Here is a 57,661-nt window from a genome sequence, read left to right on the forward strand (position 1 = left end):
ACGGCTGCCGCGCGCCCGTACAGGTAGCCGTCGACGACCTGCGCGCCATACGGCGGATAGGTCCAGTTGTCGCCGGGCGGCACCACGTCGCCGTGGGCATTCAGGGCCACGGTGGGTCCGCCGGCTGCGTAGGGGCGGCGCACGATCAGGTTGGTAATGCTTTGCATGCCATAGGCCTCTACCTGCGCGGACGGCACGGCATGCTGCTCGGCGTCCCAGCCATACGCTTCCAGCAGTTGCGCCACTCTGGCCGCATGCGGCGCGTTATTGCCCGGCGGCGTATCGGTCGGTACTTGCACCACCTGTTGCAGAAAAGCGACTTCCTCATCGAAGTGCGCGTCGATCCATGCCGTAATTTGTTGTTCTGGAGTGCTCATTTTGTTCCTTGCAGTGTCTGTTGCAGCCAGGCGCCCAGTTCGGTGCGCTCGGCGTCCGTCATATTGGTCAGGTTACCGATCGGCATGGCCTTCAGTTCGATGGCCTGCTTGTAGATTTGCGCCGCGTGCTGGCGAATTTCCACCTCATTATCCAGCATCATACCGGCAGGCGCGGTGGCAAAGCCAGCTTGCGTGGGTTGGGCGGAATGGCAGGTGGCGCAGCGCTGGGCAATGATGGCCTGCACGGACTTCCATTGCGCGGCCTGGTCGACCACCGGCGCGGCGGCCACCGCCACCGGCGCCTTGGGCGCAATCGCCACTGCCACGGCCAGCAGCAGCGCCAGACCCAGCACCGGATAGCGCCATTCGACGCGGCCCTTGTGGCGCAGATTGAAGAAGTGGCGGATAAACACGCCGGCGGCCATGATCAAAGCCAGCACCAGCCAGGCGTGATCGTTACGGTAGGTCATCGCGTAATGATTGCTGATCATGATGAACAGCACCGGCAAGGTAAAGTAATTGTTATGCACGCTGCGCTGCTTGGCTGTCAAGCCATGCCTGGGGTCAGGCAGCTTGCCGGCCGCCATCGCTTCGACCATCTTGCGCTGGCCAGGAATAATCAGCATCAGCACATTGGCCACCATGATGGTGCCGATCATGGCGCCCACGTGAATGTACGCGGCGCGCCCGCTGAGCATGTGTGTGAGCGCATAGGCAGCGCCCACGATCAGCGCGAACACCACCACGCCGAACCACAGTTCATGTTTGGCCAGCGGTGAGCGGCACAACAGGTCGTACACGGTCCAGCCGATTACCAGGGTGGCGATGCCGATGCCGATCGCCTGGCCGCTGGCGAGGTCCATCACGGCTTTGTCGACCATCATGGCCTGGGCATTGAAGTAATAGGCGATGCTCAAGAGCGCAAAGCCGGACAGCCAGGTCGAATACGCCTCCCATTTGAACCAGTGCAGTTCCTTCGGCAGTTCGGCCGGCGCCACCAGGTATTTTTGCGGATTGTAGAAGCCGCCGCCATGCACGGCCCACAGTTCGCCTGACACGCCCTTCCTGGCCAGTTCGGAACCGGGCGCGGGCGGGCGGATGGAATTGTCGAGCCAGACGAAATAGAAGGAAGCGCCGATCCAGGCGATGCCGGTAATGACGTGCAACCAGCGCACGATCAGGTTCAGCCACTCAAGGCCGTAAGGGATCAGGTAGGCAAACACTTCCATAGTATTCCTTGAATTATTCTTTGAACGACAGCAGCACCAATATTCGTGCCAATTTACACAAGATAGCTGGATTCAGCGCCCGTCACATGAAATATATCGTATATTTGACATATCCAAATCGATATACAACAGAGGCGCCGCCCATGTCCAGCCTGCCGCAACACCTCGATCTGCACCTGATCCGCATCCTGTATCTGCTGCTGGTGGAAAAGAATGTCTCGCGCGTGGCCTTGAAGCTGAACCAGCCGCAGCCGTCGATTTCCGCCTCGCTGCGCAAGCTGCGCGAGCTGACCGGCGACCCTTTGCTGGTGCGCGGCGCGCGCGGCATGGTGCCGACACAGCACGGTGAAAGCCTGCTCAACCCGGCCAAGCGCATTCTCGACCAGACCGAAAGCCTGTTCGTGCGCAAAACGCCGTTCGTGGCGCAGGAAGAGGCGCGCACCTTCCATATCGCCGCGCCCGACTACCTGGACAGCCAGTTCCTGCCCAACGTGGTGGCGCTGCTGCGGCGCGGCTCGCCCAAAAGCCGCGTGGTGCTGCACAGCCTGGGGCCGGGCATCGACCATATCCGGCAGTTGTCCGACGGTGGCCTGGACCTGGTGATCGCCAACTGGGACGAGCCGCCGGCCCACCTGCACATTTCAAAACTGTTCGAAGACCCCATCATCTGCGCCATGCATGCCGAAAACGCCTATGCGCGCCGCACGGCCAGCGACGCGATGACGCTCGACGATTATCTGAGCCTGCCCCATGTGGCGCCCTCGCCCATGATGCCCGGCTACCACGGCGTGATCGACTCGTTTCTGGAGCGGCAAAACCTGCAGCGCAATGTGGTGGTGGAATCGGCCTACTTCGGCCTGATCCCCTACATGCTGACCCAGACCGACCTGGTGCTGACCACCGGGCGCCAGTTCATGCGCTTCTATGAAAAGACCCTGCCGCTGAAAACCTATACGGTGCCGCTGAAATTTCCGCCGATGCGCTTCTACCAGTTGTGGCACCAGCGCGTGCACCAGGCGCCCGAACACAAATGGCTACGCGACCAGGTCAGCGCGGCGGCCAAATTGCTGGTGCAGCGATGACACTGCGATAAACATTATCAACCACCGCATATGGCGCCCGCTGCGCCCGCGCGCTATCATTACCGCTTCCATGATTGGATCTCCATGACCTCACTTTCCGACCTGAACGCCAGCAGCACCGAACAGTTTGTAGAACAGCTGCACGGCATCTATGAACACTCGCCCTGGATCGCCCGGCGCGCCGCAGCAGCACGGCCGTTTGCCAGCCTGACGGCGCTCAAGCGCGAACTGCAGCGGGTGCTGGACGAGGCCTCGCCCGAAGAACAGCTGGGCCTGATCCGTGCCCACCCGGAGCTGGCCGGCAAGGCGGCGATTGCCGGCCAGCTGACGGCCGAGTCCACGCGCGAGCAGGCCACATCGGGCCTGCACCTGTGCAGCGCCGAACAATTCGCCTCCCTGCAGCGGCTGAACCACGACTACAAGGCCAAGTTCGGCTTCCCGTTTATCCTGGCCGTGAAAGGGCCAACCGGCGAAGGCCTGACGCGCCAGGACATCATCGCCACGTTTGCGCGGCGCCTGAAAAACCGCCGCGCCGACGAGCTGATCGAGTCGCTGCGCCAGATCAAACGCATCGCCGAGCTGCGCCTGAACGAACTGTTGGACGTGCGCCTGGCTTTTGGTCCGGCCATCATGCGCCACTGCGAAACCATGGCCGAGCACAGCGACAGCAGCGACAACCTGACCTGCGCCTACATGACGCCGGCCCACCGGCAGACGGCCGCGCAACTGGCCGACTGGATGCGCCAGGCGGGCATGCAGGTCACCATCGACGCGGTCGGCAATGTGGTGGGACGTTATGAGTCTAGCGTGCCGGGGGCGAAAACCCTGATGACCGGTTCGCACTATGACACCGTGCGCAATGGCGGCAAATACGATGGGCGCCTGGGCATCGTGCTGCCAATTGCCGTGGTGCGCCATCTGCATGAACAGGGCGAACGGCTGCCCTTCCACTTTGAAATCGTCGGCTTTGCCGAAGAAGAAGGGGTGCGCTTCAAGAGCACGTTTTTAGGCAGCACGGCTGTGACGGGCAATTTCGACCTGTCGCTGCTCGAGCAGCGTGACGCCGATGGCGTGAGCATGCGCGAGGCGCTGGCTGCGGCCGGCCATGACGCCAGCACGATAGTGTCCATCGCACGCGACCCGCACAATCTGCTCGGCTACGTGGAGGTGCATATCGAACAGGGCCCGGTGCTGTTGGAACGCGATTTGCCGCTGGGCGTGGTGACGGCGATCGCCGGCAGCTCGCGCTACCTGGTCAGATTGAGCGGCACGGCCAGCCATGCGGGCACCACGCCGATGACCATGCGCCGTGACGCGGCCAGCGCCGCCGCCGAAATCATTTTGCTGGTCGAGCAGCGCTGCGGCCAGGGCGAGGCGCTGGTCGGCACCGTCGGCCAGTTAAACGTGCCCAATGGCTCCGTCAACGTGATCGCCGGCGCCTGCCACTTGTCGCTCGATATCCGCGCCGCCAGCGACAGCGTGCGTCAAAGCGCCGTCGACGACATCCTCGCCGGCATCACCGCCATCTGCGCGCGGCGCCAGATCGACGTCGAACTCGAACTGCTGCTGTCGGCCCGCGCGGCGCCGTGTGCGCCATGGCTGATGGCGCAGCTTGAGTCAGCCGTGAGCGCCGTCGATGTTGTGCCTTGCAGCCTGCTGTCCGGCGCCGGCCACGACGCCATGGCCATGGCCGCCATCACCGACGTGGCCATGCTGTTTACGCGCTGCGGCAATGGCGGCATCAGCCACAATCCGCTGGAAACCATGACGGCCGACGACGCCGATATTGCGGCGCAGGCGCTGCTGCATTTCTTGCGCAATTTCCAGCCGAAAAGCTAACCGTGTAGCTGGCGCCAGTGCGCCAGTTCCGCCGCAACGTGCGTGATCAACGGCGCCCAGCCACCGATCGAAGGCTGGCGAAACAGGCGCATGGACGGATACCACGCAGTATCGCAGCGTCCCGCCAGCCAGCGCCAGTCGGCGCGATAGTCGGGCAGCAGCAGCCAGCACTGCTTGCCCAAGGCGCCAGCCAGGTGGGCCACGGCCGTATCGACGCTGATCACCAGGTCCAGGTTGGCGATCACAGCGGCGGTATCGGAAAAATCACGCAAGGCAGCTACCGGATGGAGCATGTCCAGAAAATCCGAGCGGTCCTCCTGGCCTGCTCCTTTTTGCAGGCTGATCAGGGCCAGTCCCTGCAGCGCACCGAGCGGCGCCAGCGTATCGAGTGACGGCAGCGAACGGTCGGCATCGTTTTCGAAGGCCGGGTTACCCTTCCAGGCCAGGCCGACTTTCATGCCATTGGAAGGCAAGCGTGTCTTCCATCGCGCTGCCAGCGCAGGGTCGGCGGCCAGGTAGGGAACAGGCGCGGGAATGGTGTGAAGGCGCGTGCCACACAGGCCAGGCAAACTAAGCAATGGAACCCAGAAATCCCAGCGCGCGCCAGGGATGGCTTCTGCGGAAGAAAACACCTGGTCGACGCCGGGCAAGCTCGTCAACAACGTTTTCAATGCGGGATGGCAGACCAGCGCCACATACGCGCCAGCCTGCTTCAACACGCTGCAATAGCGGCAGAACTGGATCATGTCACCCTGCCCTGCTTCCAGGCAGACGACAATCGCACGGCCGGACAAGGGCTCGCCGGACCAGCGCGGACAGTTAAAAAACGCGCCGAAGATATCGGGCAATGCACGTCCCTCCAGCATCTGCCAGCCTTCCTCCAGACGGCCCTGGCGCAGCAGCAGATACGCGAGGTTGAAGCGCGCCTTGCCATGCAGCGGATCGCGCTCCAGCGCCGCGCGATAGCATTGTTCGGCCTGTGTTTCGCGCTGCAGGCAAGCAAGCAGCACGCCCAGGTTCGACCATGCGCCGGCCTCGTCCGGCTGTGCTTGCAGCGCGCGCCGGCACAAGGCTTCCGCTTCGACAAATTGTTTGGATTTAAGCAGCAGCATGGCCAGGTTCTGCATGATCTGCACGCTGTCATGGCGCAGCGCCAGCGCCTGGCGGTAACTGTCTGCAGCTGCGGCCCACATGCCCGCCTGCTCCTGCGCATAGCCGAGATTGGCCAGTATTTCGACCTTATCGGGAGCCAATGCATGGGCGTGCAAAAAACAGCGCACGGCGGCGACAGCGTCGCCTTTGTTCAAGTGGTCATTGCCCTCGGCAAACAACATTGCATGCTGGCCTGGGGCGGAGCGGGGGAAGTGCTGCTGCATGGCATAGTCCGACAAAAATCAGCGCCAAGCATAGCATTGTCTGCCTGTCCAGCACGGTAACCACATCGATACGACATTCGGTTTCAATCTAGATCTGGCGCAAAGACCTGCAGAAGACCGCGCCCATACTTTACGTCCCTATCACCGACATTCCTGTTGTTGCACGTAGAACATATCACCAGGAATTCAACAGGAGACAAACATGAACCATGAAAAAATAGCCCCCGGTTTGATGGTGGCGATGGAAAATTTTCAGTCACAAGGAGAAACCGGACTGATGCCGCAAATGCAGACCATGGGTCTGGTGCCTTCGGTCGGCACCAGCAAACCCATGCGCACGGTCGTGTTTCTCGACTGCGACCCGAACGCCAGCCTCGATCACCTGGCGCAGCACGACATCCGCATCAACCAGTCCGAAGGTCGTTTTCGTACCGCGATCCTGCCATTCGCCAGCCTCGACGCGTTATCGCAGGACGCAGCCATCAAGCGCATACTGCCGAGCCGCTACCTGCAACCCAAATTGGATGTCGCAGGGGAAATGACACATGTAACGCAATGGCGCGGCGAGGCACAGACAGGAGGGAAGAATGTCATTGTCGGCATTATCGACACCGGCATCGACGCCAGCCATGAGGCATTCAAGGGACGCATCCTGCGTATCTGGGACCAGCAGTTGCGCGGCGATGGCGTCAAGGAAGGCGGGTACGGCGCCGAGCTGACGCCCGGCCTGTTCAGCATCTCGCGCGACGATCATGGCCATGGTACCCATGTCGCCGGCATCGCCGGCGGAGCCGATGCGATGTTTTGCGGCGTTGCGCCCGAGGCGGAATTCATTATCGTCAAAACGAGTTTCATGAACGCCCATATTGCCGATGCCGTGCGCTATATCTTCCGCATCGCCAGCGAGCTCAATCGTCCAGCCGTCATCAACCTGAGCCTGGGCGGACATTTCGACGCCCATGATGGCAGCGATCCGCTGTCACGCATCATCGATGAGCAATCCGGTCCGGGCCGACTCGTTTGCTGTGCCGCCGGCAATGAAGGCACCGACGATATCCATGCCACGGCCGTTGTCGCGGCACTGGCGACACAGGAAATACGCTTTCGCGTCCCCGCGACGATTCGCAATATCACGCTGAACGGCTGGTACGATGGCGACGCCGGCATCGAGATCGCACTGGTCTCCCCGCTGGGCGTCAGTACGCCATTCCAGGCAGTCATCCGCCAGGGCAATAACGCAAAATCGTACCAGTTGCCCGACGCGGCCGTCACCGTCGCCTCCCCGCCGCCAAATCTTGCCAATGGCGATCATCAGTTCGTGGTCGACCTGCAGGGCCAGCGGCAAGCCGATGTGAACAGCGGCGTATGGAAACTGCTGCTGCGTAACGTGGCGAAAAAGCCAGCCACGATCCACGCCTGGATAATGGACGACAGCCAGGCTGCGAGCGTCATTTTCACGGGCGCGGCAGTCAGCGACTCCATGAAGATCGGCTCACCCGGCGCCGCTGCCTCGGCCATCACTGTCGCTGCCTATACCTCACGCGCGCAATGGAATGACATCGACATGCAGCATCAGGACGTCGGTTTCGCGCCAGATACCATTTCCGAATTCAGCAGCGAGGGGCCATTGCGCAACATGCAGGCAAAACCCGATGTCACCGCCCCCGGCGCCATGATCGTGTCTTGCCTGTCGAAGGACAGTCCGGCCAGGCGACGCGATATCTTCCGCGAACATTTCCGTGTCATGGCGGGGACCAGCATGGCCACACCGTTCATCACAGGCCTGATGGCATTGCTGCTGCAACAGGATGCCGAACTCGATCCCGCGCATGCCAAGGATATCTTGCGCAAGATCAGCAGTATTCCAGGCCAGTCCGGCACCACGTTTGACAACAAATGGGGCGGCGGACTGATCGACGCGGCTAAACTACCCTTTGTACTGGGTAGTAAACAGGAGAACGCCGGCTGACGCTGATTTCATCCTGCTGCTTGGCAATCTGCCTTATGGTTCGGAATCCATTTTCGGGAGCTCGCGTGAATGATCATAAACTCGACAGCGCCCTCGCGGCAGCCCTGCTTGTGCCCGATGAAGCGGGCGGGCTGCCGCTGACGGTGTTTCTCGATGTTGCCATTCCCCTGGACGATCAGCAGAAGCAGATGCTGGAACGATGGGGCATCAATACCGCAGACGGCGCCGCAACGCTGACCGCCCGTGTACCGCGCGCCGCGATCACCGAACTGGCAGCGCAGGCCTGGGTCCTGGGCCTGTCGCTATCGGCGGTATCGCGGCCCTTGCGCATGCCGCGCATGCCCTGATAACGCCTTGGTCCTCAGGAAACCACGCGGGCCCGCTCCAGCATCGCCAGCAGCAGCACATTGCAACCCGCTTCCAGGTGTTCGGGCTTGGCGTCCTCGATTTCATTGTGGCTGATGCCGTCCTTGCAGGGCACGAAGATCATGCCGGCCGGCGCCAGGCGCGCCGCATAGATGGCGTCGTGGCCAGCGCCCGAGACCACGTCCATCACGGAATAACCGAGCTTTTCGGTGGCGTTGCGCACCGCGCCCACGCAGTCGGGGTGGAACGGCGTCGGCGCAAAATACGACACCTGCTCGATGGTGATGTCCAGGCCGGTGGTGGCCTGGGTGCGGCCGATAAAGGCGCGGATATCGGCGTCCATGGTACCCAGCAGCTCGTCATTCACATTGCGCAGGTCGATGCTGAATTTGACTTCACCGGGGATCACGTTGCGGCTGTTCGGGAATACCTGCACCATGCCGACCGTGCCACGCCCATACGGTGGGTAGCGGTGGGCAATCGCCACGACTTCCTGCATGATGCCGGTGGCGACCTGCAGCGCATCCTTGCGCAGGCCCATCGGCGTGGGGCCCGCGTGCGCCTCCATGCCGTTGACGGTGCAGTCGTACCAGCGCAGGCCCATCACGGCCGGCACCACGCCGATCACCTTGTCGGCGTCTTCCAGCACCGGACCCTGCTCGATATGGGTTTCAAAGTAGGCGCCGATGGGATGATCACCCGGCACTTGCGGGCCCTTGTAGCCGATACGTTCCAGCTCTTCGCCGACCGTCTTGCCTTCGGTGTCTTTCGCCGCATACGCGGTCGCTAGCGAAAACGCGCCGCAGAACACGCCCGAACCCATCATCACGGGCACGAAGCGCGAACCTTCTTCGTTGGTCCAGAAGGCCACCTCGATCGGCGCCTGGGTCTTGATCTTCAGGTCGTTCAGGGTGCGCACCACTTCCAGGCCCGCCAGCACGCCATAGTTGCCATCGAACTTGCCGCCGGTGGGCTGGGTGTCGATATGGCTGCCCGTCATCACCGGCGGCAATGAATTGTCCACCCCGTCGCGGCGCATGAAGACATTGCCGATCTGGTCGATGGTGATACTCATGCCGGCCTCGCGGCCCCAGCGCACCACCAGGTCGCGGCCCTCTTTGTCGAGGTCGGTCAGCGCCAGGCGCTTGACGCCGCCTTTTGCTGTCGCGCCGATCTGCGCCAGTTCCATCAGGGCCGCCCACAGTCGTTCGCCGTTGATACGTGGTTCAGTCATCAATAACTCCTTTGTTATACGGTGGCGGCGGAAAAAGCCGGGCGTTCGATATAGCGCCCCGCTCCTTCCACCGCCATCAGTTCGCCCTGGTGGAACACCACCTTGCCGGCGGCAATCGTGGTGACGGGAATGCCGCGCACGGTGCGCCCTTCGAAAACATTGAAGCCGCCTCGCGCAAACTGGGTGGCGGCGGAAATCGTGCGCGTGGCCTGCGGGTCCCACAGCACGATATCGGCGTCGCTGCCGACGGCGACTATGCCCTTGCGCGGATAGATATTGAAGATCTGCGCCGCATTGGTCGAACTGACCTTGACGAATTCGGATGGCGTCAAGGTGCCGGAATTGACACCGGCGTCCCACACCACCGCCATGCGTTCCTCGACGCCGCCGCAGCCGTTCGGGATGCGCGTGAAGTCAATCTTGCCGGCCGCTTTCTGCCCGGCGCAGAAGGTGCAATGGTCGGTGGCGGTGGTGTGCAGGTTGCCGCTTTGCAGGCCGTGCCACAGCGCCGCCTGGTGGTGCTTGCCGCGAAACGGCGGGCTCATGACGTGGCCGGCCACGTAGTCGAAATCGTCGCCCTGATACACGCTGTCGTCGATCACCAGGTGGCCGGCCAGCGCCTCGCCATACACGCGCTGGCCATTGGCGCGCGCGCGCGTGATCGCGTCGAGCGACTCGGCGCACGAGACATGCACGATATACACGGGGGTGTTCAAGACATTGGCGATGGCGATGGCGCGGTTGGCCGCTTCCGCTTCCACCGCCGGCGGGCGCGACAGCGGGTGCGCCTGTGGCCCCGTGATGCCTTTTTTCAGCAGGTCCTGCTGCAGCTGGTAGACCAGTTCGCCGTTTTCCGCATGCACGGTGGGTAGGGCGCCCAACTCCAGCGAGCGGGTAAAACTCTTGATCAGGGTTTCATCGTCGGCCATGATGGCGTTCTTGTAGGCCATGAAATGCTTGAAGCTGTTCACCCCATGCTCGCGCACCAGCACACCCATCTCTTCATGCACCTGCTCGCTCCACCAGGTGATCGCCACGTGAAAGGTATAGTCGCCGGCCGCCTTGGCCGACCACGCGCGCCACTGGTGATAGGCCTCGATCAGCGACTGCTTCGGCGCGGGAATGACGAAATCCATGATGGTGGTGGTGCCACCGGCCAGACCCGCCGCCGTACCGGTGAAAAAGTCGTCGGAGGTGACCGTGCCCATGAAGGGCAGATTCATGTGGGTGTGCGTGTCTATCCCGCCCGGCATCACATACAGGCCGGCCGCATCGATGACGGTGGCGCCCGCAGGGACGGCAAGATGGTCGCCAACGGCGGCGATCAGATCGCCTTCGATCAGCACATCGGCGCGAAAGGCCCGGTCGGCGTTGACGACGGTGCCGCCGCGTATCAGTGTAGTCATGCTTGTCTCCTCCATGGTGAAACTGATCAGGCCAGCGGCGCCTGCTGCACGCGCACCGGCGACTTGCCCTTCATCATGACGCCGTAGACCACGGCGGCAATCGCCACGCCGACAAACCAGGCGTAGGTGTAAATGGTTTTGAACGTCTCGCCCACGCCCGGAAACGCGGCGGGGAAAGCAGCGTTCAGGAAGCCCGGAATGTTGGGCAGCACGGCGATCACAAAAGCCACCAGCGCGGCCATGTTCCAGCCATTGCCGTACGAGTAGACACCATCGTCGCGGTACAGCTGCTTGACGTCGAGTTCGGTTTTACGGACAAAGTAATAGTCGACGATCAGGATGCCGGCGATGGGACCGAGCAGCGCCGAATAGCCGATCAGCCAGGTGAAGATATAGCCTTGCGTCGATTCGAGCACCTTCCACGGCATCATGACGATGGCGATAAAGGCCGTGATATAGCCGCCCATCTTGTACGAGATCTGCTTCGGCGCCAGCGACGAAAAGTCATACGCAGGGCCGACCAGGTTGGCGGCAAGGTTGACGCTGACGGTATCGATCAGCAGGATGATCAGCGCGATCAGCACGGCGGCGCCCGTCATGCGGCTGGCCAGGTCGACCGGGTCCCATATGGCCTTGCCGTACATGACGACAGAACCGGCAGTGACGATCACGGCCAGCATGGCGAGCAAGCCCATCGGCACCGGCAAGCCGACCGACTGGCCGATGATCTGGTCGCGCTGGGTCTTGGCAAAGCGCGTGAAGTCGGGAATGTTCAGCGCCAGCGTGGCCCAGAAGCCCACCATGGCCGTCAAGGACGGCCAGAACACGATCCAGAACTGGCCGGCCTTCTTGCCGCCTTCGACGAATTGCGAGGGCTGGTCGAGCAGGCTGCCCACGCCGCCGGCCTTGCTGTGCACCCAGTACAGCAGCACGAAGCAGATCAGGATTTTCAAGGGGGCGGTATAGGTTTCCAGTTTGCGGATCGCCTCCATGCCATGCAGGATGTAATAGAACTGGATGGCCCAGAACGCCAGGAAGCACAGCAGCTGGCTGCCGTTGATGCCCAGGCCGGCGATCTTCTCGCCGCCCAGCTCATGGCCGGCCAGCACGCCCATCAGCGTATAGATCATCTGGCCGCCGAACCAGGTCTGGATGCCGTACCAGCCACAGGCGACAATCGCGCGCATCAGGGCCGGCAGGCGCGCGCCGCTGGTGCCGAACGAGGAACGCGCCAGCACCGCATACGGAATGCCGTATTTGGTGCCTGCATGGCCGATCAGCAGCATCGGCAGCAGCACGATGGCGTTGGCCAGGAACACCGTCAGCACGGCCTGGTAGCCGGACATGCCGCTGTCGATCAGGCTGGCCGACAGGGTGTAGGCGGGAATGCACATCACCATGCCGACCCACAGGGCGGCGAAGTGATACCAGCGCCAGGTACGCTGGGCCGCCGTGGTGGGCGCCAGGTCTTCATTCCATAGCTGCGTGTTGCCTGAATAGTCGTGGTTCACGGGTAGACTCCATCGGTAGCGGATACGGGATACGGGAAAAGGATTTGCGACAAAGACGATTGCATCAAGCAATCGAGCTTACCGCAATCAACGGGGAATGTTTATAAATAAACACACGCAAAAATCGTGCCCTATACCGTTTCCAGCACCGCCCGCGGGTTTCTGGGGTCTTGCGTCCAGTTCATGTAGGGCTTGCCTGTTGCTTGCGGCACCATGGTGATGCAGCCCTGCACCGGACAGGTGATTTCGCACAGGTTGCAGCCCACGCATTCTTCCTTGATCACCTCGTAGGTGCGCGTGCCGGCGGCGTCGATCAGCTGCGCGATCGACTGGTGCGAGGTGTCTTCGCAGGCCACATAGCACTTGCCGCATTTGATGCAGTCGTCCTGGTTGATCTGCGCGATCACCTGGTAATTCATGTCCAGGTATTTCCAGTCCGTCGTGTTGGCCACGGCCTTGCCGGCAAAGTCGCTGATGCGCGCATAGCCTTTCTCGTCCATCCAGCGCGACAGGCCGTCCTTCATCTCGTCGACGATACGGAAACCATGCAGCATGGCGGCCGTGCAGACCTGCACGCAGCCGGCGCCCAGGGCCAGGAATTCGGCCGCGTCGCGCCAGTTGCCGATGCCGCCGATGCCGGAAATCGGCAGGCCGCGCGTTAGCGGATCGCGGGCGATTTCGGCCACCATATTGAGCGCGATCGGCTTGACGGCCGCGCCGCAATAGCCGCCGTGGGTGCTGGCGCCGCCGACTATCGGCAAGGCCACCATGCGGTCCAGGTCCAGCGAGGTAATCGAGTTGATGGTGTTGATCAACGATACCGCGTCGGCGCCGCCGGCCTTGGCCGCACGCGCCGGCATGCGCACGTCGGTGATATTGGGCGTGAGCTTGACGATCACCGGCAATTTGCTGTGCTTCTTGCACCAGGCGGTGACCATCTGCACGTACTCTGGCACCTGGCCCACGGCCGCGCCCATGCCCCGCTCCGGCATGCCGTGCGGGCAGCCGAAATTGAGCTCGATGCCGTCGGCGCCCGTCGCTTCCACCTTCGGCAAAATATCGGCCCAGTAGTGCTCTTCGCACGGCAGCATCAAGGAGACGATCATGGCGCGGTCGGGCCAGTCCTTTTTCACCTGCGTGATTTCGCGCAGGTTGATTTCCAGGGAGCGGTCGGTAATGAGCTCGATATTGTTGAAGCCGACCACTTCGCGGTTCTTGCCGTACAGGGCGGAATAACGCGACGAAACATTGACGGCGGCCGGGTCTTCGCCCAGGGTTTTCCACACCACGCCGCCCCACCCCGCTTCAAACGCGCGCACCACATTGTAGGCCTTGTCGGTCGGCGGCGCGGAGGCCAGCCAGAAAGGGTTCGGCGCCTTGATGCCGCAAAATTCGATGCTCAGATCAGCCATTATGCAGCCTCCACTTTGTTGAGAAGATCGGCATGGATGGCCAGTGCGGCCAGCTTGCCATGCTGGACGGCTTGCACCGTCAGGTCCTGCCCCGGCGCCACGCAGTCGCCGCCCGCATAGATGCCCGGCAGCACCGTGCGAAAACCGGCGTCAACAAAGATCTTGTCGCCTTCGCGCCGCAAGAGCGCTGCCATCGGGTCGTTCAGCACCTGCGTATCGAGGCTCTGGCCGATGGCCTTGAAGATGGCGTCGGCCACCACGTCCATCGTCTCGCCCGTGCCCATCAAACGCGCGCCGTCCATGCGGGTTCTTTCAAAGCGCATGCCGGCCACCTTGCCCTCGCTGTTCAACAGCACCTGCTGCGGCTGGGCCCAGGTCAGCATGCGTACCTGGTTGGCCTTGGCGATCTCCTGTTCATGGTGGGTGGCCGTCATGGCGTCGAAACCGCGGCGGTAGACCAGCGTGACTTCTTCGGCGCCCAGGCGCTGGATCTGCACCGCCATGTCGATGGCCGTATTGCCGGCGCCAATCACGATGGCGCGCTTGGGCACCGGCAGCGCGGCCAGGTCGTCGGCCTGGCGCAGCGCGCTGATATAGTCGACGGCGGCCAGCAAACCCGGCGCATCTTCGCCCGTCAGGCCCAGCTGGCGGCTGGCGCCCAGTCCCAGCCCCAGGAACACGGCGTCGTACTGCGCATGCAGCTCGCGCAGCTGCACATTTTCACCGAGCACCTGGCTACATCGGATGCTGATGCCGCCGATCCCGAGCAAAAACTCCACTTCCTTCTGCGCGAAGTTGTCGGTCAGCTTGTATTTGGCGATGCCGTATTCATTGAGGCCGCCGGCCTTGCCTTCCTTTTCAAAGATCACCACGTCATGGCCCAGCATGGCCAGGCGGTGCGCGCACGACAGGCCGGCCGGGCCGGCGCCGACAATGGCGATGGTCTTGCCGGTGGCGGCGGCGCGCTTGAACGGATGGCTGGCGAACCGCATGTGGTCGACCGCATAGCGCTGCAAGAGGCCGATTTTCACGGGCTGGCCTTCGGCGTCGTGGTTGCGCACGCAGACGTCTTCGCACAGGATTTCTGTCGGGCAGACGCGGGCACAGCTGCCGCCCAGGATATTGCTTTTCAGGATGCCGACCGCCGCGCCATTGATGTTCTTGTCATGGATATTGCGGATAAAGCTGGCCACGTCGATCTCGGACGGACAGATGCGGCTGCACGGCGCATCGTAGCAATACAGGCAGCGCGCGCTTTCGATGGCGGCCTGGCGCGCCGTCAAGGGCGGCGCCAGGTCGGTGAAGTGGCCGGCCAGTTCAGCGCCGGGCAGCTCGGGGGGCGGCAAATAACGCAGGGATTCGATCATCACGCTTTCCTCTTGTTCGCTACGGTCAATGGTGGGTGACGGGTGACGCCCTTACTTCATCTGTGGAAAAGCAAATTCCACACCAGCGCTGGCGGTATTGGGCCAGCGCTGCATCACGGCCTTGTGGCGCGTGTAGAAGCGCACGCCTTCGGGGCCGTACGCATGGTGGTCGCCGAACATGCTGCGCTTCCAGCCGCCGAAACTGTTGAAGGCCATCGGCACCGGCAGCGGCACATTGACGCCAACCATGCCGACCTGGATCTGGCGCACGAATTCGCGCGCCACGCCGCCGTCGCGCGTGTAGATGGCCACGCCATTGCCGTACTCGTTGGCGTTGATCAGCTCTACCGCATGCACCACGTCGGGCGCGCGCAGCATGCACAGCACGGGGCCAAAAATTTCTTCCTTGTAGATGCTCATGTCGGGCGTCACATGGTCAAACAGCGTGCCGCCGACAAAGAAGCCGTTTTCGCGCCCCACCACCACGTGGTTGCGGCCATCGACGACCAGGGTCGCGCCCTGCTCCACGCCCGAGGCGATCAGTTTTTCGATGCGCTGCTTGGCGGCAAGAGACACCACCGGACCCATTTCCGCACCGTCGGCCATGCCATCGCGTACTTTCAGTGCGGCCGTGCGCGTTGCCAGTGCGTTGATCAATTTGTCGCCCGCGTCGCCGACGGCCACCACCACCGAAATGGCCATGCAGCGCTCGCCGGCCGAACCGTAGGCCGCGCCGATCAGCGCGTCGACCGTCATGTCCATGTCGGCGTCGGGCATCACCACCATATGGTTTTTCGCGCCGCCCAAGGCTTGGACGCGCTTGCCGCTGGCGCTGCCGCGCGCATAGATATATTCGGCAATCGGGGTCGAACCGACAAAGCTGATGGCCTGCACCACCGGGTGATCGAGCAGGGCGTCAACCGTGACCTTGTCGCCCTGCACCACGTTGAACACGCCATCGGGCAGGCCCGCCTCTTTCAGCAATTTCGCATGCAGCAGCGAGGCCGACGGATCGCGCTCGGACGGCTTCAGGACAAAGGTATTGCCGCAGGCAATTGCCACCGGGAACATCCACATCGGCACCATCACCGGGAAATTGAAGGGCGTGATGCCGGCCACCACGCCGAGCGCCTGGCGCATCGACCAGGCGTCGATGCCGCGCGAAATCTGGTCCGTGAATTCGCCTTTCAGCAATTGCGGTATGCCGACGGCAAACTCGACCATCTCGATGCCGCGCGCCACCTCCCCCTGGGCGTCGGCAAAGGTCTTGCCATGTTCACGCGTGAGCATGGCGGCAAATTCATCGGTGTGCTGCTGGCACAGCTGCAGGTAGCGAAACAGCACCCGTGCACGGGTCAAGGGCGGCGTGGCCGACCACGACGGAAAGGCGGCGGCCGCCGCTTGCACGGCCGTGTCGACGTCCTCAAGCGTGCCCAGCGCGACCCTCGCCACCGGCTCGCCCAGGGCGGGGTTGTACACGTCGCCGTAGCGCCCGCTCCGGGTGTCGACTTTGGCGCCGTTGATAAAGTGGGTAATCGTATCGAGATCGTTCATGGGTGTTCCTAGTCGAGATTTTTGAGTACGGTGGCCAGCTTGCCGAACAGCTCGTCGATATGCTGCTTTTCCAGCACCAGCGGCGGCGACAGGGCGATAATGTCGCCGGTGGTGCGGATCAGGACGCCGTCGGCAAACGCCTGCTTGAAGGCGCTAAAGGCGCGCGCGCCGGGTTTGCCGGCGATGGCGTCAAGTTCGATGCCGGCGATCAGGCCGATGCTGCGCAGGTCGATCACGTGCGGCAGGCCTTTCAGGGAATGGACCGCATCCTGCCAGTAAGCCTGCATGCTTTTTGCGTGACCGAGGATGTCCTGTTCCTCGAACACCTGCAAGGTCGCCAGCGAGGCGGCGCAGGCCAGCGGGTGGCCGGAATAGGTGTAGCCGTGGAACAGTTCAATGCCGGGCGGCGCGTCCATGAAGGCGTCGTGGATATGCTGTTTGCTGAACACGGCGCCCATCGGCACCATGCCGTTGGTGAGACCTTTGGCGGTGGTCATCAGGTCCGGTTCGACGTCGAAATAGTCGGCGGCAAATGGCGTCGTCATGCGGCCAAAGCCGGTGATCACTTCGTCGAAAATCAACAGGATGCCGTGTTTGGTGCACAGTTCGCGCAAGCGTTTCAAGTAGCCCTTGGGCGGGATCAGCACGCCGGTGGAGCCGGCCACCGGTTCGACGATGACGGCGGCAATGGTGGAGGCGTCATGCAGGGCGACGATGCGTTCGAGTTCATCAGCCAGGTGGGTGCCGTATTCGGGTTCGCCTTTGGTGTAGGCGTTTTTTTCCAGGTTGTGCGTGTGCGGCAAATGATCGACGCCGGGCAGCATGGGGCCGAAGGTCTTGCGGTTGCCGGCGATGCCGCCCACCGATATGCCGCCAAAGCCCACGCCGTGATAACCGCGTTCGCGGCCGATCAACCGCGTGCGACCGCCCTCGCCGCGCGCCTTGTGGTAGGCCAGTGCGATTTTCAGGGCCGTGTCCACCGCTTCGGAACCGGAGTTGGTATAGAACACATGGCCGAATTTATGGCCCGTGTAATCCATCAGTTTTTCAGCCAGTTCAAAGGCGGCCGGATGGCCCATCTGGAAGGTGGGCGCGAAGTCGAGCTGGCCCACCATGTCGCGGATGGCGCCGACAATCTTCGGTTGCGCATGGCCGCAGGGCACGCACCACAGGCCGGCCGTGCCGTCGAGAATGCTGTTGCCGTCGACGTCCTTGTAATACATGCCTTCGGCCGACACCAGCAGGCGCGGATTGGCCTTGAAGTCGCGGTTATTGGTAAAGGGCATCCAGAATGCCGACATCGATGCCGGCCTTGCTGTATGACTGAATTCGCTCATGAATTTCTCCCAGGAATGCTGACATGCCGCCAAACATTGTTTTTGACGGCGCGTAAAATAATTTACCGGTTGGCAAAAAGCTGATGTAATAATAGGCAGGCCATCACCGATAAGCACAGATACACAAACGGCAAAAAACCCCAACCGTACAGGTCATGAAACCACTACAGTTTTTGTGCAGGCAGCATAAGGAGCCACCGTGAAGCACAAAGCAAGCGAAGACGCGGACGAGGTGCAGGAAACCGTGCCGGAAACCGCACCGGAAGCGGGCAGCGGCTGGCCCGTGCTGGAAATCGGCCGCCACAAGAAAGGCGGCCTGGTCGAGCAGATCGTGACCGCCATCAGCGTGATGGTGGGCAGCCGCGCGCTGCGCATCGGCACGCGCATGCCCTCGGTGCGCCAGTTTGCCAAATGCAATGGCGTGTCGACCTTCACGGTGGTCGAGTCGTATGACCGGCTGGTCAACCTGGGCTTGCTGTCGTCGCGGCGCGGCTCCGGCTATTTTGTCGCCCGCCACGACGTGGCCGGCTCGCCGCAGACGCCAGCCCATGCCAGCGCCACCCCCAGCGCCATCGACGCACTGACGCCCGACCTGTATTCGGGCGTGTCGGAGGCGCTGCCGGTGGGCGCCGGCTGGCTGCCGCCGGAAATGTATGGCGAAGCGACCATCCTCGACGCCGTGCGCCAGGCCATGCGCATCCCCGCCAGCCGCCTGCGCGGCTATGGCCATCCACTTGGTTTTGCCTCGCTGCGCCAGCACCTGGCTGGCAGCTTGTCCGACGAGCTGTTCCAGGTCGAGCCGGACCAGGTATTGCTCACCCACGGCGCCACCCATGCTTTTGACCTGATCCTGCGCAGCCTGACCAAGCCGGGTGATACGGTGCTGGTGGAAGAGCCCGGCTACAGCAATCTGCACTCGCTGATACGCCACCACGGCTGCATCCCGGTCGGCATTGCACGCGGCGAAGCGGGGCTGGACCTCGATGCGCTGGCCCTGGAAGCGGCGCGCACCCAGCCGAAGATCATGTTCGTCAATACGGTGCTGCAAAACCCGCTCGGCACCTCATTGAGCCAGGCGCAGACGCACCGGCTGCTGGCGCTGGCCGAACAGTTCGATTTCTGGCTGGTGGAAGACGATATCTACCGCGAACTGGCCGCGCGCGGCGAAGCGTCGCTGGCGGCCATGGACGGCTTGCGGCGCGTGATCCGCGTCGGCAGCTTTTCCAAGACCCTGTCGCCGGTGCTGCGCGTGGGCTCGATCTGCGCCTCGCCCTCGCTGGTGGCCGAACTGGTGCGCGTAAAAATGCTGGCCGGCCTGACAACCTCGGAAATCAATGAGCGCGCCGTGCTGCACGCGGTCTCGGCGCGGCCCTACAAACGCATGATCGAGCGCCTGGTGGCGCAGCTCGATGCGGGGCGCGAGCGCAGCATCGACTGCCTGGCGCAGGCCGGCCTGGCACCGGTGGCGCGTCCGCGCGGCGGCATGTTCGTCAGCGCCGGCTGGCCCGACGTGCAAACGCCGCAGTGGAACGGCAAGCTGGTGGCCGAGCAGGCCTTGAAGGCCGGCATTTTGCTGTCGCCGAATGAATTTTTCATGTTGCGCGCGCCCAGCACCGTGTGGTTCCGTTTTAACGTCGCCTACACCGATCACCCGGTGCTGCAGGCATTCCTGCAATCGATACGCCCACGCTAAAGGCACGCCCATGGCCAGCGACAAATCCCCTGCCCCGCAGCTGAAAAGCGCCAGCGGACGGCGTCTGCAAAACCGCGACCGCCTCGAGAGCGACATCCTGCTCCAAGCCGTGCGCGTATTCGCCGAAAGCGGCTACGAGGGCGCGTCGATCGCCACCATTGCCGAACGGGCCGGGCTGTCGAAGCAGAACCTGATGTACTACTTCCCCAGCAAGCAGCAGTTGTACCAGCGCGTGCTCGACGATGTGCTCGACGACTGGCTGGCGCGCATGGACCTGCTGGCCCATCCCGACGACGAACCGGGCGACGTGCTGCGCGCCTATATCAGCGCCAAGCTGCGCTTTTCGCGCGAGCAGCCGTGGGCCTCGCGCGTGTATGCGCTCGAGGTGATCAATGGCGCGCCGCTGTACGGCGGGCAGATACGCGACAGAGTGGTGCCGCTGCTGCGCAAGGATATCGCCGTGTTCGAGCAATGGATCGCCGCCGGCAGGATCGCGCCGGTCAACGCCACCCACCTGATGTTTACCATCTGGGCCATGACGCAGTCGTATGCCGATTTTTCGGCGCAGATGGCGCTGGTGCTCGATCGCAAGCAGCTGCTGCGCCGCGACTTCGACGAAGCCGAACAGCTGATCACGCGGATGGTGCTGGCGGTCGTGGCCGTGCCGGATTTGACGGGCGAAAAAAAACCGCCCTGAAGACGGTTTGCAAAGCAGGTGGCGCAAGCTTACGCTGCGGCCTTGTTCTTGCGGCGGCGCGCGACGAAACCGACCAGGCCCAGGCCGGCCAGCAGCATGGCCCAGGTGCCTGGTTCCGGCACCGGCGAGACGGCGGCCGCAAAACCGGCCACATCGGTGGCGGCAAACGCCTTGTTATTCAGGGTCAGGTCGGCGTTCCAGCCACCGGCCACCACGGTACCGAGGATTTTGCCACCGCCTCCGCCGATCACCGCATTCGGCGCCAGCACGCTGCCCAACACTTCGATGCCGCTGAAATTGACGCTGGTGGCATCGACAAAGTTGAACAGCACGTTGTAGCCATTCAAGGCATTCATGCTCATGTTGCCCCAATTGGCATTACCGGTCAGGTTGAAGATCAGGGTCTTGGTCACGCTGCTGTCGAGCGTGGACTGCAGGTTGTTGATCGATGCAAACGCGCTGGAAGTCATGTTGAACACTTCCACTGACTTGGCGCCGCCGGCACCGCTGGTCAGCGTCACCTGATTCGGCGAATACTTGTCGAGTACCTGAGCGCTGCCGGTGGCCGACAAGGTGGAAATGGCGCTCGATGTCTTGGTCACATTGCTCGATGTGGTGGCAAACGACATCGCTGGCGCCGCCGAGGCCGGCGTGTGGGACAGGTTGGTGTTGGCCGCGATATTGGTGGTGGCGGCGTAATAGCCGCCAGCCAAGCTCCCATTGGAATACGAGAAATTGCCGCTGGAGATCACCGAATAATTGCCATAGGCGCCAGTGCCGACATTATACGAGCTACCCGATACATTGCCGTTTGCGACGATACCGCCGGCGATGCTGTTGTTGCCGACCGAGATATTGCTGAGGGAATAAAGATTCGCCTTGCCGACCAGGCCGGACAGGTCAAGCACATCGGCCTGGGCGGCGCCCGCTGCCATTGCAGTGGACAGTATCAGCAACGCTGGCACTTTCGACAAGGTTTTCATTTTATTTCCAAAATTAACATTAACTTACCTAGAGGATATCATATTTACGTCTTTTGACTTGTCTCAAAAATAGATTATCTGTACTAAATAAATAACAATTATTTTCCAAAATGCAACTATCGAGCTATGCGGCACAAGCAGGCCAACAGCCCCTGCCCGCAACGAAATTCCCAAAGAACAATAGTCCAGTGATAGCATGGCGCGCTCACTACAGACAGAGGACAGGCATGAAACAGTTACCATCGCTGCGCCAGGCAGCCTGCGCAGCATTGCTGGCACTGGCGCCGGCGGCGCAAGCCCAGACCGCGGGCCTGATCGAGAACCGGCCACTGAGCGAAACCTGGCTCAACGCGGGCTTTTATTCCTACCATTTTCAGCGTGACAAGAACCTGAACGACAGCAATCCGGGCCTCGGTGCCGAATACCGTTTTTCCACGGTGGCGTCGGCCACGGCGGGACGCTTCTACAATAGCGACCGCGCCTATTCGAACTACCTCGGCGTGTATTACCAGCCCTTGCATGTCGGGCCGCTGCGCGTGGGCGCCGTGATCGGCGGCTTCAACGGCTATCCGAAGATGCGCGACGGCGGCTGGTTCCCGGCCCTGATTCCCACCGTCAGCTATGAATACCAGCGCGTCGGCATCAATCTCGCCATCGTGCCGTCCTACAAGGACCGCCTGTATGGCGCGCTGAGCTTCCAGCTGAAGCTGAAGGTGTTCGAGTAGACGTTTTATCCTGTCCTGCCGTCGTTCATGCCGGCGATTCTGCAATCCGTCGCAGGCTTGATGCCTGCCGGCAAGGCGCTGGCTATAGTGCTTCATCGCCAGGCCAGCAGATGGCCGCCGGCACTCGACAACGACAGGAGAAACAGCATGAAAGACATCAATTCGGCAGCGGGCAATGCAAGTTTCGACAGCTTCTGGCAAGGCTTGTCCGGCCTGGCGCGCCAGGGCATGGACGCGCTGGGCGCCATGTCCTGGCCCATGCTGCTGGCCTGCGCCATCGGCCTGGCCCTGTTCATCACCATCCTGCCGCTGGTACTGACCCTGTTCCTGATCTTCCTGCTGGTCAAATGGGCCAGCAACAGCGGCGGCTTCGGCTGGGATAAAAAAACAGCAGCGCAACAACCGCCGCAATAGTGCCTGCCGGTAACCATGCAAGGGAATCATTCTTGCCGGGGTAGCAAGGGTAGCCTATAGTGAGATGGACCGCGCGGCATGGAACGCAGCGCGCCATCGATGATCGAAGCTACTCCATCCCCGTTACAGGAGTGTTCCCATGAGCAGCACCGCAAAGGCCACCAGGGCCACTACCATTGCCTGCCTGCGCTACCACGACGCGCCGGCCGCGATTGCCTGGCTGTGCCAGGCGCTGGGGTTTGAAAAACAACTGGTCGTCCCCGACAACGACGGCGGCATCGCCCATGCGCAGCTCAGCTTCGGCAACGGCATGATCATGCTGGGCTCCGTCACCGACAGCGAATACGGTCGCCTGATGCGCCAGCCTCGCGAGCTCGACGGCGCCAATACGCAAAGCTGCTATCTGGTGGTCGAGAACGCCGACAGCGTCTACCGGCGCGCGGTCGAGGCCGGCGCCGAGATCGTGCTCGACATCAAGGATGAAGAATACGGCGGGCGCGGCTTTACCTGCCGCGATCCCGAAGGCCACATCTGGAGCCTGGGCACGTACGACCCATGGTAAAACGGAGCACCATGATCATCAGCATCGCCGCCACCGGCCTGGTCCTGCTCGGCGGCTTCCTGGCCACCCCCGCACTGGTCGACAAGAACATCAACCAGATCTACCCCGTCACCGCCCCGGCGCCATCAAAGCAGGCGCTCACCTTGCACCGCAGCCTGTGGATTGCCGACCTGCATGCGGACAGCCTGCTGTGGCAGCGCGACCTGAACCAGGCGGGCGGGCGCGGCCATCTGGACTTCCCGCGTCTGGCGCAAGCCAATGTGGCGCTGCAGGCATTTTCCGTCGTCACTAAAACGCCGCGCAAGATGAATATCGAGCATAACGACGGCGACAGCGACAATATCACCGCGCTGGTGATGGCGCAGGGCCTGCCGCCGGCCACCTGGCACAGCCTGTTGGCACGCGCACTGTACCAGGCCAAGGAGCTGCGCCAGCTGGCCGATGCCAGCCACGGCACCATGCGCGTGATCGGCAGCCGCGCCCAGCTGCGCGCTTTTATTGCCGCGCGCGAGCAGGACCCGCGCCTGATGGCCGGCTGGCTGACCCTGGAAGGCGCGCATGCGCTCGAAGGCCAACTCGGCAATCTTGATAGCTTGTACCGCGCCGGCTACCGCATGGCCGCGCCGACGCATTTTTTTGACACCGAATGGTCCGGCTCGCAGCACGGCATGGTCAAGGGCGGCCTGACGCCGCTGGGACGCGACTGGCTGCGCGCCATGGAACAGCGCAAGATGATCGTCGACCTGGCCCACGCGTCCGGCGCCACCATCGAGGACGTGCTGACGCTGGCGCAACGCCCGGTGATGGTGTCGCATACGGGCGTGCGCGGCACTTGCGCCAATGGCCGCAATCTCAGCGACGCGCAACTGACACGCATCGCCGCGCAAGGCGGGCTGGTGGGCATCGGTTTCTGGAACACGGCCGTCTGCGGCAAGGACGTCAAGGCCATCGCGCGCGCCATCGTGCATGCGGTGGCGGTAATGGGCGTGGCACATGTGGCCTACGGCTCGGACTTCGATGGCGCCGTCACCACCGCCATCGACGCGGCCGGCCTGCAGCGCTTGACCCAGGCGCTGCTGGACGCGGGCCTGTCGCCGGCGCAGATACGCCGCATCGCCGGTGAAAACGTGCGCGACTTTTTGCTGAAAAACCTGCCCGATGATGATGCCTGACTGAGCGACGCTCAGGAGAGCGCCGCGATCAGCGCCTGGTCCGCCACCTGGCGCGGCTCGATTTTGATCAGCTTGCTGTACAGCGGCGGCAGCGCCTGGCACAGCGCCAGCAAATCAGCCTCAGGCATTGCTGCGCGCACATACTGGAACTGCGCCGGATTGTTTTCGGGCAGCGCCCCTTCCATGGTCGAGCCATACGCGCCCAGGGTCATGAAGCTGGCCGCACCGTCATCAAGTCCGCCGGACAGCACGAAAGTGCCGTGCTTGGGGTGGCCCAGGTAGCGCTTGATGTCTTCCTGCTGCGCACTGTCTTTTCCTGCCATCAATTCATGGCGCAGCTGCGCATACTGGCGCGTGCATTCCATGAACGGCGTGCGTATCAGCGACTGCGACTGCCGACCCGGCAGGCACAGCAGCAAGTTGCCAAAGGAATCGAGCAGGGCCGCTGCCTCGCCCGCGCCGCCGTCGCGCCTGTCCTGCTCCATGGCCGCTTGCAAAAACGGTGCCAGTCCCGCGTCGGGCGCATGCGGCGTACAGCGGTAGCTCAAGGCTGCGCGATAACGCTGGCGCAGCGCGACCACCACGGCGTGATCGGGCGGCAAGCTGGCCGGATCGCACAGCGGACCGGCATCGCCGGCGTGCAGCAGCCGCATCACCTGTGCGACCATCGATTCGAACACCAGCGTGCACAGCGCCTGCGTCGCCTCGTGGATGCTCTTGCCGATAAAAAAAGGTTTTGGTGGAGCGCCCGAGGCGGCGCGCGCATACTCGGTATCGCCGCGCACGGCCGGATAGCAAAAGCGGCTGGCCGCCTGCGCGCGCAGCGGCGCCGGCAAGGCCGTGAAACTGGCGCGATTATCGTAATTGATGCCGGCATTGCCATCGGGCGCGGCCACCACCACATGGAAGCCGGCCGCCAGGATGGCGCCCGTGCACATGCAGCAGGGGTCGAGCGAGGTGACGAGGGTCAGTTCCTGCGGCGCTGGCAGGACGGCGCCTGCTGATACTTGCGCAAAATACCAGTCGACCAGCTGGCGCTCGCCATGCGCGGTAGGGTCCGCCACCAGGCCGCCCTGCACCACATTGTTGTGCATCGATTGCAGCACGTTGCCAAAGCCGTCGAGCAGCACGCCGCCGACAGCGAAGGTGCCCTGGGTCCTGGCCGCCAGCGCTTCGGCCGCGGCAATCGCCACGGCGGCCTGGATATCGATGGTCTTGTTCAACTTGACCTTATTTCATATCCAGGTCGGAGCTGCCAAAACCATGGGGCAGCAGCCAGCCGGCCGTCACTTCCATGATGTCGTTGTTCAGGTTGGTCAGCAGCACCGGCAGGTCGGCGCCGCCCAGCTCGAACATCACCTGGCGGCAGGCGCCGCAGGGCGAAATCGGCTGGGCCGTGTCGCCGGTGACGGCCAGCTTTTCAAAATCGCCCGGCTGGCAGCCAGCCGCGATGGCGCTGAAAAACGCGGTGCGCTCGGCGCAGTTGCACAGGCCGTAAGCGGCGTTTTCCACATTACAGCCACGAAATACGCGGCCATCCTTGCACAGCAGCGCCGCGCCCACCTTGAAGCGCGAGTAAGGCGCATAGGCCAGTTCACGGCCGGCGTTGGCTTCGGCGATCAGTTCTTCGTTGTTCATTATTTCCCCATGATTGTTACGGACGTATCGTACGATAAATCACCGGCCTGGCCGTCAGGGCCACCGCACTGATCTCATACGCCGCCTGGATTTCCTTCACGGCCTGCTGCGCCGCCGCTTGCGTGCGCGCATGCACTATCGCCAGAGGCTGACCGACGGCGACCTGTTCGCCCAGGCCCACCAGATCCGTCAGGCCGACGGCAAAGTCGATCGCGTCGCTCGGACGGCGGCGGCCACCGCCCAGCGACACCACGGCAAGACCGATGGCGCGGCAGTCGCGCACATGGGCAAAACCGGCGGCCAGCGCTGGCGCCGGCACCACGAACGGCGCACGCTCCAGGTGCTGGTCCGGGTTCTCGATCAAATCCGCCGGGCCGCCCAGGGCCGACACCATGCGCGAAAAACGCTCGGCTGCCGCGCCCGAGGCGAGCACCGCTTCGAGCTGGACGCGCGCTTCTGCTTCGCTGGCGGCCAGGCCGCCCAGCACCAGCATTTCGGCGCACAGCGCCAGCGTCACTTCATGCAAGCGCGCCGGGCGCGAACGCCCCGTCAGGTAATCGATGGCGCCGCGCACTTCAAGCGCATTGCCGGCGTACGGCGCCAGCGATTCGTTCATGTCGGTCAACAGGGCCGAGGTCTGCATGCCGGCGCCATTGCCGACGGCGACGATGCTCTCGGCCAGTTCCACCGACTTGTCGTAGGTCGGCATAAAGGCGCCGCTGCCCACTTTCACGTCCATTACCAGCGCGTCGAGCCCGGCCGACAGTTTTTTCGACAGGATCGAGCCGGTAATCATGGCCACCGATTCAACCGTGGCGGTAACGTCGCGGATGCTGTAGAAACGCTTGTCGGCCGGCGCCAGCTGCGCCGTCTGGCCGATAATGGCCACGCCAACTTCCTGCACCACCTTGCGGAACAGTTCATTGTCCGGCACGGTGCAGTAGCCGGGTATGGCGTCGAATTTGTCCAGCGTGCCGCCCGTATGGCCCAGGCCGCGGCCCGAGATCATCGGCACATAGCCGCCGCACGCGGCGATCATCGGCCCCAGCAGCAAGGAGACCACGTCGCCCACGCCGCCCGTCGAATGCTTGTCGAGCACGGGGCCGGGCAGGTTCAGCGAGCGCCAGTCCAGCACCTGGCCCGAGTCGCGCATGGCCAGGGTGAACGCCACGCGCTCGTCCATGTTCATGTCATTGAAAAACACCGCCATGCCCAGCGCGGCGATCTGGCCTTCGCTGACGCTGCCATCGGTAATGCCGCGCACGAAAAACGCGATCTCCTCGGCGCTCAGCACGCCCTTGTCGCGCTTCTTGCGGATGATTTCCTGGGTTAAGAACATTGAAACTCCAATCCGAGAATGAAGACGTGCTTACAGTACATTGACGCCATTGGCCAGCGGCGCGACGCCCAGATGATGGGCCAGCGTCTGGCCGATATCGGAGAAGCTTTCGGAAATACCGAGCGCGCGCGGCGCCACGCCAGGGCCGAAGAAGATCATCGGAATATGTTCGCGCGTGTGGTCCGAGCCGTGCCAGGTTGGGTCGCAGCCATGGTCGGCGGTGATCACCACCAGGTCGCCTTGTTTTAGTTTCGCCATGAATTCCGGCAGGCGCGCGTCCATTTCGCGCAGCGCGTCGGCGTAGCCTTCGGTATTGCGGCGGTGGCCGTAGGCCTGGTCAAAGTCGACGAAATTGACGAAGGTGAGCGACTTGTCCCCGACTTCGTCGGCGGTTTTCAACAGCGCTTCGAACAGCGCCATATTGTCGACGCCTTTCACCACGCGCGAGATGCCTTGGGTGGCGAAAATGTCGCTGATCTTGCCCAGGCCGACGACTTCGCCGCCGGCGTTTTTCACATGATCGAGCAGGGTCGGTGCGGGCGGCGCGACAGCGTAGTCGTGGCGGTTGCTGGTGCGCGTGTACTGGCCGTTGCTGCCCGTGAAGGGGCGCGCGATCACGCGGCCGATATTGTAGGGTTCGACCAGCTTGAAGGCCATTTCGCACACTTCGTACAGGCGCTCCAGGCCGAACGATGCTTCGTGCGCGGCGATCTGCATCACCGAGTCGCCCGAAGTGTAGATGATCAGCTTGCCGGTGGCGACATGTTCGTCGCCATGCTTGTTGATGATGTCGGTGCCCGAAGCGTGGCAGTCGCCAAGGAAACCGGGCACGCCCGACATGGCCTTCAATTTGTCGGTCAGGTCTTGCGGGAAGGACGGCGTGGTGCGGGGGAAATATCCCCAGTCGAATTCGACCGGCACGCCGGCGATTTCCCAGTGGCCGCTTTGCGTGTCCTTGCCGGTGGAACGTTCGCGCGCGGCGCCATAGGCGCCCGTAAAGCCGTCGCGCTGGTCGAAGCCGGTGGCCCATTCGCCGCTGGCGAGGTGGGCGGCGGCGCCCAGGCCCAGGCGCTCCATGTTCGGCAGGGTCAAGGTCTTGCCGCTGTTGGCGACAGTGCTGGCGATATGGCCAAAGGTGTTGGCGCCTGCGTCGCCGTACTTGGCGGCGTCTGGCGTCGCGCCAAGGCCGAAGGAATCGAGCAGGAGGATAAATGCGCGTGACATGATAAGGCTCGCTGTAGAGGTAATGCCGATAGTGTAGGCCGGATCGTCCGGCCTCGCCGCGCAAGGCTCAATACACGCCTGGCGCGCGGCGGGGACGATGCTCAAGCTTGGGGTGTCGCAGCGACGTTGGCCAAAAACGCCAGAATCAGCTTGACCAGGTCTTTCGCGCCGATGGCCGCGTATTTCAGCGTCTGCTCGTGCGACAGTGCGAACGGCGACATGCCTTCGGCCAGGTTGGTAATCACCGACACGCCCACCACTTTCAGGTCGCAATGGCGGGCCGACACCACTTCCGGCACCACCGACATGCCGACCGTGTCGGCGCCCAGGCGGGCCATCATGCGGATCTCGGCGGCCGTCTCGAAGTTCGGCCCAGGGTAGGCCACGAACACACCTTCGTGCAGCGTGATGCCGTTGGCGGCGGCGGACTCCTTGACTTGCTGGCGCAGTGTGGCGTCATAGGCATTGGCCATGCTGAAAAAGCGCGGGCCGAAACGGTCGTCGTTCGGGCCGACCATCGGCGTGCCCGGCAACAGATTGATATGATCGGTAATGGCCACCAGGCTGCCGGCGTCCACTTCGGGACGCAGGGAACCGGCGGCATTGGTGACGAACAGCATTTCGCAGCCCAGCAGTTTCAAGGTGCGGATGGCGCTGGTCATCACGCCCATGCCATAGCCCTCATAGAAATGGCCGCGGCCTTTCATGCACACCACCGCCACGCCCGACAGGGTGCCGACCACCAGTTCTCCCGCATGGCCATGCACGGTGCTGATCGGGAAACCCGGCAATTCGTCAAAGCTGATGCTGACGGCGTCGGTCATCTGTTCGGCCAACACGCCCAGGCCGGAACCGAGAATCATCGCCACGCGCGGCTTGAAATGTTCAGGGGCGCGGGCACGGATGATTTCGGCGGCGTGGAAAGGGGCGTTGTTCGACATGAGGGTCCTCGTGGTTGATGAGTTGGTATGCGGATCGGTGTTGGATCTTTTGTGTGCAGCCTGCAGCGCGCGTGATACGGGCGGTCTGTGCAGGACTATCGAATGCGCTTGGGTGCTATCAGGCGCCACTATGCATCAAGCGCAATATGTATGGCAAATACCATTTTTCTTGCACATTTATACAAAAGATATATAAATGGCCGGCATTATAAAGCAGCCGGCCTTGCCATGTCAGCGATGCCGATTGACAGCCACTCGACAAAAGTTTAACCTCACAAACAATTGTCCAAACCAGGCCTGCCGTGACCGACCTCTCCAAAAAAGACCAGCTGTACGCGCTGATACGCAGCAATCCTTTCATTTCGCAACAGGAACTGGCGAGCGAACTGGGCTTGTCGCGCTCGGCCGTGGCTGGCCATATCGCCGGACTGATCCGTGAACGGCGTCTGCTGGGCCGCGCCTATGTGCTGCCCGACAGCCGCCCCGTGCTGTGCATCGGCGCCGCCAACCTGGACCGCAAGATGCGCACCCTGGCGGCCTTGCAGATGGGCACCTCGAACCCCGTGCGTTCGACCGAAGTGTTTGGCGGCGTCGGCCGCAATATCGCGGAAAACCTGGCCCGCCTGGGCTTGCCGGTGGCGCTCTTGAGCGCTCTGGGCGACGACGCGGCCGGCCACGCCCTGCAAACCCATGCGGAAAACGCCGGTATCGACCTGCGCGGCAGCTTGCATCTTAGCAACACCGGCAGCGGCACCTACACGGCGGTGCTCGACGAACATGGCGAAATGCTGCTGGCGATGGCCGACATGCAGCTGTACGAACAGCTGACGCCGGCCTTTCTGCACAGCCGCCAGCCACAGCGCGCGCAGGCGGCGCTGACCGTCTGCGACCTGAACCTTGGTATCGAGAGCGTGGCCTTTCTGCTGGACGAAGCGAGGACGGCCGAGGCCAACTCTGCGCCGCTGGTGATCGTGGCCGTATCGCAACCGAAGATGGCGCATTTGCCGCACGACCTGACGGGCTTGCGGCTGCTGATACTGAACCGCGGCGAACTGGAAACGCGCGTGGCGCGCGCCCTGCCGACCGACGACGCCTTGCGTGAGGCCTGCCGCGAGGTGCTGCGCCAGGGCGTGCGCCAGTTACTCGTCACGCTGGGCGCAAACGGCGTGCTGTTCACCGAGGGCGCAGGGCCGCACGCGGCCATGGTCCACCTGCCAGCGCTGGCCGTCGAGACGGTCGACGTGACCGGCGCCGGCGACGCCTTTTCCGCCGCCGTCTGCTGGTCGCTGTACCACGACAACGATAATCTGGCGCTCGCCTGTCGGCGCGGCCTCAAGCTCGCCGCCATGACGCTGGCGTCGAGCGCCACCGTGTCACCATTGATTTCCGCCAGCGTCCTCAGCGATGTTGAAGATGCTCCATCCCCTCTTTCCTGACAGGATAAACTCATGACCCAACCGCACCCTTCCCTGTTGTTCTCGCAAGAAGTGCTGGACGCGCGCGCCGCCGGCAAGGCCATCGTGGCGCTGGAATCGACCATCATTTCGCACGGCATGCCCTACCCGCAAAACGTGGAAATGGCGCGCGAAGTGGAACAGATCATCCGTGACGGCGGCGCCGTGCCGGCCACCATCGCCATTATCGACGGCCGGATCTGCATCGGCCTGTCGCCCGAGCAGCTCGAACTGCTGGCCACCTCGCCCGACGCCATGAAGGTCAGCCGCCGCGACCTGCCGTTCGTGCTGTCGCAAAAGAAACTGGGCGCCACCACGGTGGCCGCCACCATGATCTGCGCCGAACTGGCCGGCATTGCCGTGTTCGTCACCGGCGGCATCGGCGGCGTGCACCGCGGCGCGGAAACCAGCTTCGATATTTCGGCCGACCTGCAGGAACTGGCGCAAACGTCGGTGGCCGTCGTCTGTGCCGGCGTGAAATCGATCCTCGATATCGGCCTGACCCTGGAATACCTGGAAACCCATGGCGTGCCGGTGATCAGCGTGGGCCAGGAAGGTTTCCCCGCCTTCTATACGCGCGAAAGCGGCTTCAAGGCCGATTTCCGCCTCGACAGCGCCACCGAGCAGGCGGCATTTATTGCCACCAAATGGCAGCTGGGCTTGAAAGGCGGCGTGGTGGTCAGCAATCCGGTACCGGCCGAACAAGCCATGCCGCAGGAAGAGATAGCCGCGATCACCACCCAAGCCCTGCAGGAAGCGGACGCGGGCGGCGTGAAGGGCAAGCAGGTCACGCCATTTTTGCTTTCCCGCATCAAGCAACTGACGGACGGGCGCAGCCTGGCGACCAATATCGCGCTGGTCAAGCACAACGCCCAGGTCGGCGCCCAGCTCGCCATTGCCATGCAGGGGCTTGCGGCACGATAATAGGACTGCTGTAAAGAAACGCGCGGGCGCGCTCTGGCCCGCGCGTTGTTCCCTCCAGGCACCACGCACGGCAAGGAAAGCATGTCCATCGATCTGAAACAGTTAAAGTATTTTCTCGCCGTCGCCGAGGAGAAAAGCTTCAGCCGCGCGGCCGAGCGCCTGCATATCTCGCAGCCGCCCTTGAGCCAGCAGATCATGAAACTGGAAAACGAACTGGGCGTGCGCCTGTTTGCGCGCACCACGCGCACCTTCGAGCTGACCGTGGCGGGCAAGGCGCTGATGCACGAGGCGGCCGACTTGCTGGGCAAGATGCGCATGACCATCGACACCATCCGCCAGATCGACCGGGGCGAAGTGGGCCGCTTGCGGGTCGGCATCGTCGGCTCGGCCATGTGGGGACCGATTCCCAGCCTGCTGGAACAATTCCAGTCCAAATTTCCCCGCGTCACCTGGACCATCCATGAACTGGGGCCGACGGTGCAATATGAAGCGCTGCGCAGCAAGCAGATCGATGTGGGCTTCTGGCGCGAACCCCGGCTCAACGACGACGACCTGCGCCACGACAATCTGCGCCAGGAACTGTGCTTCCGTGAAAATGTCTGCGTCGCTGTCAACGAACACCACCGGCTGGCCAGGCACGCATCGATCGAACTGACCGATATCGCCGACGAACCGATGCTGAGCCTGGCACTCGACAAGTCGGCCTTTCCCCGCTACCTGGTGCAATGCTGCGTCCATGCCGGCTTCGAGCCGATGATTTTCCAGGAAGCCAACGAACCGCAAACCCTGCTGGCCATGGTCGGCGTGGGGCTGGGCGTGACCCTGGTGCCGGAAACGACCAGCCGCATCGGCTGGCCCGGCGTGGTGTTCCTGCCGATCAAGACCAATCCGCCGTCGGCCAATCTGTATATCAGTTACACCACGCTCGACGATGCGCCGGTGGTACGCGCCTTTCTCAATATCATCAACCCGCCGGCAGCCTGATGGCGCGCTTGATTTATATTCGATACATATAAATCCCTAAACAAAAACGTATTTGCCATACATATCGACCATGATGCATAGTGGATCGAAGGTCCAAAGCGAACTGTTGCATGTGCATCACACGGCCGACGGCAACACCGGCGGCGACAGCAATATTCTTCTGCGATCCGGTGCAATGTTGATAAGGAACCATCGAATTATGCAGGCCTGACAGGCTAAATCGGCTCCAAATTTTCTGTTTGCCCTATAAAAAATATACAATATCGATCTTCCAGGAGCCAATTCATGAAACTTACACAATTTAGTTTGACGATCGCAGCCGCTTTTCTGGCTGCCCAAGCGTCCGCGGCAAACCCAAAATTGGGTGTCGTGTATGACGCGGGCGGCAAGTTCGACAAGTCGTTCAACCAGTCCGCCTTCGAAGGCGCCGAGCGTTTCAAGAAAGACACCGGCATCTCCTTTATCGAAGTGCAGGCGTCCAGCGATACGCAAGCCGAGCAAGTCATGCGTGGCCTGGCCCGCAAGAAACTCGACATGATCGCCGCCATCGGTTTTGCTCAGACGCAAGCCGTACAAAAGGTCGCCAAGGAATTTCCCAACGTGAAATTCGTGCTGATCGACGGCCAGGCCGCTGGCGCCAACGTCAACTCGGTGGTGTTCAAGGAAGAAGAAGGCTCCTATCTGGTGGGCGTGGCGGCAGCCATGGCCAGCACGAGCAAGAAAATCGGCTTTATTGGCGGCATCGATATTCCCCTGATCCGCAACTTTGCCTGCGGCTTTGCGCAAGGCATCAAGTCCGTCAATCCGAAAGCGGAACTGACGCAAAACATGGTCGGCACCACCTCGAGCGCCTGGAATGACCCGGCCAAGGGCGGCGAACTGGCCCGCTCGCAATTCGAGCGCGGCGTCGACGTGGTGTTCGCGGTGGCCGGCGGCAGCGGCATGGGGACTTTGCAGATGGCCAAGGAAAAAGGCAAGCTGGCCATCGGCGTCGATTCGAATCAGAATCATCTGTACCCGGGCACCATGCTGACCTCGATGGTCAAGCGCGTCGACAACACCGTGTATGACAGCTTCATGCAAGTGAAAAACGGCACCTGGAAAGGCGGCGTCAGCTATAAAGGCCTGAAAGAAGGCGGCGTCGATTGGGCGCTTGACGCCAACAACCGCAAGCTGATCACGCCGGACATCGAAAAGCGCGTGCTGGGTGTGCGCAAGGACATTATCGATGGCAAGATCAAAGTGATCGATTACCGCGTCGGCAGCAGCTGCCCGGTTTAATTTAGTACGCATCGCTGAACGCGCCGCCGGGGTTGATCTCCGCGCGGCGCGTTTCCATGAAACTATCGAGTTATGAGCCTATGCAGCCAGCAGTAGAATTTCGCAGCATCTCCAAGCATTTTGGACATGTGAAGGCGAACACCGACGTCAGTTTCTCCATCGCCAAGGGCAGCATCCACGGCCTGGTGGGCGAAAACGGCGCCGGAAAATCGACCTTGATGAGCATCCTGTACGGGTATTACCGTGCCGACGGCGGAGAAACCCTGCTCGACGGAAAAGTGCAAGCGATCCGCAACAGCCAGGAAGCGATAGCACTGGGCATCGGCATGGTGCACCAGCACTTCATGCTGGTCGAAAATTTCACGGTGCTCGACAATATCATGCTGGGCACGGAAGGCGGTTTCCGCCTGGCGGGCCACCGCGCCGAAGCCGAAGCGACGCTGCGCGAGATCTGCAAGCGCTACCGCCTCGACGTCGACCCGCTGGCGAAAATCGAAGACTTGTCGGTCGGCGCCCAGCAGCGCGTGGAAATTCTCAAGCAGATTTACCGCAGCGCCAATATCCTGATCCTCGACGAGCCGACGGCCGTGCTGACGGCCCAGGAAACGGCCTCGCTGTTCGAGATCCTGCGCCTGTTCAAGGAGCAGGGCAAGACCATCATCCTGATCACGCACAAGCTGCAAGAGATTTTGGAAATCACCGACAACGTCACCGTCATGCGCGGCGGCACGGTGGTCGGCGCGGTGGCGACAGCCGGTACCTCGAAGGAAGAACTGGCCAACATGATGGTGGGCCGCCCGATCCAGAGCCATTTGCCGCGCGCGCCCTACAAGCCGGGCGCGACCGTCCTGGAAGTGGACGGCTTGCAGCTGGCCGACGCGCAGCAGGTCAAACTGCTGGCCGATATCGGCTTTACCTTGCGCGCCGGCGAGATCGTCGCCATTGCCGGGGTATCGGGCAATGGCCAGAGCGAGCTGCTGGAAATTCTGTCGGGCATGCGCTTGCCGACTTCGGGCAAGCTGCGCTTTCAGGGTACGGACCTGCCGTTCGGCAAGCGCCATGACGCCGACGGCCTGCCGCGGGTATTTCGCGATCTGGGCATTGCCCATATCCCGGAAGACCGCTTGCGCGATGGCGTGGTGAAAAATTTCTCGGTGATGCAGAACACCATCCTCGGCTACCAGGATCACCTGAAAAACCGCTGGGGCCTGTTCAACTTCAAGGCCATCGGCGCGCGTTGCGCGGAACTGCTCAAGACGTTTGACGTGCGTCCGGCCAACCCGGACCTGCGCATTGGCCTCTTGTCCGGCGGCAACCAGCAGAAGGTGGTGATCGCGCGCGAAGTGCTGGCCAGGCCGAAACTGATGCTGGTCGGGCAGCCGACGCGCGGCGTCGATATCGGCACCATCGAAAGCATCCATACGCAATTGCTGGCCCTGCGCGATGCGGGCGTGGCGATCCTGCTGGTGTCGGTCGAACTGGAAGAAGTGCGGGCGCTGGCCGACCGCATTCTGGTCATGTGCGGCGGACGCATCACCGGCGAACTGAACATTGAAGAATTCGATACCACCCGCATCGGCCTGCTGATGGGGGGAATGCACAAATCATGAATAACGACTTGCCACGCTGGGCGACAGCCTTTGTCATGCCCCTGTTAAACCTGCTGTCGGCCTTGCTGGTCGCAGCCTTGGTCATCTATCTGCTTGGCGAAGACCCGGGCGAATCGCTGGCCATCCTCGTCAACAGCGCCATCCTCAATCCGGAAGGCCTGAGCTACACGCTGTTCTATGCCAGTACCTTCATCTTCACGGGGCTATCCGTGTCGGTGGCGATGCAGGCCGGGCTGTTCAATATCGGCAGCGAAGGCCAGATGTATATCGGCGGCCTGGGCCTGACGGTGGCCATGCTGGCTTTCGACCAGACCCTGCCCGCCTGGCTCTTGATCCCGGCCGCCATGCTCGGCGCCGCCCTGTTCGGCGCGCTGTGGGGCTTCTTGCCCGGCTATCTGCAAGCCAAGCGCGGCAGCCATATCGTGGTCACCACCATCATGTTCAACTTCATCGCCGCCAGCCTGATGAACTTCGTGATCGTGAAATACCTGATCCCGGCAGGCGAACAGAACACGGCCAGCCGCGTGTTTGCGCAAAGCGGCGAAATGCCGCGCCTGTCGACCTGGTTCCCGGCCCTCGGCGACACGCCGCTCAATATCAGCTTTATTCTGGCCATCATCGCGCTGGCCATCTATGGCGTGATGGTATGGCGCTCGTCGTGGGGCTTCAAGCTGCGCGCCACGGGCCTGAACAAACATGCGGCCCACTATGCGGGCGTGTCGATCAGCAAGATGATCATTATCGTCATGCTGATCTCCGGCGCGCTGGCGGGCCTGGGGTCCGTCAACTCCATCATGGGTTCGACCCATTACCTGTCGCTCAATTTTGTTGGCGGCGCCGGCTTTATCGGCATCGCGATCGCGCTGATGGGCCGCCAGCATCCGGTCGGCATCTTCCTGTCGTCGGTGCTGTTCGGCGCGCTGATACAGGGCGGCTTTGACCTGTCGCTGGAAAAACCGAATATTCCGACCGAGACCTTCATCTTTATCCAGGGCCTGATCATCCTGTTCTGCGGCGCGATGGAAAACTTCTACGCACCGGCCATTTCCGCCCTGCTCAAGCGCACCAAAGGCTAACCCCATGACACTCGACGACTTTCATTTCGCCAGCATCCTGGTCTCGACCGTGCGCAACGCGCCGGTGCTGATCTTTGCCGCCATGGCCGGCCTGTTCGCCGAACGCAGCGGCATGATCGATATCGGCCTGGAAGGCAAGATCCTGGCCAGCGCCTTTGCCTCCGCCGCCGTTGCCTACACCACGCAAAACCCGTATTACGGCATGGCCGCCGGCATGCTGGTGTGCGTCGCGCTGGCCCTGCTGCAGGCGTATGTGAGCATCACGCAAAAGGGCAACCAGTTGGTGGCCGGCATGGCCATCAATATCGCCATGAGCGGACTTACTTTTGTCTTGGCGCAGTTTTTCTTCCAGCAAGGCGGCCGCACGCCCGACCTGGGCGCCGCGCGCCTGTTCGACGTGGTATTGCCCGGCACCCAGTACGTGGAAAACATCCCCTTTATCGGCTGGGTCTATGCCCATTTGATCGGCGGCCATTCCATCCTCGTCTACGTTGCCTTCCTCTTGATCCCGCTGGTGCACTGGCTGCTGTATCACACGCGCTTCGGCCTGCGCCTGCGCGCCTGCGGCGAAAACCCGCATGCGGCCGACTCGGCAGGCGTGAGCGTGGAAGCGACGCGCTATATGGCCATGCTGGTGGCCGGCATTTTGTGCTCGTTTTCGGGTGCGTATCTGGCCATCGTGCAAAGCGGTTTTTTCCTGCGCGATATGTCGGCCGGCGCCGGCTACCTGGCGCTGACCGCCATGGTGTTCGGCAACTGGCGCCCCGTCTACACCTTCCTCGGCTGCCTGATGTTCGGCTTCTTCGGCGCGATCCAGATCCAGATCGAAGGCGTCGACCTGCCGGTGGTGGGCCGCATTCCGGGCTCGCTGATCCAGATGGTGCCGTACGTGGTGACGGTGATCGTGCTGGCCGGCCTGATGGCCAAGTCGGTGGCGCCAAAAGCGATCGGCATTCCGTTCGTCAAATCGCGCTGAGCTTCAGTTGGCGTCAAAAAAAAGCGAAGCCTGCGGGCTTCGCTTTTTTTTACACTGCGGGAATTTCTTCCAGCGAAAAATAGATCGGCAGTCCCAGGCTACGTGCCACCGCCACCATGCGGTCGGCGCCGGAGGAATCGCCTTTGAGGCGCAGCACCGCATCGCAATGCGCGAGCAATCGTTCGCAATGCGTATGGAACAGTTCCTCGTACACGGCGTCCCCCACTTGCCGCGAACCGGCCAGCGCCAGCATCGGCAGGGCCAGCCATTCTCCCAGCACCGGCATATGGCCGGCCGCGTACAGCGGCATGCACTGCGCTTCCATGGCCGCCACATTGGCCGCCATCTTGACCGGATCGTCGCCCGTGCCCGAACGGTAAGGGCCAGCGACCAGGATCTGCAGGCTTTTTTTCGCCGGCATCAGGTGCAACTGCGCGTATTGGAGCAGCATGATGGTCTTGCCGTCGCAGATGCGCCCGTCGGCCACCATCCGCATGGCCTCTGCCAAAGGCAGTTCCAGCACTTCAATATCTTCGCCTTCCTGGGCCAGGCCGCCGCCGTCGTTCAGGCGGCTCGATGGCTGATACTGGGCGGCAAAGAAATGCAATCGCTCGGTGACGGAACCGGGGCTCATGAAGGCGTCGAATACCTTGTGCACCTCGCCGACCCGGTAGCCGGTTTCTTCCTCGACTTCGGCGCGGATGCGCTGTTCCGGGCTGGCCTGTTCCAGCAAGCCAGCCGCCGCCTCGATCAAAAAGCCGTCATGGCCTTCGCGATAGGTGGGAAAACGGAACTGGCGCACCAGGATCACCGTGCGCTGCTGCAGGTTGTAGAGCAAAATGGTGGCGCCATCGCCACGGTCATAGGTTTCGCGCGTCTGCGTCTGCCACTGGCCGTCGCGGCGCAGATAATCGAAGGTGGTTTTCTGTAACAGATACCAGCTGTGCGACAGGGTCGTCACATTCTGGATACGAACGCGTTCATGCATAAGGTCTCCTTGTGGGTCTTGCGTAGGCCGACTTTATCATGCAAACTCGTGCAACGATAAGGAATTTCGAGAAAACTCAAGAAAAATGCTGACTCATCAACGCAAACAGTATCTGCTGGACCTGCTGCAACGCGACGGCCAGATCGTGGCCAAAACCGTCAGCGAGATGCTGGGATTGTCGGAAGACACGCTACGGCGCGACCTGCGCGAACTGGCCAAGGAGGGATTATTGCAGCGCGTGCATGGCGGCGCCATACCGACGCTGCCCGCCTCGCCAGCGCTGGCGCCTTACGCCAGCCGCGAGCAACTGTCACCGGACGCCAAGCCGGCCATCGGCCGCGCGGCCGGCGCCATGATACAGCCGGGGCAAGTGGTCTTTGTCGATGGCGGCACCACGTGTTTGCAACTGGTGCGCCAGCTGCCGCGCGAGCTGCGCGCCACGATGGTGACGCACAGCCCGTCGATTGCGGTGGAACTGGTCAGCCATCCTGGCATCGAGGTGGTGATGCTGGGAGGACGACTATTCAGGCATTCCATCGTCAACGTCGGCGCCGCCACCGTGGCAGCGATAGCCCGCATCCGCGCCGACCTGTATTTCATGGGGGTATCGAGCCTGCATCCGCAGGCCGGCATTACCACCGGCGACTACGAGGAAGCCGGCGTCAAGCGCGCCTTGAGCGAGGCGGCCGCGCGCACAGTGGTGCTGGCCTCGCCGGAAAAGCTCCACACTTCGTCGCCGTTCCAGATCGCGCCATTAAGCGAAATCAGCGATATCGTGGTGCTGCGCGACACGGACGAGGCGCTGGTGGCGCCCTATCGCGAGATGGGCATCGCCATCACGCTCGCTTGAACATCAAGGCCAGATCGCTTGCAGCACCGCCGCCAGGTGATAGCCGCCATTGATCAGCTGCGTTTTCGCCAGCGCCGAGCTGGGCACGGGGTAGTCATCAGGCACGCTCAGGGACCACACATAATATGGCTCACCCTTGCGGCTGGTCTGCTGCGTGGCCGGCCCGGCCACCACACCGGCATACGCGATTTTTGACGCGGCCAGCGAGACATCGGCCCACTGATACGGCCAGGTGGACGGCTCGCCGCTGTTGCCGGGCACCTCAGGCTGGCCGGCGATCACGGTCTGCGCAAACTGGCGCGGCGTGCGCGTCGACAGGCGCCGCATCGCATAGTCGACCACGGTGCTGTCCCAGTAAGAGTGCAGCGGCCGGGTTGGCGACTGCGGATAGGCGGCAGGTTTCGGCGCCGCCTCTTGCACAGGCAACGCCGCGGGGATCACAGCCTCTGACAGCGCCGTGATCCGCGCGTCATCCAGGAGCAAATTGTTGCCGCCGCGTGCATCGAAAATCGCCATGCCATCGATCTGTGCCTGGGTTTCCGGCACCACAAAATGGCCGTCTTTGGCCAGATACGCGGCGCCCACATGCAAAGGCTGGTGGATATCGCCAACCATATGCGTGAGCAGGATCAGCGCCTGGCGCGGCGTGAACTGGTGCGGATTGCTGGTCGCATCGCTTTTTCCCTGCAACACCAGGATCGCCTGTTTCAAGGTCTGCACGATATCGTTGTCGGCGCTGCCCACGGCGCCATCGCGATAGTGCGCGTTCTGGAAGGCAATATCGGTGTAGTGGTATTCGCTGTGCCTGGGGTTTTGCGCCACATAGGCCAGCATTTCGGGCGTTTGCGGGCCGCAATACGTCCCCTTCACGCAGTCGGGCCAGTTGGCAATCGATTCAAGCGTCTCGCCGGGCAGCAGCAAGGCGGCAACATGCGCCTGGGCCGCGCTACCCTTGAGCAACTGGTCGGCAATCGCTCCCACGGCGCGGTGGCCGTCAGTGCCCCAGGCCAGCGCATTGCCGGTCATAAAGGTGCCAGCCAGCGCCAGCGCACAGCTCAGTTTCTTCATCACTGTGGCGTCCCCTTGGCTGGTTTCGGATACTGCTTGTTGATATCGAGCGGCTGGGCGTAGCCGGAACTCCAGGTTTGCTCATGCAAGGCCGCCAGGCGCTGCGCCATCGCCTCGCTGCGCAGCACCACTTCCAGGTTGCGCGACAGGTCAAAATAGCCGCCGGCCCAGTTGCTGGTGCCGACCCAGGCCAGCTTGCCGTCGATGGTCATGGTCTTGCTGTGGATCACGCGTGCAAACGGAATAAAACCGGTCGAGGCAGCGGGAATCGTCACGATGCGGATCTCGACGTTGGGCACCAGCGCCAGGCTTTTCAGGTAGGCGATCGCCGGCGCTTCCGTGTTCCAGGCCGATACCATCAATTTGATTTTCACGCCACGCTGGGCGGCCGCGCGCACGGCGTTGTCGATCACGGCGTAATACGGCCGCGTGCGATTCGGACCATACGACAGCGGGGCGTAGTCGAGCAACTGGATGCGCACTTCGCTTTTGGCGTCGGCCAGCAAGGCCGGCAAGCCGCTTTCCGAGTCGCCGACGCCAAGCGGGTTATACGCGTTCGGGCTGGCCAGCAAGAAGGCGTTCTGCGCATAGTTGGCCGGCACCGTTTTGCTGTTGAGCACGGTGGCGCGCCCGCCTTTGGCCGTCAGGGCCTGCGCCTGCCAGTCCTGTTCGAAAATCGCCTGCACCTGGGAAACGATGGCCAATTCGGTGATTTTCAAGCCCGTTTCATGGATATGCTCGAACGAGCGCCAGTCGAAATTCTGGCTGCCGATATACGCGACCTTGCCGTCGACGGCCAGGTATTTGGCATGCACGATGCCGTTGCCGGTGATTTTATTAAAATCGATAATGCGCAGTTCCAGGTTGGGAATCGCCTTCAGTTGCTCGATGGTGGCCGGCTCCGACAGGCCCACGCCTTTCAAATCGAGCAGGAAGCGGATCTTCACGCCGCGCTGGCCGGCGGCCGTCAGGCTGGCCAGCACTTTTTCAAAGGCCGTGCCTGGTTTAGTGACGGCGTAGAACTGGGCCAGGACGATCTCGTTTTTTGCCGAGTCGAACAGTTCGCGCCATACCGCAACGGGTTCGCGCAGGTCCGGATTGGCCAGCGTGGTTTCCACCGGCGAGGTGTGCACCAGCTCAAAGCCGGGAATCGTGAAATCGGCGTGGGCGCTGCCCGCGAACAGGCTGCTCAGCAGAACGGAAACGAATAAACGACGCATGGGTTTTCCTTGTAGTGATTAGTTGACGCGCACGATGCGGCCCGCCGCAGTGGCGCTGCCGGCCGGCTTGCCGGCGCGCGCGCGGGCAATCAGGTAATTGCTGAAGGCGTCGATATCGCGCACGCCCGTCTCCAGGCGGCGCGTACCGTTGGCCAGCACGGTAAAACGGTCGCCGCCGCCGGCCAGGAAACTGTTGACGGCGACCCGGTATTGCTGCTCATCCTGGAGCGCCACGCCATCGAGCATAATGCTGCCCGGCAGCACGCGCTGGCCTTGCGGGCGGGTGCTGTCCCAGCGGTAGCTAAAACCTTCGGAGACCTGCAGCAGATTGCCCTCGTCGGCTGTGGCATCGGGCCATTGCTGTTCCAGCAAGCTGTGGATCTGCGCGCCCGACAGGCTGACGACGATCAGGGTATTGCCGAACGGCACCACCGCCTGGTTCTGGCCCACATTGGTCATCAGGTCGGGACCCGCTTCCAGGTCCTTGCGGATGCCGCCATTGTTCATCAGCCCGATCTGGGCACCAAAGGCGCGCGCGCCGGACAGGGTACTGTCGGCCACCAGGTCGCCCAGCGCCGAGGCGCCGCTGCCCTTGGTGCTGCGGCCGACCAGCGGCACGGCAATCTTTGCTACCGGGCGCGACAGTTCAGCCAGGCTGCGCTGTTTGACTGCGGCCAGGTAGGCGGCCACTTGCTGGTCCGGTTCGAACATGCCGGGCAACATCACGACGTTCTGCGCGCTGGCGTCGAGCACCGCATTTTTATCGGTATCGACCTTGAGCTTGATGCGCGTGAGCATATGGCCGCCCATCTGCGCCTGCGTGACCAGCCGGCCATCGACGCGGCACAGATAGCCCTGGTGCGAATGGCCACTGATCACCAGTTGAATGGCCGGATCGAGGCGCCTGACGACATCGATCACGGGGCCATGCAGCTTGCCGCAGTCGGGCTGGTCGATGAATTCTTCCGTCTCGCCGCCCTGGTGCAGCAGCACCACGAACACGTTGACCCCTTGCGCCCGCAGCGCCGGCAAGGTGGCGTTGATGGCGTCGGCTTCGTCACCAAACTGCAGGCCGGCAATGCCGGCCGCCGTCACCACGGACGGCGTGTCTTTCAGCACGGCGCCGATCAGGCCCACTTTCACGCCATGCGCGTGTTCAATCTTGTACGCGGGCAACAACGACTTGCCTGTTTGCGTGTCGATCACATTGGCGGCCAGGTAGCTATAGCTGGCGCCGGGAAACTGCGGGCTGTATTGGCAGGCCTTGTCGGCGCGTGCGGAGTCGCAGCCGCCGCGCTGCTGGCGCAGCAATTCCGCCTTGCCCTGGTCAAATTCGTGGTTGCCGACCGAGCTGGCCGTCATGCCCAGCATATTCATGGCAACGATGCTGGGCTCATCGGCCCACAGGGACGACATGGCGGGGCTGGCGCCCACCAGGTCGCCATTGCCGACAAAAATCAGTTGTGCATCTTCACGGCGCCAGGCCTTGAGGGCGCCGGACAGCACATCGATGCCGCCGGCCTGCACGGTGACCTTGCGGGCGGGATCGTTGACGCTGGTGTAAGTGAATTTGCTGCTGTCGAGATTGCCATGGAAATCATTCAGGGCGACCAGGTTGAGTTCGACCGGGCCGCGCGGCGGCGTGGCGCAGCCAGCCAGCGTGGCAAGTGCCAGGATCAGGGCCGCGCGGGCCAATGGAGTGCGTGGAAAAATCACCATGGAATCGACAGTCTTGAAAAAATAAAAAGGAAAAAAGGGAAAAACATCTGGTCGATAAAAAACGGCTGGTGTCGCCACCAGCCGTTTCGAGCTTGCTAACTTACAAGGCAGTCACGATCAGAATTCGTACTTGACCGTTGCTTGCAGCGCCCATTGGGACTCGCCTTTTTGTTGACGCACGGTGTAGTCCTCTACCTTGTCACGCACCTGGTAGATATAGCGACCGTTTGCATCGAGGCCGGCAAAGTCAACGAAGTTGCGCGTCTGGCCACCGGCGGAGCGGAAAGCCATTTCATTGATACGCCCCCACTTGCGGTTGATCATGTTGCCCACGTTAAAGAAGTCCATGGTGAACACGCCTTTGTTGCCCTTGAAGAAGCCTGGCACTTCTTGACTGATGCGCATGTCAAAGCTGTTGGTCCATGGCGAGAAGCTGCCATTACGCTTGGTCACGCCGCCAGCGGTATTGCGCAGGTCACCATTGCCGTTCACAAATGCCCAGAAACGGTCTTCATTGGCATGGCTGGTGGCGGTATCGCCACGGAAGACCACTTCACCGGAACCTGGACGCGATGGAATGTACATCAGGTCATTGCCGTTGACGCCGTCGCCGTTCAAGTCATTGTTGTAAGTCCAGCTGTATGGCTTGCCCTTGCGGCCTTCATAGAACAGACCAAAGGTGGTCTTGTAGTTGTCGAAAAAGCGCTGCTGCCAGTTGAAGACAGCATTGAAACGGTCTTTAACCAGATAGCTTGAATTGGCTGCAATGTTTTCATTCGGGTTGAGAATGGCGCGGGCATTGAAGTTCGAATTCGACACGGACGACGTCAGTGGCGCAACTTCGGTTGCATCGGTATAGGTATAAGCAACCGACCAGCCAAAACCCTTGCTCATCGGCTGGGTCAACGACAGCGTGACCAGATTACCTGCACCTTTGTCAGTTTTCTTTGCAAGCAACACATTATTGTAGTTGATGTTCTTCAACGCGCGGTTGCTGGCGTTAGCGCAGCTTGCAGCGGCAGTTGTGCTCAGACCGCCATTGGAAGTCCAGCAAGCGGTGTTATAGGCATTGGCGGTGTAATACAGCGCACGGCCATCGGTACCGGTACGGGTTGCTGTGCCCAGATTCAAATTCTCGTAGTAAATCGCGTCTTTGTTCTGTGTACGCAGGTATTCAGCGCCGAATACCAGACCCATCCATGGCAACTCATGCTCGAACGCCAGGTTGCCTTTCCAGATCGACGGTTGACGCAGCTCAGGCGACAGGAAGTCGACGTTGTTGGCAGGCGTTGCGCCAATATTGGTCGGCTGGTTGTTTGGATCAGGATTGAAGGTACCGCCAACGCTTGGGCACGCTACGGCGAAGCCAGTACCGCAACCGATCACTGCCGTGGCAACGCCAGGATTGGAGAATGGGTTGGACAGCCAGACCGAAGCGGCCGCGCCCTGGAACAGGCCGAAACCACCACGCAATTGCGTTGGGCGGGCGCTCTCGAACTTGTAATTGAAGCCGACACGTGGCTGTACCAAAGTCTGTCCATCGATGGTCTGCGTATTGTCCAGACCAAAACCACCGGTCTGCGCGGTACCGCCACGACGAGTGTCAGCAAGGTTGACGACACCTGCGACGGTCGGGGCGGCTGCTGGCACATTGCGCAACGGACGATCGCTGATGCCCGCCTTATCGACGCGCACGCCGTATTGAATGGTCAGCTGCTTGTTGATGGTCCAGACATCTTGCGCGAAGAAACCATAGTTCTTCATGCTGAAGTCGGAGATGGCGTTTTGCAGGGAACCGCCAGGCACCGGTACCTGTACCTGATAGCCATTGGGGCGACCTATGCGGAAGTTTTCCAGCACAGCTTGCTGATGAATCGCAGAACTTGCAGTACTGCAATTGAACGTGGTCGTGCCATCGGGATTTTTCGGCACAAACGAATACGCTACGTTGTTAATACAGGCAAAGTTATAGTTGCCATTGATGTTCTGCAGATACGCATTGTAAATGTCGTTCTTGCTGAAATCGCTACCGAATTTCACTTCATGGTCACCCAGAGCCCAGTTAGCGCCCAGATAGACATCCTTGGTCTTGGTGCGCAGTTCGTTATGCTGGTAGGACTGGTCAGTACCAAAGTTCAGGTAACGGTTGCTGGTCGACACGCCCGCAGGCGAGCCGGCTGGCAATGCGCCGGAAAACTGCAGCGCCATGGTCGGCAGCGTGGAATTGTTTTTCGGCAAACTTTCATAGTCGCGCGACGATACTTTGAACTCGGTCGAGAACGTTGGCGTCCAGTCGGCAAACCATTGACCGACCGTCGTTTCGATTGTCTTGTTTTGTTGACGCCAGGCGCTGTTCAAGGCGATGCCACTTGACGTTACGCCGGTAAACATCGGCTCGGACTGATCGGTTTTCGAATAACGGACCATCGCGCGATGGTTGTCATTGATATTCCAGTCCAGTTTCAGCAAAGTATCGTCCACCGTCATCTTGGTACCGGCCGGCACCTCGGTCGTGCCGATGTTCAAGCCATACTGACTCTGGGCAATGGCGCGCGCCTGGTCGATCGCCGACTGGGTGACACCGACGTTGGTCATGGAACTGCCCAGCGGGCCAAAGCTCGGTGCGGTACGCGTGCTTTCCAGCTTTTCTTTGTTGGCAAAGAAGAACAGTTTATCCTGGATCAGCGGGCCGCCAACGGAAGCGCCCTTGGTGGTTTCGCGGAATTTTTCTGGCGAGTAATAGGTGTCTTTCGCGTTGTTATAACGATCGCCTGCCATCTTGTCATTACGGAAAACGTAATAGACGCTGCCCTTGAATTCATTGGTGCCGGACTTGGTCACGGCATTGATATTGGCGCCGGTATAGCCTTTTTGCGTAACGTCGTAATTGGCGACGTTCACCTGGACCGACTGGATCGCGTCGATCGAGATAGGCTGCTTGGCAGTCGGGCTGCCATTCGATTCCAGGCCGAAGGTGTCATTCACCGCCACGCCATCGATGGTCATCGAGTTGTAGCGCGAGTTCTGACCAGCTACGGACAATTCGCCGCGCTCTTTGTCGGTCTGCGAAACACGCGGGTCGGCGCGGGCGTAATCTTGCAGATTGCGCTGGATCGATGCCTGCATCGCCAGTTCATTCGCGCCGATATTGGTGCCGGCACCCATATTGCTGCGATTAAAAATTTGCGCGCGCGCGCCTGTGCCGGTCACGTTCACGGTCTGCATCTGCGCGCCCAGGGTGGCGTCCACACTGGCCGTTTCCGCCAGTTGCACGTACACGCCTTCGCGCTTTTCAATCTGGCCGTCCTTGGTGACGGTGATGGTGTAAGGACCGCCGGCGCGCAGGCCGCGAGCGACGTAGCGCCCTTCCGCATCGGTCGTCACATTGCTGACGGAACCCGATTCGGTGTGCACGATGGTGACGGTAGCGCCGGCCGCAGGCTGGCCGTTGCTGGAGGAAATGCGTCCGCCGATGGAGGAAGTCGTATTCTGTGCGAACGATGGTGCGGCCGCCAGAGCGATAGACAGGCTTAGCGCGATTTGCGTCAGCCGAAGTCGTTTGTGATTGATCATCTTGTAACCCCAAAAAAGACTATTATTTTGAAATACCGGATAGGCCTGCCGCTCGGCAACACCACCACGCTATTTCCTCTTTACTATATTGCAACTGTTACGCCGGCCAGGCTGGACAGGTTTTGACGGGACCTGTCTACCTTGTGTTTCCACCATCACAGCCATTTCGATTCAGTCAAAACACTCCCGCAGCAATGCCATTTGGTCCATGACACAAGGCGCTAGCTCCTGTGACACGGTGTTGCTGCATGACCGGCGATACAGTTTAGCCGGCAAGTGTAATTGTTAAATATTTCAGGACTGTGACACGGCCAAGACACGTCGTGAATTTGGAAGCAGAACAACAAATCTGTTGTTTTCACTGCGCATGTCATCTGATCTACTGCGAAAAACCGTTCTATTTGCCGCAACCTCAAAGCAAATTGTGACTTTTTACGTTCAGCCTCATCTCACTATGCATCATCGAAAAATGGATGACAAATACGTTTTTTCTTATACATTTATATATTTAAAGTATAAATTACAGGAAAGTTGCAGGGAAAAAATTGTGTGACATGGCGGCATAAGCTGATGGCGCGAGATTATAAGTGAGCAAATTGTGCTTGAAATTGATTCATATAAGAAAACAGAAAAAGAGCGATATCTGTCCAAGATTGTGTCGCTTGACAGCCACAAAATTAGCAGAAAAACAGCGGGAAAAGCGGGGAAGGGAAGCGTCGGGCGACCGGAGAACCCGGCCGCCCTGAGAGCGTCAGTTTTAATGTAAAGGCAAGTTACGGCTTGATGGTCTTGCCCGCTGCGTCCGAGGCGGCAATTTGCGCTTCGAATGTGGCAAAACGCGCAGCCAGCGATTTCAACAACCGTTGTTTATCCGCCTCAGCCAGGAAGGAATAGCGCAGGCTGTTGTACGACAGCTGCTTGATTTGCGCGTAATCGGTCTTGTACTGGCTGGCAAACAGCACGTACTCGTTCGACAGGGTATTTCGAGACACACCGGCATCGTCGGTCGAGATCACGAACGGCACGCCGTACTTGCGGTACAGGGTGACGGGGTGGGCCTGGCCTTTGACGCCAAGAATATAGTCATTGCTGGTCAGGTTCACTTCCACCGCGATGCCGCGCGCGCGCATCTTTTGCATGGTGGCCAGCGCATGGGTTTCATACGCGATATCCATGCCGTGGCCGATGCGGTTGGCGCCAGCCACGTCGACCGCTTCGGCGATATGGAAAGCCATACCTTCGGGCGGCACCATGCCCAGCGCCAGCTCGCCCGCATGCAGGGCAATTTTGACGTTCGGATACTTGGCCTTGAGAAACCTGAACATTTCCATATGCAGGCTGTAGTCGCGCATGGACACATTCACGCTTTCCTGGCCGACGATATTGACGCCGACCACCAGCGGGTTCAGGCTGGCCGCCTTGAAGCCGGCCAACATCGACGAGTACACTTGCGACGGCGACAAAAAGCGCAGCACATAGGCCTGGTAGCGCATGGTGAAGTTGGCGTCGTCGATGCCGGCGCTGCTGGTGTTCACGTTGTCGTTATAGGCAGCGATGCTTTTCTGGAAGGCGCTATCTTGCTCCAGCTGCTGCGTCCAGTTCGCCAGCACGGTCTGCAGGGCCTCGGGCTGCATGCCGGGGGTCAGCACTTGCTGGTCGAATTGCGGGTTCGACACAAAAGGCGACAACTCGAAAATGGTTTCGATATAGCTCAGGTTTTCGGCTATCGCGCGCAGCTTGAGCGTTTTCAGGCCTTCACCAGTATTGCTCGATGCGACCGGGCCAAAATAGCCGAAAGTGTCGAAGAAGGTGCGGTCGGGTGGCGTTTGCTGGCCGCTATGGTTGTAGAAATCCTTGGTCGACCAGCGCTGCAGCAGTTCCGCATACAGGCCCGCATCGGCAAACACTTCGGTCGAGGACAGGCAGGTGCGCTGGCCGGCCGGCTTGGCGCGTTCAAACGCGACCACCTCTTTGCGGCTTTCGATGCGGTACGTTGTTTTGTTGACGCAGTATTTTTCCTTGTCGACCCACTCCAGGAATTGCTCGGCGTAGATGGCGCCCGAGTAATGGTGATGCAGGTCGCCGCCCTTGGGCATCATGGAAAAGAACAGGCTCAGCTCGGCTGTTTTGGGCTGGCTACCGGACACCAGCGCGGCAAAATGGCGGGCGGTGGCCGCTTCGTTGGCAGCCGGACTGGCGGCGTGGGTGGCCGCCGACGCGGACAGTGCCAATGCCACGCTCAAGGCCAGGCGAGTAAATTGCTTTTGCATCAGGAGTCCCGATCAGGGTGGTAGGGTTGAAAATGTAAAGCAAGTCCGGCTCAGCCCTGCCCCCGCACATGCACGCAGGCCCCGCCCGAATAGGTCGCGGCCACGGCGCGGTCGTCGCCGAGCAGCGCCAGGGCAAACAGCAGCTCCTCCAGGCTCTGGCAGGCGGCCGTGCGGCGCTCGAGCAGCGGCGTGGCTTTCTTGTCGAGCACGATAAAGTCCGCTTCCGTGCCGGGCGCGAAATTGCCGATGACACCCTCGAGCTGCATGGCGCGCGCGGCACCCAGGGTGGCCAGGTAAAACATGCGCAAGGCGGGCAGGTAACTGCCTTTCAAGCGTGCTACTTTATAGGCTTCGTTCATGGTTTGCAACATTGAGAACGAGGTGCCGCCGCCCACGTCAGTGGCCAGCGACAGCGGCACGCGCGCCGCATCGGCCTTTTCAAAATCGAACAGCCCACTACCGAGGAACAGGTTCGAGGTCGGGCAGATGGCCGCCGCCGAGTCGGTTTCGGCCATGCGCGCGCGGTCGCGCTCGTCGAGCCAGATGCAGTGGCCAAACATGGCGCGTGGGCGCAACATGCCGTAGTGGTCGTACACGTCCAGGTAGCTGCGCGCCTGCGGATGCAGTTCGCGCACCCAGCGGCACTCGTCTTCGTTTTCCGACACATGGGTCTGCAAAAAGGTGTCAGGATAGGCGCGCGCCAATTCGCCCGCCAGGTGCACCTGCTCATTGCTGGAGGTGGGCACAAAACGCGGCGTGATCGCATACAGCGAACGGCCGCGCTTGTGCCAGCGCAGGATCAGCGCCTCGCTGTCGCGCGCGCCGGACTCGGCCGTATCGCGCAGGAACTCGGGGCAGTTGCGGTCCATCATCACCTTGCCGGCCACCATGCGCAGGCCGCGCGCTTCGCTGGCGCCAAAGAAGGCGTCGACCGATTGCGGATGCACGCTGCCATACACCATGGCGGTGGTGGTGCCGCAGCGCAGCAACTCATCAAGGAAAAATTCGGCCACATTGCGCGCATGGACCGGGTCTTCAAACGCGCGCTCGGTGGGAAAGGTATAGGTTTCCAGCCACGGCAGCAGGCCTGGCGCCGGCGAGGCGATCATCTCCGTCTGCGGGAAGTGCAAGTGGGTATCGATAAAGCCCGGCACGATCAGCTTGCCGCGGTAGTCGATCACCTCGGTACCGGCCGGCAAGGTAGGCAACAAGCGGTCGTGTTCGCCGGCCGCCACCACCTTGCCGTCGGCGACGATCAGCAAGCCATCAAGATGGAAAGTGTGGGCCTCCTCGCTGAACGCGGGATCGGCGTGGAAGTGCAGCAAGCTGGCACGGTAGGCTTGCAAGGAAACTGGAACGATGGACATGACGACTTTCTATGACGGGTAAAACGCGGCGCGCGGTACGCGGCGCGATGGCGTACTGGCATTGACCAGCCGCAGCGGCGTGGCCCAGGCCGCTGCAGCAGCCTGCTCCCACACCATTAATAATTGACAGGCCACCGAGGCGGCAATCACGGCCGGCGCCTTGTTGGCGATGCCGGGCATGCCGATCGGGCAGACCATGGCGGCGATGCGTTCATCGGATACGCCCTTGGCCTGCAGGCGGTGTTCGAACTGCTTGCGTTTCGTATGCGAGCCGATCAGCCCGAACCAGCCGGCGGCGTCCCGCGCCATGATCGCTTCCGTCAAACGCTGGTCCAGCGCGTGACTGTGCGTCATGACGAGGAAACTGCCGCCGGCCGGCGCCAGGGCCACAAATTGCTCCGGCGTATCGGTGGCGGCGATGCGCACATTATCCGGTAATTGCGCCGGGAACATGTCCTCGCGTTCATCGACCCAGGTGACATTGCAGGGCAAGTGCGCCAATGCGCGCACAATGGCCGCGCCTACATGGCCGGCGCCGAACAAGGTCAGGTGGGCGCGCGGCGCCAGGCAAGGGTCGACCAGCCAGCGCCGGCCATGTTCATCTTGCGCCACATGGGTGCCGCGCTCACGCGAAAAGGTGGCGGGCGCCTGGCCCGGCTTGCCAGCCAGCCATTTCCCATCAGTATCGAACAACATCGAAGCCGGTTCGCCATCGAGCGCACTGACACGCCAGCTGTCGTGCTGGCGTCTTGCGCGCAAGGTGTGCAGCTGGGCATGGATGCCGTCGCCGACCGGCTCGAACGCCAGGTACACCACGCCGCCGCAGCACTGGCCCAGGCTGGGACCAAGCGCAAAGCGTTCCAGTTTCGCCCGCGTGGCACCGGTCGCCAGCATGGTCCTGGCAATTTCCACCGCGCGTAATTCCAGGTGGCCGCCGCCGATGGTGTCCAGCTGACTTTCATTGGTGACGCGCATCCTGGCGCCCGCTTCGCGCGGCCCCGAGCCTTCGACCAGGGCCACCGTCACCAGTACCGAAGGGACCGTGTCGTTGGCCAGTGCTGTCAGCCAGTCATGCATGCCTTACTCCTGCGTAGCCACGGTGGACGCCGCTTGCACCGCCATCACGGCCTTGAGGATTTCCTCGCTGGTGGCCGGTGCGTTCAAGGGCGGTTGCACGGCATGGCCGCCGACGCTGGAAATGGCGTCGCGGATCGCAAAGAAGACGGAAAACGGCAGCAGCAGCGGCGGCTCGCCCACGGCTTTCGAGCGGTGGATGCTGTCTTCCACATTGCGGTTCTGGAACAGCCGGACACGAAAATCTTCGGGGCAATCGGAAATGCCGGGAATCTTGTAGGTCGACGGCGCATGCGTCATCAGTTTGCCCGCTTCATTCCACCACAGCTCTTCCGTCGTCAGCCAGCCCATGCCCTGGATAAACGCGCCTTCCACCTGGCCGATATCGATGGCGGGATTGAGCGACTGGCCCGCATCGTACAGGGCGTCGGCGCGCAGCAGCTTCCATTCGCCGCTCAATGTGTCGACCACCACTTCGGCCACCGCCGCGCCATAGGCGTAGTAGGAAAACGGGTGGCCGGTCATGGTCTTCGCGTCCCAGTGCAGGCCGGGCGTGGCATAAAAGCCGTCCGACCACAGCTGCACGCGGGCCAGGTAGGCTTTTTGCACCAGCTCAGGAAACGGCAGCACATGGCCGTTGACGTGGATATGGTTGTCGAAGAAACGCACATCGGCCGCCGCGCCGCCATACAGTTTGACGGCGTAATCGCGCATGCGTTCGCGGATCTGGCGCGCCGCATCCTGCGCCGCCTTGCCGTTCAGGTCGGCGCCGGTGGAGGCCGCCGTGGCGGACGTGTTGGCGACCTTGCTGGTATCGGTGGCGGTAGCGCGCACCCGTTCCAGGTCCAGGCCCAGTTCATGCGCGACCACCTGCATCACCTTGGTATTGATGCCCTGCCCCATTTCCGTGCCGCCATGATTGACCAGCACGGAACCGTCGACATACACGTGCACCAGCGCACCGGCCTGGTTCAGGTGGCTGACATTGAAGGCGATGCCAAACTTCAATGGCGTCAAGGCCAGCCCCTTTTTCAGCACCGGACTCGACTCGTTGTACGCATCGATGGCGATGCGGCGCGCGCGATAGTCGCTGCTCTGCTCGAGTTCGGCCACCAGTTCATGGATCACATTATCGACAATCACCTGGCCATAGGGCGTGACGTTGCGTCCTTCGCTGCCGTCGCGCCCATAGAAGTTGAGCAGGCGGATATCGAGCGCGTCGCGCCGCAGATGGCGCGCGATTTCGTCGATCACATACTCGATGGCAATCGCGCCTTGCGGCCCGCCAAAACCACGAAACGCCGTGTTCGACTGCGTATTGGTCTTGCCACAGGCGGCGCGGATATCGACGTCGGACAAATAATAAGTGTTATCGAAATGGCAGACGGCGCGCGTGGCAACCGGTCCCGACAGGTCCGCCGAATAGCCGGCGCGCGAGGTCATGTCGACTTTGGCGGCGAGTATCTTGCCGGTCTCGTCATAGCCGACTTCATATTCATAATAGAAGCAATGGCGCTTGCCCGTGACCAGCATGTCGTCGTCGCGGTCGGCACGCAGCTTGACCGGGCGTTTCAATTTCGCCGCTGCAATCGATGCCGCCGCCGCCCACAGCGCCGACTGCGACTCCTTGCCGCCGAAGCCGCCGCCCATGCGCCGGCATTCGACCGCGATGTTATGCGAAGGCACGCCCAACGCATGCGCCACCACATGCTGCATCTCGCTCGGGTGCTGGGTCGAGCACAGCACCAGCATGCCCTGCGCTTCTTTCGGTATGGCGTAGGAAATCTGGCCTTCCAGGTAAAACTGTTCCTGCCCACCAACATAGAGCTGCCCCTTGACCATATGCGGCGCCCGCTCGAACGCCGCCTGGCAGTCGCCGCGCGTCAGCCGCATCGGCGGCAGCACATACGATTGCGCCGCCTTCGCCGCCTGCGGCGTCATAATCGCCGGCAACTCTTCATACGTCACTTGCGCCAGCCGCGCGGCGCGGCGCGCATGGTCGTGGGTGTCGGCCACGACGATAAAGAGGGGCTGGCCCACATACTGCACCAGAGCCTCGGCCAGGATGGGGTCGTCATGGATAATGGGGCCGCAATCGTTGGTGCCGGGAATGTCCTTGGCAGTGAACACGGCGGTGACGCCCACGCTGGCGCGCACTTTGGACAAATCCATGGCGGTAATGCGCGCATGCGGCTTTTGCGACAGGCCCAGCGCCGCGTGCAAGGTACCCTGCAGTTCGGCAATATCGTCGGTATAGGTCGCTTGCCCCAGCACATGCAATTGCGCCGATTCATGCGGGCTCGGTTTGCCGACGGCGGCCCAGGCGGCCGCTTGCAGTTCAGGCGTGACAGGATGGTTCATGCTGGTCCTTTCAAGCGCGGCAAGCGTAGGCGTTCAATGCACTGCGCGGCAGCGGTGCGCTGCTGCGCGTTTCCAGCCAGAAGCGGCGCAACAGGTTTTGCGCCGTCGTCATGCGATAGGTGTTCGAGGCGCGCATGTCGGACAACGGCGCGTAGTCGTCTGCCAGCAGGCCCATGGCGATCACCAGGTTTTCTTCCGTCCACGTTTGATTGCGCAAGAACGTTTCCGTTTGCGTGGCGCGCCGCGGCGTGGCCGCCATGCCGCCAAAGGCAATGCGCGCGTTGACGATGCGCTCGCCGTCGAGCTCGAAAGCAAATGCGGCGCACACGGCCGAGATATCCTGGTCAAAACGCTTGGCCAGTTTATAGGTGCGAAATTTTACCTGCTCGCGCGGCAGCGCTACCCTCAGCGCCTCGACAAATTCATCGGGCCGCAAATCCTTCTTTTGGTACCCGAGGTAAAAATCTTCCAGCGCCATGGTGCGCTGGCCGGCTGCGCCGCGCAGCACGATCTGCGCACCGAGCGCGATCAGCCACGGCATCGAGTCGCCGATCGGCGAGCCATTGGCGACATTGCCGCCCAGGGTGCCGGTATTGCGGATCGGCAAGGAGGCAAAGCGCTGCCACAGTTCGGACAATTCCTCCGGGTAATGCTCGCACAGGGCCGCATAGGCGTCGTTGAGACTGGCGCCGGCGCCGATTTCCAGCATATCGTCCTGCACAGCAATGGTTTTCAATGCCGCCACATTGCCCAGGTAAATGATCTCGCCCAGGTCGCGCATCTGCTTGGTTACCCACAAACCTACATCGGTGGAACCGGCCAGCAGGGTGGCCTGAGGTTTTTCCGCACGCAATTGCGCCAATTCATCCAGGGTGCGTGGCGCATGGAATTGCTGGCCGCGCACGGCATAAGTATGCAGGCTGTCGCGCCGCAACCCTTGCAGCTGCAGTGCCAGGGCATTGCGGTCAAAGTCCACTTTCGGCAATTCGCTCATGCGTCTGGCCGCATCGATAATCGGGCGGTAGCCGGTGCAGCGGCACAGATTGCCCGACAGGCCATCGTCGATCTCGCAGCGCGTGGGCGTTTCGCCATTTTTATCGAGATACATGCCCCACAGCGACATCACGAAGCCCGGCGTGCAAAAGCCGCATTGCGAGCCGTGGCATTCCACCATCGCCTGCTGTACCGGATGCAGGGTGCCGTCCGGCTGTTGCAGGTCTTCCACGGAAAACAGGGCCTTGCCGTCGAGCGTGGGCATCAGCTGTATGCAGGCGTTGACCGTCTTCATCTCCACCTGGCCATCAACCAGGCTGGCGAGCACGACCGTGCAGGCGCCACAATCGCCTTCGGCGCAACCTTCCTTGGTGCCGGTGCAATGCAAATCCTCGCGCAGATGCTGCAACACCGTCTGCGTGGGCGCGGCATCATGCACTTCCTGTATGGCGCCACGGTAATAAAAACGAATCGGTTCTGACATGCTGGCCTCGGTCTGGTCCTAGTGGTACAGATTAACACCGGCACACCGGACAACTATATGCAAATACTGATTTCACTTATCTATCTTAATGAATAAAGTCAGGCGATGAATGGATGTGTTGCATGCCAGTGCTCGGCAATATCGATGCGGCGCGTGATCCATACCTTGTCATGTCCTTGCACATAGTCAAGAAAGCGCGCCAGCGCCGCCGCGCGGCCAGGCCGCCCCACCAGGCGGCAATGCAGACCGACCGACAACATCTTCGGCTGGTTCAACCCATTCGGGTCGCCCTCCGCATACAGCACGTCGAACGCATCTTTCAGGTAATCAAAAAACTGCGTGCCGGAGTTAAACCCCTGCATGGCGGCAAAGCGCATGTCGTTGGTGTCCAGCGTGTACGGCACGATCAACTGCGGCTGCACGGCGGGCGCACCATAGCCATCCGTATAAGCGACTTTTTCCCAGAATGGCAGGTCGTCGCCATAATAGTCGGCGTCATAGCGAAAGCCGCCGTGTTCTACCACCAGTTTGCGCGTATTGGGCGAATCGCGCCCGGTGTACCAGCCTTGCGGCGCGCAGCCCGTCAGTTCATGGATGATCTGCACGGCTTCGCGCATATGTTCACGCTCGGTCGCCTCGTCCATGTTCTGGTAAGAAATCCAGCGCAAGCCATGACAGGCGATCTCATGGCCCAGTTGCTGGAAGGCAGCCACGGCTTCGGGATTGCGCTTCAAGGCCATCGAGACGCCAAACACCGTCAGCGGCAAGCGACGCTCCTCGAACAGGCGCAGCAAGCGCCACAGTCCCGCGCGCGAGCCGTATTCATAGATCGATTCCATGCTCAGGTGGCGCGTGGGAAAGGCGGCCGCACCGATCATTTCCGATAAAAACGTTTCCGATGCTGCATCGCCATGCAGCACGCTGTTTTCTGCGCCCTCTTCATAGTTGAGCACGAACTGCACAGCGATGCGAGCCTGGCCCGGCCACTGCGGATGGGGCGGCGTGCGGCCATAGCCGATCAGGTCTCGCGGATAGTTATCATAAGTGCTCATGCGGCTCGCCTTGGGAACAATGTGAAATATATGCCCAATCATATAGCCAGGCGCGGCGACAGGTATATCATTTGTGCGATAAGCACATTCACTGTTAACGTATAGGATAAGAAATGGGAAAACTCAGCACGCACGTACTCGACATCGCCCACGGCCGCCCCGGCGCCGGCGTCAAGGTCGCCCTGTTTTCGGTGGCGCCCGAAGGCAAGGTCCTGCTGAAGATGGATGTCACCAACCACGACGGCCGCTGCAGCACGCCTTTGCTCGAAGGCGATACCATGAAAGCGGGCCAGTATGAACTGGTCTTCAACGCCGGCGACTACTTTGCCGCCCAGGGCGTGCAATTGCCATCGCCGCGCTTTATCGACCTGGTCACGCTGTCATTCGGCATTGCGCATACCGATGAAAATTACCATGTACCGCTGGTAGTATCGCCGTGGTCGTATTCGACTTATCGCGGTAGCTGATATTTAACCCACCCCAGCCTTCCGAAGTTGGGGTGAACAGCTGCACCAAACCTGCAGACGAAAAAAAACCCCGACCATTGCTGGCGGGGTGTTTTTCTACTGCGAATAACAAGCCTGACGATAACCTACTTTCACACTGGTTGCAGCACTATCATCGGCGCAAAGTTGTTTCACGGTCCTGTTCGGGATGGGAAGGGGTGGGACCAACTTGCTATGGTCATCAGGCATAACTTGTACTGGCGTTTGTCCTCTGTGGAGCGACAAAGCCTGAATCTGGAAGCAGCAAAGATTGGGGTAATGAATGGTATCAACACACATGCAACGTTGTACTGTCTTATCCTCTGCACCTGCTAAGGTTATAGGGACAAGCCGTACGGGCAATTAGTACTGGTTAGCTTAATGCATTACTGCACTTCCACACCC

General features: G+C 61.7%; 45 protein-coding genes, 1 rRNA gene and 1 pseudogene (1 of these 47 running past the window's edge). 19 read left to right on the forward strand and 28 right to left on the reverse strand.

Features of this window, described 5'->3' with window-relative positions:
* Positions 1-377, reverse strand: partial view of a M20/M25/M40 family metallo-hydrolase gene (locus tag CD932_RS26095; protein WP_094445771.1) — the start only. The gene continues 859 nt to the left of window position 1, outside the view; 377 of the gene's 1,236 nt are visible here — the first part of the coding sequence; its start codon is at positions 375-377; its stop codon lies beyond the left edge, outside the window.
* Positions 374-1,606, reverse strand: coding sequence for a urate hydroxylase PuuD (locus tag CD932_RS26100; RefSeq protein ID WP_094445772.1), 1,233 nt, complete (start codon positions 1,604-1,606; stop codon positions 374-376). Before CD932_RS26100 ends, CD932_RS26095 begins: the two co-directional genes overlap by 4 nt.
* Before the next feature lie 143 nt (positions 1,607-1,749).
* Between CD932_RS26100 and CD932_RS26105 the strand changes: the two genes are divergently transcribed.
* Both CD932_RS26105 and CD932_RS26110 read left to right on the forward strand, forming a co-directional pair.
* Positions 1,750-2,688: a LysR family transcriptional regulator gene (locus tag CD932_RS26105; protein ID WP_094445773.1), complete on the forward strand. Its 939-nt coding sequence runs from the start codon at positions 1,750-1,752 to the stop codon at positions 2,686-2,688.
* An 84-nt stretch (positions 2,689-2,772) separates the two neighbouring features.
* Positions 2,773-4,527, forward strand: coding sequence for an allantoate amidohydrolase (locus tag CD932_RS26110; RefSeq protein ID WP_094445886.1), 1,755 nt, complete (start codon positions 2,773-2,775; stop codon positions 4,525-4,527).
* On the opposite strand, the gene CD932_RS26115 is transcribed toward CD932_RS26110, so the two are convergent.
* Positions 4,524-5,861, reverse strand: coding sequence for a tetratricopeptide repeat protein (locus CD932_RS26115; protein WP_094445774.1), 1,338 nt, complete (start codon positions 5,859-5,861; stop codon positions 4,524-4,526). The two genes, CD932_RS26110 and CD932_RS26115, sit on opposite strands and share 4 nt — an antisense overlap.
* Positions 5,862-6,105: 244 nt before the next feature.
* Between CD932_RS26115 and CD932_RS26120 the strand changes: the two genes are divergently transcribed.
* Positions 6,106-7,872 carry a S8 family serine peptidase gene (locus tag CD932_RS26120; RefSeq protein ID WP_094445775.1) on the forward strand — a complete coding sequence of 589 codons (1,767 nt, stop codon included), beginning with the start codon at positions 6,106-6,108 and terminating at the stop codon, positions 7,870-7,872.
* Between the two features lie 65 nt (positions 7,873-7,937).
* Positions 7,938-8,219, forward strand: coding sequence for a hypothetical protein (locus tag CD932_RS26125; RefSeq protein ID WP_094445776.1), 282 nt, complete (start codon positions 7,938-7,940; stop codon positions 8,217-8,219).
* A 14-nt stretch (positions 8,220-8,233) separates the two neighbouring features.
* Here CD932_RS26125 and CD932_RS26130 read toward each other — a convergent pair whose 3' ends face one another.
* The 7 genes from CD932_RS26130 to CD932_RS26160 all read right to left on the reverse strand — a co-directional run bounded on the left by CD932_RS26130 (position 8,234) and on the right by CD932_RS26160 (position 18,059).
* Positions 8,234-9,472 carry a Zn-dependent hydrolase gene (locus CD932_RS26130; protein WP_094445777.1) on the reverse strand — a complete coding sequence of 413 codons (1,239 nt, stop codon included), beginning with the start codon at positions 9,470-9,472 and terminating at the stop codon, positions 8,234-8,236.
* Between the two features lie 14 nt (positions 9,473-9,486).
* A complete protein-coding gene (gene hydA / locus CD932_RS26135; RefSeq protein ID WP_094445778.1) occupies positions 9,487-10,878 on the reverse strand; it encodes a dihydropyrimidinase in 1,392 nt (463 codons plus the stop codon).
* A gap of 26 nt (positions 10,879-10,904) precedes the next feature.
* A complete protein-coding gene (locus CD932_RS26140) occupies positions 10,905-12,389 on the reverse strand; it encodes an NCS1 family nucleobase:cation symporter-1 (RefSeq protein WP_094445779.1) in 1,485 nt (494 codons plus the stop codon).
* Between the two features lie 131 nt (positions 12,390-12,520).
* Positions 12,521-13,801 carry an NAD-dependent dihydropyrimidine dehydrogenase subunit PreA gene (preA, locus tag CD932_RS26145; RefSeq protein WP_217907372.1) on the reverse strand — a complete coding sequence of 427 codons (1,281 nt, stop codon included), beginning with the start codon at positions 13,799-13,801 and terminating at the stop codon, positions 12,521-12,523.
* Complete coding sequence (locus CD932_RS26150) at positions 13,801-15,168, reverse strand: NAD(P)-dependent oxidoreductase (RefSeq protein WP_176461145.1); 1,368 nt, start codon at positions 15,166-15,168, stop codon at positions 13,801-13,803. The genes preA and CD932_RS26150 overlap by 1 nt, the downstream gene beginning before the upstream one ends.
* 51 nt (positions 15,169-15,219) lie before the next feature.
* A complete protein-coding gene (locus CD932_RS26155; protein ID WP_094445782.1) occupies positions 15,220-16,722 on the reverse strand; it encodes a CoA-acylating methylmalonate-semialdehyde dehydrogenase in 1,503 nt (500 codons plus the stop codon).
* Positions 16,723-16,730: 8 nt separating this feature from the next.
* On the reverse strand, positions 16,731-18,059 hold the full coding sequence (locus CD932_RS26160; protein WP_254926770.1) for an aspartate aminotransferase family protein: 1,329 nt from the start codon (positions 18,057-18,059) through the stop codon (positions 16,731-16,733).
* A gap of 232 nt (positions 18,060-18,291) precedes the next feature.
* On the opposite strand from CD932_RS26160, the gene CD932_RS26165 reads away from it, so the two are divergent.
* Positions 18,292-19,752 (forward strand): PLP-dependent aminotransferase family protein, encoded by a 1,461-nt coding sequence (locus CD932_RS26165; protein ID WP_094445887.1) that lies wholly within the window; start codon positions 18,292-18,294, stop codon positions 19,750-19,752.
* A 10-nt stretch (positions 19,753-19,762) separates the two neighbouring features.
* Entirely contained in the window at positions 19,763-20,449 is a 687-nt protein-coding gene (locus CD932_RS26170) for a TetR/AcrR family transcriptional regulator (RefSeq protein WP_094445784.1), read from the forward strand.
* Between the two features lie 29 nt (positions 20,450-20,478).
* On the opposite strand, the gene CD932_RS26175 is transcribed toward CD932_RS26170, so the two are convergent.
* Positions 20,479-21,432: a choice-of-anchor A family protein gene (locus CD932_RS26175; RefSeq protein WP_094445888.1), complete on the reverse strand. Its 954-nt coding sequence runs from the start codon at positions 21,430-21,432 to the stop codon at positions 20,479-20,481.
* A 227-nt stretch (positions 21,433-21,659) separates the two neighbouring features.
* Here CD932_RS26175 and CD932_RS26180 point away from each other — a divergent pair, with 227 nt between their 5' ends.
* The 4 genes from CD932_RS26180 to CD932_RS26195 all read left to right on the forward strand — a co-directional run bounded on the left by CD932_RS26180 (position 21,660) and on the right by CD932_RS26195 (position 24,305).
* A complete protein-coding gene (locus CD932_RS26180; RefSeq protein WP_094445785.1) occupies positions 21,660-22,157 on the forward strand; it encodes a hypothetical protein in 498 nt (165 codons plus the stop codon).
* A 147-nt stretch (positions 22,158-22,304) separates the two neighbouring features.
* On the forward strand, positions 22,305-22,571 hold the full coding sequence (locus CD932_RS26185) for a hypothetical protein (protein ID WP_254926771.1): 267 nt from the start codon (positions 22,305-22,307) through the stop codon (positions 22,569-22,571).
* Between the two features lie 139 nt (positions 22,572-22,710).
* On the forward strand, positions 22,711-23,133 hold the full coding sequence (locus CD932_RS26190; RefSeq protein WP_094445786.1) for a VOC family protein: 423 nt from the start codon (positions 22,711-22,713) through the stop codon (positions 23,131-23,133).
* Positions 23,134-23,144: 11 nt separating this feature from the next.
* Positions 23,145-24,305, forward strand: coding sequence for a dipeptidase (locus CD932_RS26195; protein ID WP_217907373.1), 1,161 nt, complete (start codon positions 23,145-23,147; stop codon positions 24,303-24,305).
* An 11-nt stretch (positions 24,306-24,316) separates the two neighbouring features.
* Here CD932_RS26195 and CD932_RS26200 read toward each other — a convergent pair whose 3' ends face one another.
* The 5 genes from CD932_RS26200 to xapA form a co-directional block, all read right to left on the reverse strand.
* Entirely contained in the window at positions 24,317-25,528 is a 1,212-nt protein-coding gene (locus tag CD932_RS26200; RefSeq protein ID WP_094445788.1) for a nucleoside deaminase, read from the reverse strand.
* Positions 25,529-25,535: 7 nt separating this feature from the next.
* Positions 25,536-25,943 carry a cytidine deaminase gene (locus CD932_RS26205; RefSeq protein ID WP_094445789.1) on the reverse strand — a complete coding sequence of 136 codons (408 nt, stop codon included), beginning with the start codon at positions 25,941-25,943 and terminating at the stop codon, positions 25,536-25,538.
* Positions 25,944-25,959: 16 nt separating this feature from the next.
* On the reverse strand, positions 25,960-27,282 hold the full coding sequence (deoA, locus tag CD932_RS26210; RefSeq protein ID WP_094445790.1) for a thymidine phosphorylase: 1,323 nt from the start codon (positions 27,280-27,282) through the stop codon (positions 25,960-25,962).
* Between the two features lie 30 nt (positions 27,283-27,312).
* Positions 27,313-28,506 carry a phosphopentomutase gene (locus CD932_RS26215; protein ID WP_094445791.1) on the reverse strand — a complete coding sequence of 398 codons (1,194 nt, stop codon included), beginning with the start codon at positions 28,504-28,506 and terminating at the stop codon, positions 27,313-27,315.
* A 101-nt stretch (positions 28,507-28,607) separates the two neighbouring features.
* Positions 28,608-29,447: a xanthosine phosphorylase gene (gene xapA / locus CD932_RS26220; RefSeq protein ID WP_094445792.1), complete on the reverse strand. Its 840-nt coding sequence runs from the start codon at positions 29,445-29,447 to the stop codon at positions 28,608-28,610.
* Between the two features lie 302 nt (positions 29,448-29,749).
* On the opposite strand from xapA, the gene CD932_RS26225 reads away from it, so the two are divergent.
* From CD932_RS26225 to CD932_RS26255, 7 genes are all read left to right on the forward strand, one after another.
* Entirely contained in the window at positions 29,750-30,883 is a 1,134-nt protein-coding gene (locus tag CD932_RS26225) for a carbohydrate kinase (RefSeq protein ID WP_094445793.1), read from the forward strand.
* A 12-nt stretch (positions 30,884-30,895) separates the two neighbouring features.
* On the forward strand, positions 30,896-31,825 hold the full coding sequence (locus CD932_RS26230) for a pseudouridine-5'-phosphate glycosidase (protein ID WP_094445794.1): 930 nt from the start codon (positions 30,896-30,898) through the stop codon (positions 31,823-31,825).
* An 81-nt stretch (positions 31,826-31,906) separates the two neighbouring features.
* Positions 31,907-32,809 carry a LysR family transcriptional regulator gene (locus CD932_RS26235; RefSeq protein ID WP_094445795.1) on the forward strand — a complete coding sequence of 301 codons (903 nt, stop codon included), beginning with the start codon at positions 31,907-31,909 and terminating at the stop codon, positions 32,807-32,809.
* Between the two features lie 285 nt (positions 32,810-33,094).
* Entirely contained in the window at positions 33,095-34,090 is a 996-nt protein-coding gene (locus tag CD932_RS26240; protein ID WP_094445796.1) for a BMP family protein, read from the forward strand.
* An 80-nt stretch (positions 34,091-34,170) separates the two neighbouring features.
* Positions 34,171-35,700 carry an ABC transporter ATP-binding protein gene (locus CD932_RS26245; protein ID WP_094445797.1) on the forward strand — a complete coding sequence of 510 codons (1,530 nt, stop codon included), beginning with the start codon at positions 34,171-34,173 and terminating at the stop codon, positions 35,698-35,700.
* Positions 35,697-36,776: an ABC transporter permease gene (locus tag CD932_RS26250; RefSeq protein ID WP_094445798.1), complete on the forward strand. Its 1,080-nt coding sequence runs from the start codon at positions 35,697-35,699 to the stop codon at positions 36,774-36,776. Before CD932_RS26245 ends, CD932_RS26250 begins: the two co-directional genes overlap by 4 nt.
* A 4-nt stretch (positions 36,777-36,780) precedes the next feature.
* Positions 36,781-37,752: an ABC transporter permease gene (locus tag CD932_RS26255; RefSeq protein WP_094445799.1), complete on the forward strand. Its 972-nt coding sequence runs from the start codon at positions 36,781-36,783 to the stop codon at positions 37,750-37,752.
* 421 nt (positions 37,753-38,173) lie between these two features.
* On the opposite strand, the pseudogene CD932_RS29585 reads toward CD932_RS26255, so the two are convergent.
* Positions 38,174-38,740 (reverse strand): annotated as a pseudogene (locus tag CD932_RS29585) (NUDIX domain-containing protein); the annotation flags it as partial.
* An 85-nt stretch (positions 38,741-38,825) separates the two neighbouring features.
* Here CD932_RS29585 and CD932_RS26265 point away from each other — a divergent pair.
* Positions 38,826-39,590, forward strand: coding sequence for a DeoR/GlpR family DNA-binding transcription regulator (locus CD932_RS26265; protein ID WP_094445801.1), 765 nt, complete (start codon positions 38,826-38,828; stop codon positions 39,588-39,590).
* 3 nt (positions 39,591-39,593) lie between these two features.
* Here CD932_RS26265 and CD932_RS26270 read toward each other — a convergent pair whose 3' ends face one another.
* The 10 genes from CD932_RS26270 to puuE form a co-directional block, all read right to left on the reverse strand.
* Positions 39,594-40,658, reverse strand: coding sequence for a S1/P1 nuclease (locus tag CD932_RS26270; RefSeq protein WP_094445802.1), 1,065 nt, complete (start codon positions 40,656-40,658; stop codon positions 39,594-39,596).
* Positions 40,658-41,878 (reverse strand): phospholipase D-like domain-containing protein, encoded by a 1,221-nt coding sequence (locus CD932_RS26275; protein WP_094445803.1) that lies wholly within the window; start codon positions 41,876-41,878, stop codon positions 40,658-40,660. The genes CD932_RS26270 and CD932_RS26275 overlap by 1 nt, the downstream gene beginning before the upstream one ends.
* An 18-nt stretch (positions 41,879-41,896) precedes the next feature.
* Entirely contained in the window at positions 41,897-43,597 is a 1,701-nt protein-coding gene (locus CD932_RS26280; RefSeq protein ID WP_094445804.1) for a bifunctional UDP-sugar hydrolase/5'-nucleotidase, read from the reverse strand.
* A gap of 117 nt (positions 43,598-43,714) precedes the next feature.
* Positions 43,715-47,170 carry a TonB-dependent receptor gene (locus CD932_RS26285; protein WP_065307418.1) on the reverse strand — a complete coding sequence of 1,152 codons (3,456 nt, stop codon included), beginning with the start codon at positions 47,168-47,170 and terminating at the stop codon, positions 43,715-43,717.
* 773 nt (positions 47,171-47,943) lie between these two features.
* Positions 47,944-49,440, reverse strand: coding sequence for an adenosine deaminase (locus CD932_RS26290; RefSeq protein ID WP_094445805.1), 1,497 nt, complete (start codon positions 49,438-49,440; stop codon positions 47,944-47,946).
* A 50-nt stretch (positions 49,441-49,490) separates the two neighbouring features.
* Entirely contained in the window at positions 49,491-50,807 is a 1,317-nt protein-coding gene (gene guaD, locus CD932_RS26295; protein WP_094445806.1) for a guanine deaminase, read from the reverse strand.
* A 9-nt stretch (positions 50,808-50,816) separates the two neighbouring features.
* The gene (gene xdhC / locus CD932_RS26300) at positions 50,817-51,884 is read right to left on the reverse strand and encodes a xanthine dehydrogenase accessory protein XdhC (RefSeq protein WP_094445807.1); all 1,068 of its coding nucleotides are present in this window, start codon (positions 51,882-51,884) and stop codon (positions 50,817-50,819) included.
* A gap of 3 nt (positions 51,885-51,887) precedes the next feature.
* Positions 51,888-54,242, reverse strand: a complete 2,355-nt coding sequence (xdhB, locus tag CD932_RS26305; RefSeq protein WP_094445808.1) for a xanthine dehydrogenase molybdopterin binding subunit — start codon at positions 54,240-54,242, stop codon at positions 51,888-51,890.
* 10 nt (positions 54,243-54,252) lie between these two features.
* Complete coding sequence (gene xdhA, locus CD932_RS26310) at positions 54,253-55,719, reverse strand: xanthine dehydrogenase small subunit (protein WP_094445809.1); 1,467 nt, start codon at positions 55,717-55,719, stop codon at positions 54,253-54,255.
* A 98-nt stretch (positions 55,720-55,817) separates the two neighbouring features.
* On the reverse strand, positions 55,818-56,771 hold the full coding sequence (gene puuE / locus CD932_RS26315; RefSeq protein WP_094445810.1) for an allantoinase PuuE: 954 nt from the start codon (positions 56,769-56,771) through the stop codon (positions 55,818-55,820).
* A gap of 113 nt (positions 56,772-56,884) precedes the next feature.
* Here puuE and uraH point away from each other — a divergent pair, with 113 nt between their 5' ends.
* Positions 56,885-57,238, forward strand: a complete 354-nt coding sequence (uraH, locus tag CD932_RS26320) for a hydroxyisourate hydrolase (protein WP_094445811.1) — start codon at positions 56,885-56,887, stop codon at positions 57,236-57,238.
* Between the two features lie 112 nt (positions 57,239-57,350).
* Here the strand turns inward: uraH and rrf are convergent.
* Positions 57,351-57,463, reverse strand: a 5S ribosomal RNA gene (gene rrf, locus CD932_RS26325).
* Positions 57,464-57,661 lie beyond the last annotated feature (198 nt).

The organism is Janthinobacterium sp. PC23-8 (genome assembly GCF_002250505.1).
Taxonomy (GTDB): Bacteria; Pseudomonadota; Gammaproteobacteria; order Burkholderiales; family Burkholderiaceae_D; genus Janthinobacterium.

What these genes read in the sequence shown, in the direction of transcription:
- CD932_RS26100 (WP_094445772.1), bottom strand. Translation starts at nt 1,606, where the DNA reads ATGGAAGTGTTTGCCTACCTGATCCCTTACGGCCTTGAGTGGCTGAAC.
- CD932_RS26105 (WP_094445773.1), top strand. Translation starts at nt 1,750, where the DNA reads ATGTCCAGCCTGCCGCAACACCTCGATCTGCACCTGATCCGCATCCTG.
- CD932_RS26110 (WP_094445886.1), top strand. Translation starts at nt 2,773, where the DNA reads ATGACCTCACTTTCCGACCTGAACGCCAGCAGCACCGAACAGTTTGTA.
- CD932_RS26115 (WP_094445774.1), bottom strand. Translation starts at nt 5,861, where the DNA reads ATGTTGTTTGCCGAGGGCAATGACCACTTGAACAAAGGCGACGCTGTC.
- CD932_RS26120 (WP_094445775.1), top strand. Translation starts at nt 6,106, where the DNA reads ATGAACCATGAAAAAATAGCCCCCGGTTTGATGGTGGCGATGGAAAAT.
- CD932_RS26130 (WP_094445777.1), bottom strand. Translation starts at nt 9,472, where the DNA reads ATGACTGAACCACGTATCAACGGCGAACGACTGTGGGCGGCCCTGATG.
- hydA (WP_094445778.1), bottom strand. Translation starts at nt 10,878, where the DNA reads ATGACTACACTGATACGCGGCGGCACCGTCGTCAACGCCGACCGGGCC.
- preA (WP_217907372.1), bottom strand. Translation starts at nt 13,801, where the DNA reads ATGGCTGATCTGAGCATCGAATTTTGCGGCATCAAGGCGCCGAACCCT.
- CD932_RS26150 (WP_176461145.1), bottom strand. Translation starts at nt 15,168, where the DNA reads ATGATCGAATCCCTGCGTTATTTGCCGCCCCCCGAGCTGCCCGGCGCT.
- CD932_RS26155 (WP_094445782.1), bottom strand. Translation starts at nt 16,722, where the DNA reads ATGAACGATCTCGATACGATTACCCACTTTATCAACGGCGCCAAAGTC.
- CD932_RS26160 (WP_254926770.1), bottom strand. Translation starts at nt 18,059, where the DNA reads ATGAGCGAATTCAGTCATACAGCAAGGCCGGCATCGATGTCGGCATTC.
- CD932_RS26170 (WP_094445784.1), top strand. Translation starts at nt 19,763, where the DNA reads ATGGCCAGCGACAAATCCCCTGCCCCGCAGCTGAAAAGCGCCAGCGGA.
- CD932_RS26175 (WP_094445888.1), bottom strand. Translation starts at nt 21,432, where the DNA reads ATGAAAACCTTGTCGAAAGTGCCAGCGTTGCTGATACTGTCCACTGCA.
- CD932_RS26180 (WP_094445785.1), top strand. Translation starts at nt 21,660, where the DNA reads ATGAAACAGTTACCATCGCTGCGCCAGGCAGCCTGCGCAGCATTGCTG.
- CD932_RS26185 (WP_254926771.1), top strand. Translation starts at nt 22,305, where the DNA reads ATGAAAGACATCAATTCGGCAGCGGGCAATGCAAGTTTCGACAGCTTC.
- CD932_RS26190 (WP_094445786.1), top strand. Translation starts at nt 22,711, where the DNA reads ATGAGCAGCACCGCAAAGGCCACCAGGGCCACTACCATTGCCTGCCTG.
- CD932_RS26195 (WP_217907373.1), top strand. Translation starts at nt 23,145, where the DNA reads ATGATCATCAGCATCGCCGCCACCGGCCTGGTCCTGCTCGGCGGCTTC.
- CD932_RS26205 (WP_094445789.1), bottom strand. Translation starts at nt 25,943, where the DNA reads ATGAACAACGAAGAACTGATCGCCGAAGCCAACGCCGGCCGTGAACTG.
- deoA (WP_094445790.1), bottom strand. Translation starts at nt 27,282, where the DNA reads ATGTTCTTAACCCAGGAAATCATCCGCAAGAAGCGCGACAAGGGCGTG.
- CD932_RS26215 (WP_094445791.1), bottom strand. Translation starts at nt 28,506, where the DNA reads ATGTCACGCGCATTTATCCTCCTGCTCGATTCCTTCGGCCTTGGCGCG.
- xapA (WP_094445792.1), bottom strand. Translation starts at nt 29,447, where the DNA reads ATGTCGAACAACGCCCCTTTCCACGCCGCCGAAATCATCCGTGCCCGC.
- CD932_RS26230 (WP_094445794.1), top strand. Translation starts at nt 30,896, where the DNA reads ATGACCCAACCGCACCCTTCCCTGTTGTTCTCGCAAGAAGTGCTGGAC.
- CD932_RS26235 (WP_094445795.1), top strand. Translation starts at nt 31,907, where the DNA reads ATGTCCATCGATCTGAAACAGTTAAAGTATTTTCTCGCCGTCGCCGAG.
- CD932_RS26240 (WP_094445796.1), top strand. Translation starts at nt 33,095, where the DNA reads ATGAAACTTACACAATTTAGTTTGACGATCGCAGCCGCTTTTCTGGCT.
- CD932_RS26245 (WP_094445797.1), top strand. Translation starts at nt 34,171, where the DNA reads ATGCAGCCAGCAGTAGAATTTCGCAGCATCTCCAAGCATTTTGGACAT.
- CD932_RS26250 (WP_094445798.1), top strand. Translation starts at nt 35,697, where the DNA reads ATGAATAACGACTTGCCACGCTGGGCGACAGCCTTTGTCATGCCCCTG.
- CD932_RS26255 (WP_094445799.1), top strand. Translation starts at nt 36,781, where the DNA reads ATGACACTCGACGACTTTCATTTCGCCAGCATCCTGGTCTCGACCGTG.
- CD932_RS26265 (WP_094445801.1), top strand. Translation starts at nt 38,826, where the DNA reads ATGCTGACTCATCAACGCAAACAGTATCTGCTGGACCTGCTGCAACGC.
- CD932_RS26270 (WP_094445802.1), bottom strand. Translation starts at nt 40,658, where the DNA reads ATGAAGAAACTGAGCTGTGCGCTGGCGCTGGCTGGCACCTTTATGACC.
- CD932_RS26275 (WP_094445803.1), bottom strand. Translation starts at nt 41,878, where the DNA reads ATGCGTCGTTTATTCGTTTCCGTTCTGCTGAGCAGCCTGTTCGCGGGC.
- CD932_RS26280 (WP_094445804.1), bottom strand. Translation starts at nt 43,597, where the DNA reads ATGGTGATTTTTCCACGCACTCCATTGGCCCGCGCGGCCCTGATCCTG.
- CD932_RS26285 (WP_065307418.1), bottom strand. Translation starts at nt 47,170, where the DNA reads ATGATCAATCACAAACGACTTCGGCTGACGCAAATCGCGCTAAGCCTG.
- CD932_RS26290 (WP_094445805.1), bottom strand. Translation starts at nt 49,440, where the DNA reads ATGCAAAAGCAATTTACTCGCCTGGCCTTGAGCGTGGCATTGGCACTG.
- guaD (WP_094445806.1), bottom strand. Translation starts at nt 50,807, where the DNA reads ATGTCCATCGTTCCAGTTTCCTTGCAAGCCTACCGTGCCAGCTTGCTG.
- xdhC (WP_094445807.1), bottom strand. Translation starts at nt 51,884, where the DNA reads ATGCATGACTGGCTGACAGCACTGGCCAACGACACGGTCCCTTCGGTA.
- xdhB (WP_094445808.1), bottom strand. Translation starts at nt 54,242, where the DNA reads ATGAACCATCCTGTCACGCCTGAACTGCAAGCGGCCGCCTGGGCCGCC.
- xdhA (WP_094445809.1), bottom strand. Translation starts at nt 55,719, where the DNA reads ATGTCAGAACCGATTCGTTTTTATTACCGTGGCGCCATACAGGAAGTG.
- puuE (WP_094445810.1), bottom strand. Translation starts at nt 56,771, where the DNA reads ATGAGCACTTATGATAACTATCCGCGAGACCTGATCGGCTATGGCCGC.
- uraH (WP_094445811.1), top strand. Translation starts at nt 56,885, where the DNA reads ATGGGAAAACTCAGCACGCACGTACTCGACATCGCCCACGGCCGCCCC.